The sequence below is a fragment of the Luteibacter sp. genome, assembly GCF_009912395.1.
Taxonomy (GTDB): Bacteria; Pseudomonadota; Gammaproteobacteria; order Xanthomonadales; family Rhodanobacteraceae; genus Luteibacter.
On sequence record NZ_WNDO01000003.1, the window covers coordinates 1 to 56,179 of the forward strand.

Consider the following 56,179-nt stretch of genomic DNA (forward strand, 5'->3'; position numbering starts at 1 on the left):
GCGCGAGCACCGCGCCCTGTTGGAGCAATACGCTTTGATCGCCAGCATGAGTGCCAGAGGCAACTGCTACGACAACGCAGCAATGGAGAGTTGGAACCACAGTCTGAAGGTCGAGGCCATCCATGGTGAACACCTCGCCACACGGGAGCAGGCCAAGGCTCATGTGTTTGACTACATTGAGGTTGACTACAATCGGATCCGGCTGCACTCGACCCTGGGCTACCTCAGCCCAGAGCAGTACGAGCTGGCCAATGTCGCTTAGATAGGTGTCCGTAAATCAGGGGCAAGATCAGACTTTCATCCGGACGATCCAGGCCAGTTGAAAGATTCGCCTCATCCCCTATCCGACCACCGTCCGTCGTCAAGCTTCCCGGCACCGGGCGACGATCCGGTCTATACCGCGATGCGCCTCCAGTTGCCGCTTGGAGTCTCTGACGACAAGGTCGCCGAGATGGCGGCGCAGGCGCGTCATATCGGCATTCATAACGAACGCCAGTTGGCGGGCGTAAATATCGAAGGATCGCAGATCGTGTGCACGGGCGTGCGGCCGGAGACAGAGATCGCACTGCCGGTGGATGCGCCTGCGCCGCCAAAAGAGCAAAGCATCGCTCTCGCCCAAAACCTCGACCAGCAGGCATTTGATCAAGCTCAGATGCGGGAGATGCAGCAGGCACAGCAGATGGCGATGCAGCAGAGCGGTCCCGTCATGACGCTCTAATGCTGTCGTGATTTAGCAAATCTATGCCACTGAGATGGTCATTAGCGACACCGTCGTTCCTGCGCACGCAGGAACCCAGCGCCTCGGTTTAACAGCGCGGCGATAGCGCATCATCGGCTTTAAGTAGGTGGCGCACTCTCGAAAACCGAACGCATCACACTGAGTTCCAGCGTTCGCTGGAACGACGTGAGGGGGATTGAGAGTGTTCGCTATAAGCGCGTTCGCGATGGCGATGCGGGAAGAAACATCGCAATTTTTTGGAACGCTGCCATCAAACCATCGAAACCAGCGCGGCAAGCTACGTTCGAGTCACTACCATATCCGCACGCGGCGCTCGGGAGGCAAGTACAACGATTGCTCAGCCGTCACACGATACGCGTCGTACCATGGATCGAGATTCCTTACTGTCCAAACGCGCTGCACGGCCGGTGCGTGTCCATTGGTCAACAAGCGGCGGCGCAGGTCCGCATCACGATAGCTCAGGCGCCATAGCTGCGCCCAGCCAAGGAAGAAACGCTGGTCCGGCGTGAAGCCGTCGATGGTCTTCGCATTCCTGCTTTCAGGTGACGCCTTGTAGGCATCATACGCGACGGTCAAACCGGCAAGATCCGCGATATTTTCCCCGAGCGTCAGCTTGCCGTCGATATGCATGCCGGGCAACGGCTCGTACGCCGAAAACTGCTTTACGAGTGCATCGGTACGCGCGTGGAAGGCATCAATGTCGGCCTGCGTCCACCATGTAGCGAGCCTCCCCTTCTCGTCGTACTTCGCCCCCTGGTCATCAAACTGATGGCTCATTTCATGACCGATTACGGCACCGATGCCGCCGTAGTTGATTGCCGGATCGGCGTGCGGGTCGAAGAACGGCGGTTGCAGGATCGCCGCCGGAAAGGTGATGCCGATCGTCGGGTAATTGGCAAACGCGTCCACCGTCATCGGCGTGGCGGACCATTCCCAGCGATAGAGGGGCTTGCCGATGCGCCCCAGCTCCCAGTCGCGATGCCAGCGTCGGGCGCGTATCGCGTTGCCGAACAGGTCGTCGGCGCGCATCGTCAGGCCGTCGTAGTCGTGCCAGCGATCCGGATAGCCGATGCGCGGCGTGAAGGCGGCGAGCTTGGCATGCGCACGCGCCTTCGTCGCGGGCGTCATCCAGGCGAGCGCGTCAAGGCGCTTGTCCATCGCTGTGATGATGTTTTTCACCATCGCGAGCGCGGCGGCCTTGGTTTCGGGCGTGAACCAGCGCGCTACGTAGATACGGCTGACATCGTCGGGCATGGCCTCCACGACGAAATCCGCCGCCCGCGCCTTGCGTGGTTCGCGCGCCTCGCTTCCATCGATCACCTTGCCGTAGAACGCGAAATCCGCATCACCCACGCGATCCGGCAAGAAGGATGCATAGGCATGCAGGCTTTGCACACGCAAGGCATCCTTAAGCACGTCCACAGGCGTCTTCGCCACGATGGCGGCGATCGCGGCGATGGCATCGGGCTGCATGGCGACCACGGCATCGTCGGCGGGCGTATGGCCCGCGAACAAGGCAGCGATGTCGAAACCGGGGGCTTTCTTCGCCAGCTCGGCAAGCGTGGTCCGGTTGTAGGTCTTCGTCGCGTCGCGATTCTGCAACGGAGTCCAGCTCACCTTCGCGATGGCGGTTTCGAACGCCAGCACGGCTCGTGCACGTCGTTCGACATCGCGCTGCCCCGCGAAGGTCAGCGCCCGCGCGAGCCAGGTCACGTAGGCCTGTCGTACGGCGGGCATCGGCGCCTCGTCGGCGAGGTAGTAACTGCGATCAGGCATACCCAGGCCGGACTGCGACACGATGGGTATGTAGGTATCGGGGTGACCGTCGTCAGGTCCCACTTCGACCGAGATCGGCAACACGATGCCCATCGCCGCCGCGTCGGCCAGCAATCCGCGATACCCGGCCAGGTCGTGCACCGCGTCGATACGCGCCAGCCAGGGGCGGAACGGCAAGATGCCCAATTTCTCGACATGCTCGACATCGAGATAACTCGTGTACGCGGCACCGATGCGACTGGAAGGATCCTTTGTCGCCGCCGTCAGGATCTCACCCACACGCGCGGTATTGATATCCGCCAGCCGCGCGAACTGACCGTAATTGGCTTTCGAGGCGGGAATCGGCGTGGCACGCGCCCATCCACCGCTGGCGTAGGCGTAGAAGTCCTGGCCCGGTGGCACGTTGCGGTCCATGCCAGCCGTGTCGAAGCCGAAGTCGCCGATGGTGGGGCGGGCGACGGCGTCCTGGGCCTGGATACCCATCGAAAGCCCTGCCGCCAACATGCCCACCAGGCATCGTGTCCGGAATCCCGCCATACGTGCACCTCCCCATGCATGAATGCTCGATTGTGGTGGCTATTGTAGGAGCGCGCCTTGCGCGCGACCGGAATGGTGGGAGCACCCGGTATCACCGGTCGCGCGCAGGGCGCGCTCCTACAAACAAAAAGCCCCGCAGATGCGGGGCTTTTTGCTTCACACGAAAGAGGCTTCAGGCCTTCTTGCGCGGAGCCGCCTTCTTGGCGGCGGTCTTGGCGGAGGCCGGCTTGGCAACGACGGCGCCGGTCACGACGTCGACGTGCGGACGGGCGTTGCCATAGCTGGAACGGTAGATCTTGCCGCGACGGGTGCGACGATCGCCCTTGCCCATGGGGAAACTCCTTGATTCGTAATGTTGGAGGAAACGGCCGGCCATCGTATCAGCGGCCGCGTAAAGCGCAAGACCCGTTCAATGAACGTGGGAGCCGCCCTTGCCGCAGCCTTCCAGTTCGTCGGGGCAGTGGTCCGGGTCGAACTGGATGGTCGCATGCCCCACCTTCCAGCGTTCGCTGAGCATAGTCTTCAGGGCGCGCAGCACCCTGCCCTGGTCGGTACCCGGCTTCAGCTCCGCGTGCAGCGTGGCCATGCGGGAGCCGGCCGTGACCTGCCAGACATGGACGTGATGGATGCCGGTGATGCCGGGATCGGCCAGCGCCAGCTCCTTCTCGATCTCGCTGAGATGGAGGCCTTCGGGGGTGCCTTCCAGGAGGATGTGGCCTGAACGACGCAGCAGCGACCAGGCGCTGCGCAGGATCAGCAGCGAAACGAGGATCGAGAGCACGGGGTCGGCCCAGAGCCAGCCCATCCAGCGTACGGCCAGGGCAGCCAGCACGGCGGCCACGGAGCCCAGCAGGTCGCCCAGCACATGCAGGCTCGCGCCGGCGATATTGACGTCGTCCGGATCGTGGCCGTGCAGCAGGCGCAGCACGAAAACATTCGCCAGCAGGCCGACGAGGGCCACGATGAACATCACGCCGGAAAGGATCGGCTCGGGCGAGAACAGGCGCTGCACCGCCTCGTAGACGATGAAGGCGACCAGGGCGAACTGGGTGAGCGCGTTGACGAAGCCCGCCAGCACCTCGATACGGCCATAGCCGTAGGTGCGTCGGGAATCGGCCGGCCGGGCGGCGAAACGCGCACCGAGGAAGGCGAGCAGCAGGGCCAGAGCGTCGACCAGCATGTGGCCCGCGTCGGCCAGCAGCGCCAGCGAGCCGGACACGAGGCCGCCCGCGGCCTCGATCACCAGCATCAGCGTGGTGAGGACAAACGCGATGAGCAGCTTGCGCTCGCTGGTGCCCGCAAGGTGGTCGTGATCGTGCCCGTGGGCATGACCAGGGTCGTGATCGTGCGCGCCGTGCGAGTGGCCGGCGTGCGAGTGGTCGTGGTCGTGTGCCATGGTTCGAAGGCTAGGGAATCGGCCAGCGGTTACACAATCACGGGTGGACGCAGGAGGGCCCGTGGATGTGCCCCGCGTGGCCGCTGCGATCCACACGCAGGTTCACGAAGTGCGCCGACGCGACGAGCAGGCCGCCGCAGGTCACCAGCACGCTGTGCAGCAGTGGCGTGTTGCCGTGCAGGAAGGTGACGCCGAGCAGCAGCAGGATCAGGCCCGGTGCCGCCAGTAACAGCGGCAGGCGCCGGCGATGGCGGCGGTAGCCCGAGATCAGGGCCAGCGAGGCGAGCACGCTGGCGAAGGCCACGAACCCGGCCTCGAAGCGATGATCGGCCAGGAAGGACAGGCCCAGGACCGGCAGCAGCGCGATCACGAACGGGAGTACGGCGCAGTGGATCGCGCAGAGAAAGGAGGCCGTGGCGCCCAGCCGGTCGGCGATATGCCACCAGCGGCGCGGGACTTCGGGATCGACGGGGGACTCGGTCATGACATGCATAGCGTGACTAGTTGCACGGGTGTAGGCAAGTGATGGTACTTTATAATATTGTGAACATGAATATGGAGCTACACCCCCGATGCGCAGAATCTTTCTCGCCCTGACCCTTGCCGCCACCATCGGACCGGTGGCCCCGGCCATGGCCGACGATGCGACCCAGGACGCCACGGCGCCGACCGGCACTGCCAAGGAATCCCAGGGCAAATCCCGCAAGAACGCCAACAAGCTCGACGCCATCGTCGTCAACGCCGTTCCCCTGGGCCAGAGCGCCGACCAGATCGTCGCCCCCGTAGCCGTGCTGGCAGGTTCCGCCCTGGACGACGCCAAGGGCGTCTCCCTGGGCGAAACCGTCTCGGTCATCCCCGGCGTGCAGACCTCCGCCCTCGGCACGGCCGTGGGTCGCCCGGTCATCCGCGGCCTCGACGGTCCGCGCGTGGCGGTGCTGGAGAACGGCCTGTCCTCGCAGGACGTGTCCAACGTCAGCCAGGATCACGCCGTCACCCTTGAGCCTTTCCTGGCCGACCAGATCGAGGTCCTAAAGGGCCCCGCCACCCTGCTCTACGGTTCGGGCGCCATCGGCGGCGTGGTCAACGTCGTCGACGGCCGTGTGCCGGAGAAGGCGCCGGAGAACGGCTTCGCCGGCCGCGCCGAGGTCCGTCACGACTCCGTGTCCGACGGCAAGACCGGCCTGTTCCGCATGGACGCCGGCAACGACCAGTTCGCCCTGCACGTCGACGGCATGCACCGCGACAACGACGACTACGACATCCCCGGCGGCACGCTGAAGAACAGCGCCGTGAAGACCACCTCGGGCTCCGTCGGCGCCTCGGTGCTGGGCTCGTGGGGCTATGTGGGCCTGTCGATCTCGCGCTTCATGGATCTGTACGGCAGCCCCGCCGAACCGGGCAACCCGGAAGAAGGCGAGGATCCGGTCCACATCAAGATGGCCCAGACCAACTACAACCTGAAGGGCGGCCTCGTGCAGCCGTTCGAGGGCATCAGCAAGATCGAGTTCAACCTCGGCCACGGCGCCTACCAGCACGTGGAGTACGAAGGCAGCACGCCGGGCACCACGTTCTCGACGGACAGCAACCAGGGCCGCCTCGTCGTCACCCACGATCCGATCGCCGGCTGGGAAGGCGCCTTCGGCGTGCAGACGCAGCACCGCAAGTTCTCGGCCGTGGGCGAGGAAACCTTCGTGCCCGCCACCACCACCAAGGGCGTGGGCGTGTTCCTCACCGAGCAGCGCGAGTTCGGCCCGGTGAAGGTGGACTTCGGCCTGCGCCACGACAAGCAGAGTGTCGATGCCGACGGTCATCCCAAGCGCGACTACAACCCGAACAGCTTCTCGGCCGGCGTCGCCTGGCGCTTCGCCGAACGCTGGCACCTGTCGTTGAACCTCGACCACGCCGAGCGCGCGCCGTCGGAAGAGGAACTGTTCGCCCACGGTCCGCACGAAGCGTCCAACACCTACGAGATCGGCGGCGACCTGCAGAAGGAAAAGTCGAACCAGGCGGAACTGGGCCTGCATTTCCACGGCGACATCGTGGAGGGCAAGGTCGCGGTGTACTACAACAAATACAAGAACTTCATCTACCTGGCCGACACCGGCGAAGTGGAAGACAACCTGCCGGTGCGCATCTGGTCGCAGAACGACGCGACCTTCCGCGGCGCGGAAGCCGAAGCCACCTTCCATCTCGCCAAGGGCCCGTCGGGCAACTGGGACCTGCGCGTGTTCGGCGACACCGTGCGCGCGACGCTGTCCGACGGTGCGGGCAACGTGCCGCGCATCCCGGCCGGTCGCGTCGGCTCCACGCTCAGCTGGACGCGCGACACCCTGCGCGCCAACGTCGGCGCGGTGCGCTACATGAAACAGGACAAGGTGGCGTCGTTCGAGACCGACACCGCCGGCTACACGCTGGTGAACGCGCACTTCGGCTGGACCTTCGTCAACGACGAGCGCAGCCAGTGGGAAGCCTTCGTCGACGGCAACAACCTCACCAACAAGACGGCCCGTCCCGCCACGTCGCTGTTCAAGGACGTGGCGCCGCTACCGGGCCGCAATGTGTCTGTAGGCGTTCGCGCCTACTTCTGAGTTTCCGACCCGCCTGCCCTCCTCCCTCCCCTGGCGGGTCGGAACACCAAGCGGGGCGTCGCGCAATGCGGCGCCCCGCGCCTTTTTGGGGCACGAGTACGTTGGCGGGGTTATCGCGCGCAAGCGCGCTCCTACACAGGAGCGCGTGGGTTAGCGGCAGTTTTTGCAGATGCCGTGGACTTCGAGGGTCTGTGCCTGGGGGCGGAAGCCCATGGCCTTGGCCTGGGCTTCGATCAGTTCCGCGACGCGCTCGTCGCAGACTTCCTGCGCGCACTGGCACTTGTCGCAGATGAGGAACGGCACCTGGTGCGACTCGGCCGGGTGATGGCACGAGACGAAGGCGTTGATCGACTCCAGCTTATGGATGAAGTCGTTCTCGAGGAGGAAGTCGAGGGCGCGATACACCGTGGGCGGCGCGGCGTTGCCGTGCTTTTCGCGGAGCCGGTCGAGCAAGTCGTAGGCTTTTACGGGCTTGCCGGCGCTGGCCACCAGCTCCAGCACCTCGCGGCGGAGCGGCGTGAGACGAAGACCCCGTTCGTCGGAGGCCTTTTCGACGGCGGCGATGAAATCGCGCGGATCGTCGTGGTGGTGTGCGTGGCGGCGGGCGGCGGAAGTAGTCACATCGATATCCTCGTGTGCGCCATCCTAACATGAGGGCGCATCAACGTTTTTTCGAGCCCGGCAAGGGCGGCGGCCCGGCGGGGCGGCGTGGCAGGAAGGGAACGGCCCAGCCCAAGGGCCCCAGCAGCAAGGAGGCCAGCACGGTGGCCGTGAAACGCCCCTTCCACCAGCCCAGCAGGGCGCCCACCACGATGAACACGACCTGCCAGATGATCATCGCCTCCCAGGGCACGAGGGCCATGAGATTCAGGAAGATCTTAACGGAGGCCGCAGGGTCGTCGGGATCGACGCCTTGCAGGGCCCTGGCGAGCAGCTCATCCATACTGGATTCACCCCTTGTAGGAGCGCGCTTGCGCGCTCCTACAGATCAGATGCGGGCCAGCGCGTCGTCGATGCGACCCAGCGCGCCATCACGGCCGGCGAGGTAGATCGTGTATTCGATCGACGGCGAGACCTGGGTGCCGGTCATCGCCACACGCAACGGCGCGGCGACCTTGCCCATACCCAGTTCCAACGCAGCGGCGACACGTTCGACGGCACCGTGCACGGCTTCCGGCGTCCACTCCGGCAGCGCGGCAAGTTCGGCTTTCGCTTTCTCCAGCGCGGCAGGCGCGCTTTCGGTGCGCAGGTGCTTCTCGATCGCCTTGTCGTCCCACTCCACGATCGGGCCGTACCAGATCTTCGCGCGCTCAGCCATGTCCTTGAAGTTTTGCACGCGGTCGCGCAGCGCCACCACGACATCGGCCGGTGCCGGGCCCGAAGCGGCATCGATGCCGATCTTCGCCAGATGCCAGGCCAGCTCGGGACCGAGCGATGCCGGGTCGTCCGTCTTCAGGTAATGCTGGTTGAGCCAGGAGAGCTTGTTCACGTCGAAGCGCGACGCCGCCTTGTTCACGTCGGCGACATCGAACAGCGTCGTCATGTCGTCCACCGAGAAGATTTCCTGGTCGCCATGGGACCAGCCCAGGCGAACGAGATAGTTCAGCAGCGCGTGCGGCAGGAAGCCGTCGTCGCGGTACTGCATGACGCTGACCGCGCCATGGCGCTTGGAGAGCTTCTGGCCGTCCGGACCGAGAATCATCGGCAGGTGCGCGAACTCCGGAACCGGCGCGCCGAGCGCCTTGTAGATGTTGATCTGGCGTGGCGTGTTGTTGACGTGGTCGTCGCCACGGATCACCTCGGTGACGCCCATGTCGATGTCGTCGACCACCACCGCGAAGTTGTAGGTCGGGAAACCGTCGGAACGGAAGATCACGAGGTCGTCCAGCTCCTCGTTCGACCACTCGATACGACCCTTCACCTTGTCGTCGAACACGACACTGCCCGACGACGGGTTCTTGAAGCGGATGACCCGATTGGGATCGTCGCGATACGGCTCGTTGCGGTCGCGGTAGTAGCCGTTGTAGCGCGGCTTCACGCCCTCGGCCATCGCCTTGTTGCGCATGGCCTCGATCTCGTCCTTGGTCTCGTAGGCATAATACGCCTTGCCCTCACGCAGCAGCTGCTCGGCCACCTCGCGGTAACGATCCATGCGCAGGGTCTGGTAGTACGGACCCTCGTCGTGGCCCAGGCCCAGCCAGGACATGCCGTCGAGGATGGCCTGCACGGCCTCCTGGGTGGAGCGTTCGCGGTCCGTGTCCTCGATGCGCAGGATGAACTCGCCGCCACGGCGACGGGCTTCCAGCCAGCAGTACAGCGCCGTGCGGGCGCCGCCGATGTGCAGGTAGCCGGTGGGACTGGGGGCGAAACGGGTGCGGACGGTCATGGGCGGGTCATCGGGTAAGCGGTCGGGCATTTTAGCGCAAGGATCCCAGGCCGCGCCCGTGGAGGCGCCGCCCGTGCCGCCATGTAGGCACCGGCCTACCTTCACTACAGGGAAATCCGTCACCAGCCGCCGGTATCGCCTGATAGGCGTGCAGGGGAAAAGCGACGACCCTTCTCATCCCTCCCATCCCTCACAGGCAGGAAGCCTACGATGATGAAACTCCCCCTCACCGCCGCGATCGCGGCCGCGATCTTCGCGATGGGCGCTTCGGCGACCCCGGCGCCAGGCGGCTCCCCCCAACCGGTCGATACCGCTGAAGCCATCGACATCGGCGCAAGCGTACTCAAGGTGCGATACGCCCCCTTGTCGCGACTGGCAGACATCCTGACGTCTACGGACGGCGATCCCTCTCGCTGGTCTCCCGTGGGTGATGAGAAGAACACGGTCTCCGCTGACGATTCGATGGTGGCATGGATATCGGCAGCGGCCCTGGCGACAGACAGCGCAAGAGCCGCCGCAGAGAAGCTCGTGCGCGATGGCGTCAACGTCCTCGTCACACAAAGGCAGGACGGATCGAACCATGAGGCCAAGACCTTCGGCATCCAGGTACCCGGCACGGCCGTGATGTACCAGGCACGCGCGGATGGATCACTGGATGTCCATTCGTCCAATGCCGCCAAGGGTGCCGACCGTGCCACCTGGCAGGCCCTTACCGAGCATGCGGCACAGACGCGGGAGTCCACCTCTGCCCAGCGAGTGACCGCCGAAGCCGAAGACAGGCCAACAGGGCCGTTCAAGCGATATCACACATGGGTGATTTCTCCGGCCAATACGGGAGCGGCCGTGGGCATGGATATCACCGTGGCCCGTGACACGTCAGGCAATAACGACCGGAAGGTCGTGACTGTCAAGGCACATGCCCGCGCCATTCCGTTCCGAAACGGACTGACCCCGTCTGGCTGGCCCCAGACGGGCATCGACAAGGAGTTTCCGTTCACCAATCACGGCATGAATAAACTCTTGTACACCGTGGACAACTACAAGCTGATAACGACCTTGTCGTGGCCGGCCGGGCAGAAGCCCAACGTCTCCGCCGCGCACCAGTATCCGCAGTCCACCTCGGCCACGGATATCACCTTCACGAACACCCAGGAGAAGACGACATCGTTCAGTTGGGGCATCAGCGGCGAGGTGGGAGGGAAAGTCAGTGCCAAGGGTATCGAACCTTACGGCAAACTGAAGACAACCGTGGGCGGCGGGAACAAATCGACAACGACCAACGAAATGTCGATGACCGTGAAGGACTACAGCACGGCCTTGTCCCTGCGCGACGACTCCAATTCGAAAAGGGTCACGTGGACATTCGACATCTCGCGCGCCATCAAGGGCGACGTCAAATATTTCAATGCACCCGAAAAATATCCCGGATACGTCGAGGTCACGAAATTGACACCGATGATGCGGGCAGCAGACCTTCAGGGGTACTCGGAATGGATCCTTGACGGAAGCTACGAAGGGTCGTTGACTATCGCTTCCATCGCGGAAATCTACGACACCGTGTGGAAGAACACGACAAACACCAATGACACCCACATGGACTGGCCACAGAAGGCATACGCACATCTGGCCAAGCCGGATCCTCAGTTTCCCGACACACACCAGCCCGTGACGCGCATTACCATCGATCTCGGCGTGCCACAGCTAGCCCGTTACCCCGTTGTGCTCATCCAGAGCATGTCACCCAACAGCACATGTCTTACCCAGAGCGGTGCCGGCACGGAAGACATCAAGCTCGCCCCCTGCGTCGCTACGGAGCAGAACCTCTCTCAGCAGTGGGAGTTCGATGAACTCGATCGTTATGTGAACCGCGGCAGCAGAATGTGCCTCGCCGCGGTAGGTGGAAAGGCCGTGGCACAAATTTGCTCGACCAGCCAAGCACAGAAATGGGTATGGCGGGCTGATCGAATCCACCAGGTGAACAACTTGCAGCATCGACTCTTCGTCGAGCTAGGGATCGTGCGGTCAGGCTTCATCCAAGGCGTGCATCAGGACCTTCCCGTGAACACCAGTCATGAGCTTCTGCCCCCTTGGAACAATTATCTGCTGGCGCCGTTCAAGGGCGACTTCATCCCCGGATTCGCCCTACCGACCGACGTTCCCGAATCGTATCTCGGTTATCGGCAGATCGGCACTGACGAACGCTGGAAGACCATTCCCATGGTCAACGGACTTTACTGAACTCCTATCAGGCAGGATGCCATCATATGAAAAAGACCTTACTCAGTATCGCTTTGGGCATGTTGATTGCTCCGTTCGGCGCGACCGCGGTCGCGACGGATATCCCGGCAACGCATCGACCATCCGTCGGCACGTCCGACATCCGGTTCGTACATCTTTCCGAACTACCCGAACTGCTTTCGGGGCAGGCAAAAAGCACCCAAGAAAACTCTTCGTCCTCAACGACAAACCAACGATCCAGCAAGACGAGTTCGGCCGGTCCGGACCCGCTGATCGCCTGGATGCCCTCTACCGCACTATCCAGTGAAGAAGCCCGTATTGCTGCAGCGGAGCTCGTGCGGAGTGGCGTAGGCATCCTTGTGTCCGTCACACACGGCGCGCCTCGATATGACACGAAGACCTTCGGCATCGAGGCAGCAGGGCAGACCGTGCTCTATCAGCAACTGGCCGACGGCAAACTGGATGTATATAGCTCGGACGCCGGCCCGAATAGCCAACCCGAGGACTGGCTTGCGATGGTGACCCACACGAGGCGTGCAATGGCCGATGCGGCGGCCCACGTCGCATCCACCGCCTCGAGCGATGACCTTCTCCCGGGCCCGTATAAGGAATACTCGCTCTCCGCTGGTGGAACCGCCGACAAGCCATCTTTCGTGAAGTTGCTAGTACGCATCGATCGCGATTCCGGACTCAATCGCGACAATAAGATCATTACCGTACAGACCCAAAGCCAGGCCAAGCCTTACCGGAATGGTGTCTCAGACTGTGGCTTCCCACACGACTCTGGCGAGTGCGCTTTCCGTAGCAACGGAGAAGGTGTCATCCTGCAAGCGCCGTCGTCGTATCGTCTCAAAACGATGTTGACCTGGCCGACACTCCAGGATCCCGGCGTGGTCAAGATCGACCACTATCCGACAGCCACCGCACAGACCGATGTCAACCTGACCCACACGAGCACGTACACCACTTCTTTCGACTGGGGCATTTCGAGAGAAACCGCCGGTGAACTGGGCAACGTCAGCGGCCCAGGCGGATTGACGGATGCGCTCGGCAAAGGCACTGCAAGCGTGGGTTTCAACATTGGCGGCGGTTGGACCAAGACCAAGCGTGACTCCGTCAAGATGACGGTGAAGGATTATTCGATCCAGACGCATGAGCAGAAAGTGAGTCTTCCCATCGGACAGATAGGCGCGATACACGAGACTCGGTTCACAATTACACCGCAGGTGGTGCATCACGACTACTTCTGGAAAAGCGACGGCCGTGTTTCGACACAGAGAATGACGCCAATGATGTCGTCGGCTTCGCTCGAATCGCTCACTCGCTGGAAGGTTCGCGGCGATTACGAAGGGGGAATAACACTTTCGGCAACGACCGATATCCACGATCTCGTGTGGGGAGGCGCAAATTCGAAGCAGGGCCCGGTCTACGTCCATGATCGACCGCTGTCCAAGAATGGAGGAAATGCTCCGGGCGACGACCCGTACTTCCCTGATCACTACCAGGCAATCGTCACGTTAAAGATTGATCTCAGCTCCCCTTATCTCACGCGTTCGCCGACGGTCATGATCCAGTCAAGGGCTGAAGACAATACATGTCTTACGGCGGTCAATGCCGCGGTGACCGCGACGCGCTGTAACAAGAGCGAAGGCAACCGAGCGCAACAGTGGAACATCGACGCTCTCGGGCGATATGTGAACAGGTCGAACGGCAAGTGCCTCACACCCGTTAACGGGGCAATGGTGACCTCCGATTGCTCGATGCAGCTCTCTCAAAGGTGGGAGTGGCGCCATGACCGTATCCATTCTATCCAGGAGGACGGAATGAAGAGGCTCACCCTCTCCAAGGGCGCGGTGCAGCTCTCCTCCTATCTTGATGGCATCTACCTCGACCCGCTGCCGACCAACCCGGTCCACGCCGCATTGATGCCGTGGAGTTCGTATCCCGCGAAACCCAAGGTGGGCGACATGGTGCCCGGCTTCGGGCGTTCGGTGCCCCTACCCCAGCGCTATCTCGATTTCCGCGCAGTAAGCGCAGAGGAACGCTGGAACACCATCCCCTTCGTCGCTGGCCTCCAGTGACCTGACGGCGAAGGCGGGATACCCGCCTTCGCCCTTTTCGTGCCACGCCGTCACACCACGGTCATATCCCCATAACCACCCGGACACGCCCCCGCGCGAGCATGCGTCAAGCCAGGGCCAGAAGGGGCACCGCCATGCGAGTCGGCATCGTCACCGAGACCTATGCACCGGACGTCAACGGGGTCTCCCTTACCGTCCAGGCGCTTGCCCGCGGACTCGTCCGCAAGGGCCATGACGTCGATCTCATTCGCCCCGTCCACCCGAACACGCCCCCGCTCGCCGAAGCCGGCATGGACGTGCTCGCCGTCGAGGGTGCCACAGTCCCGCGCTATGCCGGCCTGCGCTTCGGCTTCCCTTCCCGCTTCCGCATCGAACGCCGCTGGCGCCTTGACCGCCCGGACGCGATCTACGTGGCAACCGAAGGTCCGCTAGGCTGGAGCGCCGTCAGCGCCGCCCGCCGCCTCGGCATTCCGGTGGCTACCGGCTTCCATACTCGCTTCGATTTCTACGTGGGCCACTACGGCTTCGGCGCCCTCACGCCGCTGGTGCGCCGCTACCTGGCCCGCTTCCATCGTCGTGCCCAGGTCACCCTGGTGCCGACCGGCCAGCTCGCCAGCGAACTCAACGACCTTGGCGTCCACGACGTGCGCGTGCTTCGTCGCGCGGTGGACACCCTGCGCTTCCAGCCCGACCGTCGCGACGACGACCTTCGGCAATCCTGGGGCGCCGACACGAATACGCCGGTCGTACTCAGCGTGGGCCGCGTGGCGCCGGAGAAGAACCTGCACGTGGTGATCGAGGCCTACCGTGCCCTCGCCCGCCGCGTACCCCACGCCCGCTGCGTAATCGTCGGCGACGGTCCGGAACGCGCGGCCCTCGAAGCCGCCCATCCCGACGTCATCTTCGCCGGCACGCGCCGTGGTGACGAGTTGGCCGCCTACTACGCCAGCGCGGACCTGTTCGTGTTCCCGAGCCTCACCGAAACCTTCGGCAACGTGGTGCTGGAAGCCATGGCCTCCGGCATCCCGGTCGTCGCCTACGCCGAGGCCGCAGCCCGGGAATTCATCCGCAACGGCCAGAACGGCATCCGCGTGGCACCGGGCAACGAGGCCGGGCTCGTCGAACGCGCAGCCATGCTCGGTGCCGACGCCACAGCTCGCCAAGCCATGGGACGCGCCGCGCGCGCCTCGGTGGCGGGCCTTTCGCCCGACTCCGTCATCACCGAATTCGAATCCATCATGCAGTCACTGGCCGGGGAGAACGTCCATGAGCGCACCGCCGTCGCGGCGTAACCTCGATTCACGCATGTGCGTGGCCGCCAACCGCTGGGGCGCGCGACGCGCCATCGGCGTTTTCTTTGGCATCGTCAGCCGACTCGGCGATGGCGTCTTCTGGTATGCGCTGATGACCGTCATCGCGCTGGTCGGCGGCTGGCACGGCGTGGCCGTGGCGGCGCAGATGGCCGTCACCGGCCTGACCGCCCTGATGCTCTATCGCGTGCTGAAGCGCTGGACCAAGCGCCCCCGCCCCTTCCGCGCCTGCCCGGGTGTGATCGCCCATGTGCCGCCGCTGGACGAGTTCAGCTTCCCTTCCGGCCACACTCTGCAGGCGGTGGCGTTCACCGTCGTGGCCGTGGCCCATTACCCGGTGCTCGGCCCCTTCCTGATCGGCTTCGCGGCGCTTATCGGCGCGTCACGCGTGGTCCTCGGCTTGCACTATCCAAGCGATGTCGCGGCGGCCACGCTCATCGGCGGTTCGCTGGGCACGCTTTCGCTGTGGGTGGAGCGCGTGCTGCTCTGAGCCACTGCACGATCCGTCGGCACCAACACCGACGGCAGGACACAACGCGGATCCATGCGCAGCAACTGGTAGGCGACACCACCCACGCCTGCCATCAGGCCGGGCGACAAGGTTTCGCCCACCGTGCCGCAGTAAGGGCCATGCGTTTCCAGGCTCTGGATGATCGCCGCCTCCAGCGTCTCGCGTGACAGGTCCGCGGGCGCCCACCCCTCCTTCAGGGCGTGATCGAACAACTCCCACGTACCGAGATCGCCGTGGCACAGGCCGTGGTGATTCACGCCCATGCCCTTGCGCCACAGCGTTTCCGTCGCGCGGCGCAGCATGCCTTGCCGGGGACCCTGGGAGAAACCCAGGTCCACCCACGCCAGGCCGATACCTGTCGCACCGTGGCACCAGGCCACCGAAAACTTATCGACGCCGACACCGCGCAGATCGCGCCAGTTGCCTTCCGCGTCGTCGAACAAGGCATCTTCGAAAGCGAAGGCCGCGTCCGCCATCGTCTGATAGCGCACGTGCCCCGTCACCGCCGCCAGCTTGTGCAGCGCCCAGCCGATACCCGTCACGCCATGCCCGAAGCCGCCGAGACCATGAGCCCAGCGCTCGTGTGGCCAGCATGCCTTGCCATCGCCGACCTTGGCGCGATCGCAAAGGCGGTCGCCGATGCCGCGCGCGACATCCAGCCAGGTGGCTTCACCGCTCGCACGGTAGAGGTGCAACAGCGGTACGATGCCGCCCGCCGCTCCCGTCAGCAGGTCATCAATGTCGTCGGCCTCGACCGCTTCCGGCATCAACGCCGCCAGCTCGCCAGCTCGCTCGATACCTTCACCGTGCGTCGCACCCAGTGCGTCCAGCGAAAGCCACGTCCATATCTGTGAGCCGAGTCCGATGTAACCGCCCGGCGGTGTCGGCCGCGGTCGCGTCACACGTGCACGACGCACGAACAGCTCGGTCTGCGTCATGCGCATCGAGCGGACGATGGCGTCACGCAACGACGCGATGCCGTCGACGGCGTCGGCCCGCCCCGCCTCCATTTCGACGGCATAGCCTGCCGTCAGAAGCGCCAGCCCGGAAAGACCGCCATACAGATCCTGCGCCAGCGGCTGGACGCTGCGCCCATTCGGGCCCAGCACCGAGGCGATCCATGTCGCGCTGGCGTCGTCGGCGCGTATCGCGCGCGATATCAGCGAGCGCATGACGGACCCGGCAAGCGAACGCCGCCGTGTATCCAGGTCATCGCGGCGAGGTTCGGTTACCCATAGCGACCGCTCGGCCGACGTCCAGGCGTCCGACGCATACGCGCTGGAGAGCGCGCCATGGATCACCCGGCGCTCCAGACCAAGGTCCGCCTTGCGCCAGTGGGCAAGTGCCTCGTCGGCGAGTTGTTTCGGTTCCAGCCAGTGCGTTCCGCGTGGGCCATCGAGGCGCCCCTGCGAAACCGTCGTGGAAAAATAGGGAATATCGCCATCCAGCAGGTCGGCGATCTCTCCCGCGATCACGGTGTCGTCATCCGGCGAGAGTGCGCGAGTCTCCCCGGACTTGTGCAACAACGACGCGGCGTGGGTGATCGCCGTCTCGGGATCGTGCAACGACACGGGGTGCCACAACATGCGGGCCAGCTCCGCGTACGTCTCCGTGGCGCGCAGTACCACGCGCACCAGGCAACGATCGAACGCCCGCAACCGGGGTGCCAATCCACCGCGTGCATCGAGTGTACGCAATGCGTCCGTCAGCGTGTCGAAGCCGGCGAGGACATCCGCCCAGTAGCGAGAAAGCTCGGGATGTTCGCTCGGGTGATTGCGCGCACGCTCGACCTCCACCGCGACGCTGCCCAGGCGGGCGCGATCCGTGCCGCCGTCGACGATGGTGGATATGGTCACCTTCGGCTGTTCGCCGGGCAACGCACCGATACCCGAGGTATCCACGCCACGCCAGCCCAGGCCACCGCCCCGCCCCGGCAACATGCCCATGGCGAGCACGGTGCCATCGATCATCGCCCCGGCACGATCCTGCGCACCGCCCATGCCCGACGGCTTCGCTTCGACACGCGGCGTGAACAGCGTCTCGCAATCGATGACGAAGGGATGCGGTCCATGCGCGATGAGGTTTTCGGCATGCAGATCGGTACCGCCGAGCAACCGCATCAGGGCGAGCCACTCACCGGTGCCGCGGTAGAACGCGGCCAGTTCGTCGGGACTCGACGCATAGCGGTGCTCGACAAACGTCGTCCATCCATAGCCATCGCGCTCGATCGCCTCGGGCACGCGCATGGACGTATCGACACCCAGTTCCTGGATGAAGCGCCGCAGTTCGACATCGATGGCGACAGAACGTGGCTTGTAGACCACGCGTGCCTGCTCACAGCGGAGTAAGGCCACCGTCTGTCCACCGGCATGACTATCGCCTGCCCCCAGTTCCAGCCCGGTCAGTTCGCCAAGCGGCGTGCCGACAAGCGCCTGCAACGCATCCCGATCGGCGGCAAACCGCTGGGCAAGTTCCAGCCCGCGGACGAAGCGCGCATCAACGAGGGTACGGACACGCTCCGCCATCGTCGGGTAATGCTCGTCCAGGCTACGCCAGTAAGCCGGCGTCGAGGACAAGGCGATGAATTCGTGCCAGCGCGCCACGCTGTCGGGCGCCACCAGCAAGCCGTCTTCGACGGCCGCATGCAACTCCAGCAAAAGCACGCGGCAAAGTCGCCCGTGCAAGCTGGCCACCGCGGTGTCGTGCACGCTGCGATGGATGACCTGCTGCTCGTTGGCGGAAAGGTCCTGTACTTCGGCGAGCTGGGCTACCAAGTGGGCCGACGCATCGGCGACCAGGCAGCCCAGCGATTCGCTGAAATCGGCGTCCATGCCCGACGTCATGTCAGCGCGATCAGGCGCACTGGATGATGCGCGTCGTCTTGATCGAGCCGGTACAGGTGGCGCAATCGGTGACGGCGATGTCCGTGCCGCCCACGATATCCGCCTCGGCGAAGGCATTGGCGAACAGGTCGCCCGCCGGGTTGCCGTTGCCGGCCTGCTTGCGCCACTCGGCGGCGCGGCTGACGGACTTCGACGAATAGCCCATTTCATTGCTCATCCGAACACTCCCTTTGCACAGTTTCGTTGATGGAAAAACTGAACTTCCGTGGCGGTGCTGACAGAACGGCATGGCGAAGGGGCACACGATGCATCGACCATCGTTCCGACAACCCTCCCGATTCTTTTCATGTGAACACCAGGTTCACAAGAGGCCCTGCGCTATCGGCCACGCACGCATGTCGTTTCGAAGGAAACTTTTTTCAGCTGTCGTCGACGATTACACCGTTACGCACATATGCCAAAAAGTTATATGCGTAATCGGCAATTGGCGCCGAAGGCCTTTACATGATGCTCATGCACCGCACTGGATATGACGCGTGCGGGTATCGATGGATCCCGTACACATCAGGCAGTCGGTCACGACGATGTCGGTGCCACCGACGATATCGGCCTCGGCGAACTCGGAGGCGAACAGCGCTCCCGCCGGGCTTTCGGCAGAGGCATTCGAGCGCCAGAACGCAGCGCGAGCGGAAGACTGCGAAGCACGCATGGATTCAACGATCATCTGGATACTCCCCATTGCACAGTTTCATGGATGAAAGGACTGCGCCGGCGGAGCGGATGTCACATGCGTTGGAAAAGGCCACCCCTGCCTGGCCGAAGGATTTTTCGGCATCCGGGGAACGGCGGTGACGCGGATTCGGCAAGGGGTAACACCACCCTTGCACGTCGTCACGAACCTGTAGGAGCGCGCTTGCGCGCGATGGGTGCTTGCGGCAACTCCCATCGCGCGCAAGCACGCTCCTACAACAGCAGGGATCAGGCGGCGGCGCGCGGGGCCTTTTCGAGGATGCCGAGCATCGCACCGAGCTTCTCGCGCATCTCGCGACGGTCGACGATCACGTCGACCGCGCCGTGGTCCACGAGGAACTCCGAGCGCTGGAAGCCTTCCGGCAGCGTCTCGCGCACGGTCTGCTCGATGACGCGCGGACCGGCGAAGCCGATCAGGGCCTTCGGCTCGGCCACATTGAGGTCACCCAGCATGCCCAGGCTGGCGGACACGCCACCCGTGGTCGGATGGGTGAGCACCGAGATGTACGGAACGCCGGCGTCGCGCATGCGAGCGAGCGCGGCGGAGGTCTTCGCCATCTGCATGAGGGAGAACAGGCCTTCCTGCATGCGGGCACCGCCGGTGGCGGAATAACAGACCAGCGCGGACTTCTCGGCCAGGGCCTTCTCGGCGGCGCGGGTGAACTTCTCACCCACCACCGAACCCATCGAGCCGCCCATGAAGGAGAACTCGAAGGCCACGGCCACCAGCGGACGCTCCAGCAGCGTGCCGGACATCGCGATCAGCGCGTCCTTCTCGCCCGTGGACTTCTGCGCCGCGGCGACGCGATCCTTGTACTTCTTCTGGTCCTTGAACTTGAGCGCGTCGACGGCTTCCAGCTTCGGCCACAGTTCGGTCGTGGAACCGGCGTCGAAGAAGGCGTTCAGGCGCGCACGCGCGGAGATCGCGTGGTGGTGGCCGCACTTGGGGCAGACCATGAGCGACTTCTCGAGCTCCGGCTTGTACAGCACGGTGCCACAGCCGGCGCACTTCTCCCACACACCCTCGGGCACCTTGCCCTTGCCGCCGGCCGCGCTCGGTGCGCGGGTCTTCGGCGTCATGATCTTTTGCAGCCAGTTCATCGTGTCTCTCCGAGTATCTGTACTAACGCGCCAACCGCTCAGCGCGCGTCGAGCGCGGCGCGGATTGGGGCGAGGAATTCCCTTGCCCTGCCGACGGCCTTGTCGGCCGAGGTCGCGTCCTTGAGACGATCGACCAGGGCGCTGCCAATGACCACGGCATCGGCGAATTCGCCGATGGCTTTCGCCGACGCCGCATCGCGAACACCGAAGCCGACGGCGACAGGCGCCTTCGACCGGGCACGGATGCTGGCCACCCGCTCCGCGATATCCCCGGTGCTGAGCTGGGCGGCACCGGTGATGCCATTGAACGACACATAGTACAGGAAGCCGGCGGCGGCCTCGCAGAGCTTGCCCAGGCGGCGCTCAGCCGTGGTCGGCGAGGCCAGCAGGATCTGGTCGAGACCGGCATCCTTCAGCGGGGCCAGGACGTGCGATTCCTCCAGCGGGCAATCCACCATCAGGACGCCATCGACGCCAGCTTCGGCCGCATCTTCGGCGAACGACGCGTAACCATACATTTCGACGGGATTGAGATAGCCCATCAGCACGATGGGTGTCTCGTTATCCGTCTCACGAAAGGCTGCGATCCAGGCGAGGACGTTGCCGAGCCCCACGCCCCTGGCGATGGCGCGTTCGGACGAATGCTGGATGACCGGACCATCAGCCATGGGGTCCGAGAACGGTACGCCCACCTCGATCAGGTCCACGCCGCTGGCCACCAGGCCATGCAACAGGGATACCACGTGTTCGTGCGACGGATCGCCCGCGGTGACAAAGGTGACCAGGCCGGTGCGACCGGCCTCCTTGAGTGCCGCGAAACGGCGTTCGATGCGGCTCATCAGAGTTCGATTCCTTCGCGGGCGGCGATGGTGTGCACGTCCTTGTCGCCACGACCGGACAGATTGGCGAGGACGATGGCATCCTTCGGCAGTTCGCGGGCCAGCTTCATCGCCTGGGCGATGGCGTGGCTGGATTCCAGCGCGGGAAGGATGCCTTCCGTGCGCGCCAGTAGGTGGAAGGCTTCCAGCGCTTCGTCGTCAGTGACGCCGACGTACTCCGCGCGACCGGCGTCCTTCAGGAAGGCATGCTCGGGGCCCACGCCCGGGTAGTCCAGGCCGGCCGACACCGAATGCGTCTCGATGATCTGACCGTTGGCGTCCGACAGCACGTAGGTACGGTTGCCGTGCAGCACGCCCGGCTTGCCGGCGGCCAGCGACGCGGCGTGGCGACCGGTCTCGATACCATCGCCCGCCGCCTCGGCGCCGACGATGCGGACATCGCGGTCGTTGAGGAAGGCATGGAACAGGCCGATGGCATTGGAGCCGCCACCCACGCAGGCCGTGATGACATCCGGCAGGCGGCCGAACTGCTCAAGCACCTGTGCGCGGGCCTCGCGACCCACGATGGCGTTGAAGTCGCGCACCATCTGCGGATACGGATGCGGACCGGCGACGGTGCCGATGATGTAGAAGGTGTCCGCGACGTTGGTGACCCAGTCGCGCATCGCCTCGTTCAGGGCGTCCTTGAGCGTCTTCGAGCCGGAGGTGACCGGTACCACTTCGGCGCCCAGCAGGCGCATGCGGTAGACGTTGATCTTCTGGCGCTCGATATCGGTGGCGCCCATGTAGACCACGCATTTCAGGCCGAGGCGCGCAGCGACCGTGGCGCTGGCCACGCCATGCTGGCCCGCACCGGTCTCGGCGATGATGCGCGGCTTGCCCATGTGCCGTGCGACCAGCGCCTGGCCCACGGTGTTGTTGATCTTGTGCGCGCCCGTGTGGTTCAGGTCTTCGCGCTTGAGCACGATGCGCGCGCCGCCCACATGCTTCGACAGGCGCTCGGCGTGGTACACGGGACTCGGACGGCCCACGTAGTACTTCAGGTCACGGTCCAGCTCGGCGATGAAGGCAGGATCGTTGCGCAGCTTCTCGTAGGCGGCGGTGAGTTCGGCGAGCGGCTCCATGAGCGTCTCGGCCACATAGATGCCGCCGAAGTCGCCGAAGCGCCCATGGGCGTCGGGATAGGCGTGGAAATCCGCGATCTCGGTCATTGCCTTTGGTCTACCTTCTGGTTGCCGCGTCAGGCGCTGGGGACGGCGCGTACGGCGGAGATGAACCGTTCCATCTTAGCCCCATCCTTGATCCCCGGCGATGCCTCGATACCGCTGGAAACGTCCACGCCCCAGGGCCGGGCGATGCGAATGGCCTCGCCCACGTTCTCCGCAGTGAGCCCTCCGGCGAGGACGAGCGGTTGAGCCAGGTCCTTCGGCATCAGCGACCAGTCGAAACGCTGGCCGCTGCCGCCCAGCTCGCCCAGGCCGTGACCGTCGAGCAGGAGGCCGACAGCGCGTGGATACGCGCGCAGGCGCGGTAGCGCGGACGCCCCCTCCCCCATCGCCACCGCCTTCAGGTAGCGCACGCCGAAGGAGGCGCAGAAGTCGTCGGTCTCCTCGCCGTGGAACTGGAGGAGATCCGGACGCAACACCCGCAGGATCTCGTCGATGTAGGCGCGGTCGTCGTCCATCACCAGCGCCACGGTGGTGACGAAGGGCGGCACGACGTCGCGCAGGGTCGCCGCGGCGACCGGATCGACGAAGCGCTTGCTGCGCCGGGTCATCACGAAGCCCACCGCGTCGGCACCGAGGCGCGCGGCGCGCTGCACGTCGTCGATGCGGGTAAGGCCGCAGCACTTGATCCGGGTCATAGGGTGACTTCCGATGGCAGCCCCCAATGGGCCTCGTACTTCGGACCGAGGAAGGTCAGGCCTTCCGCCGGTGCGGTGGCGCCGGCCACGTCGCGATCGAGGCCTGCGAGCAGTTCGGCCATCCAACCGATGTCCTGCTCGCCACGTCCGATGGGAATGAGCGAGCCGACGATGTTGCGGACCATGTGATGCAAAAACGCGTTGGCTTCAATCTCCACCACCACATGAATGTCGTCACGGAACACGCGAATGGAGCGCACGTTCCGGCGCGCATGTGCCGCCTGGCAGGCGATCGCGCGGAAGGCGGAAAAATCGTGTTCGCCAATCAAGGCCTGCGCTGCTTCGTGCATGCGGTCGGCGTCCAGCGGCTTGCGCTCCCAGGCAACGAAGCGCGCGTCGAGTGCCGGGCGCACGTAACGCGGCAGCAGGCGGTAGCGGTACTGGCGTGCACGCGCGGAAAAGCGCGCGTGGAAATCGTCAGCGACCGGCTGTGCCCAGGTCACCGCAACGGTACGCGGCAGGTTGGAGCACGCCCCGAGCACCCAGCCGCGCATGTCGCGCACGATGTCGGTGTCGAAGTGCACCACCTGGCAGCGACCATGCACACCTGCATCGGTGCGACCCGCGGCCGTCACCTCGATCGGCGTATCCGCGACCTTGGTGAGCGCGTTCTCAAGGGCACCCTGCACGGTCTTCGCGTGACTGAGCCGCTGCCAGCCGAGGAAGTCGGTGCCGTCGTATTCGACGCCAAGTGCGATGCGCATGGGGTTATTCAGTGAATCGGGAAACGGTAAAGGGTACCACTCCCCCCGTAGGAGCGCGCTTGCGCGCGATGGGGGTCACCGCAGCCCCCATCGCGCGCAAGCGCGCTCCTACAAGGAGATCCGGTCAGCCGCCGGAGCCGCCACCGCCGTGGATGCCACCCTTGGTCAGGGCGGCGGGGTCGAGCAGCTTGGCCAGCTCGGCCTTCGACAGGCCGGTGGTCTCCAGGGCGACGTCCAGGATGGGACGCTTTTCCTTGTAGGCCTGCTTGGCCGTCGCCGCGCCCTTCTCGTAGCCGATGACCGGATTCAGGGCCGTGACCAGGATCGGATTCTTGTCGAGCGCCTCGCGCACGTGGTCCTCGTTCACCTTGAACCCGGCGATGGCCTTGTCGGCCAGCAGCACGCACACGTTGGCGAGGATCTCGATCGACTGCAGCACGTTATAGGCGATCACCGGCAGCATGACGTTGAGCTGGAAATTGCCGGATTGGCCGCCGATGGCGATCGTCGCGTCGTTGCCGATCACCTGCGCGGCCACCATCGTCGCCGCCTCCGGAATCACCGGATTGACCTTGCCCGGCATGATGGACGATCCTGGCTGCAACGCCGGCAGCTCGATTTCGCCCAGGCCGGCCAGCGGACCCGAATTCATCCAGCGCAGGTCGTTGGCGATCTTCATGATCGCTACCGCGAGGCCGCGCAATTGGCCGGAAAGCTCCACCGGAGCGTCCTGGGCCGCCATGCCCGAGAAATAGTTGTCCGAGGACTCGAACTTCACGCCGGTGAGCTTGGCGAGCTCGACTGCCACGGCCGGACCGAACTTCGGGTCGGCGTTGATACCGGTGCCGACGGCACTGCCACCCTGCGGCAGGCGACGCATGCGCTTGAGGGTGTCGCCGATGCGCTCTTCGGCGTCGCCGATCTGCGCGGACCAGCCGGACAGCTCCTGGCCAAAGGTGATCGGCATGGCGTCCATGAGATGGGTGCGCCCGGTCTTGACCACCTTCTTCAGCTCCTTGGCGCGGATGTCGATGGTCTTGCGAAGGTGCTTGAGCGCCGGCAGCAGCTTCTCGCTGGTGGCGAGCGTGGCGCTGACCAGGATCGCGGTGGGAATGACGTCGTTGGAACTTTGCCCGGCGTTGACGTGGTCGTTCGGATGCACCTTGGCGCCGGCCGCCTCGGCGAGGTGGGCGATGACCTCGTTGGCATTCATGTTGGAGCTGGTGCCCGAACCCGTCTGGAAGACGTCGATGGGGAAATGCTCGTCGACCTCCCCCGCCGCCACTTTCGCCGCCGCCTCGCGGATCGCCTTGGCGGCGCCCTTGTCGAGATGACCCAGCTTCACATTGGCTTCGGCGGCCGCCGACTTGATGAGACCCAGCGCACGGATGAACTCGCGCGGCATGGTCAGGCCGGAGATGGGGAAGTTGTCCACCGCCCGCTGCGTCTGGGCGCCGTAAAGGGCCTTGGCGGGTACCTTCAACTCGCCCATGCTGTCGCGTTCGGTGCGGAACTTGCTCATCGGGGAACTCCGGTTGGGGGGATTTCCCTAAGGTAAGGCCTGCCCAAGCGCTTTGACAGGAGGCGCCGGAAAAAAGCAAAAAGCCCGCGATCGCTCGCGGGCTTTTTGTTGAAGCGTTGCTTCCGGCCGGATTATTCGGCAGCGGCGGCGGTAGCAGCGGCCTTCTTGGCGGCCTTGGCGGCAGCGGCGGCGGCCACGTCTTCCTTGATGCGGGCGGCCTTGCCTTCCAGACCACGCAGGTAGTACAGCTTCGCGCCGCGAACCTTACCCTTACGCTTGACCTCGACCGAGTCAATGGCGCGGCTGTGGGACTGGAACACGCGCTCGACGCCGGTGCCGTGCGAGATCTTGCGCACGGTAAAGGCGGAGTGCAGACCGCGGCTACGCTTGGCGATGACGATACCTTCGAACGCCTGGACGCGCTCGCGGTTACCTTCCTTCACCTTCACGTTCACGACCACGGTGTCGCCAGGGCCGAAATCCGGCAGCTGGCGGGTGATCTGCTCGGCTTCGAACTGTTGGAGGAGTTTGTTCATGGCGCACCTGTCAATTTGTGTTGCGGCGGTCGTTGCCAGCCGCTCCGTTTGGCCGTGCATATTCACGGCGGAATTCATCCAGCAATGCCCGCGATTCATCATCGAGTGCACGCTGCGTTAGCAAGTCCGGCCGGCGTAGCCAGGTTCGACCTAGCGACTGCTTGCGACGCCAGCGGCGAATCGCCGCGTGGTCACCGGAAAGCAGCACCTCCGGCACGCCGCCCCACGCATCGTGATGCACAGGACGGGTGTAATGCGGGCAATCCAGAAGGCCGTCCGAGAACGAGTCCTGCTGGGCGGATTGCGCGTCGTTCAACGCGCCTTCCTGTAGACGACCCACCGCATCGATGACCACCGCTGCGCCAAGTTCCCCGCCAGACAGCACATAATCGCCGATTGAAAGCTCTTCGTCGACCTCGTGCTCGATCAGGCGTTCGTCCACACCCTCGTAACGTCCGCAGATGAGGGCGATTCGCGGCATGTTTGCCAGCGCTTCCACCCGTTTCTGCGTCAGCCGCGCACCTTGCGGGCTGAGGTAAATCACATGCACCGGCTCCGGTGCCGCTTCACGAATCGCCGCAAGCGCCGCCCGAAGCGGTTCGATCAGCATCACCATGCCCGGTCCACCGCCGAAGGGGCGGCCGTCCACAGTGCGGTAATTGTCGGTGGCAAAGTCACGCGGGTTCCAGGTTTCCACCTGGAGCAGCTCACGCTGCTGCGCCCTTCCCACCACCCCGATCCCGGCCGACTGACGGACGAAATCAGGAAACAGCGAAACCACATCGATACGCATGATCTTCAGTAGCCGCCGCTCAGAACTCGGGATCCCAGTCCACTACGATGCGCCTGGCGTCGAAATCGACCGATTGCACGTAAGGGCCCTGGACGAACGGAACCAATCGCTCCTTTTCGCCGTCCTTCACCACCATGACGTCGTTGGCGCCGGTGGAAAAAAGATGGCTCACCCGACCGAGGTTGACGTTTTCCGTGGTCACCACCTCGAGGTCCTCGAGGTCTGTCCAGTAGAACTCGCCCGGTGCGGGCGGCGGCAGCACGTCGCGCGAGACCGTGATCTCGCAACCGACCAGCGCAGCCGCCTGGTCGCGATCCTCGATGCCCGGCAGGGAGGCGACGATGCCCTTGCCCTGCGCGTGCCCGCGGATTCCGCTCATCTCCCGTTCCATACCCGGCGCGGTGAGCAGCCAGGGCTGGTAACGGAAGATCTGGATGCGGGGCTCGGTCCAGCTTTCGAGCTTGACCTGCCCCTGCACGCCATGGAGCCCGACAATGCGTCCAACGCGGACGCGCTTGACGGACCCTGTCGACATCAAGCAGCCAGCTTGCCGGCTTCCTTCACGAGGGCGCGGACCTTATCGGTCAGCTGCGCACCCTTGGCGACCCAGGCCTGGACCTTGGCGACGTCCAGCTCGAGGCGCTTGTCGGCGCCCGAAGCGACCGGGTTGTAGTAACCGACGCGCTCGATGTTGCGACCGTCGCGCGGGGCGCGCTGGTCGGTCACGACGACGTGATAAAACGGACGGCCCTTGGCGCCACCGCGCGAAAGACGAATCTTAACCATAAGTTACGAGCTCCAGAGTGCCGGATATCGGCAAGGCGCGCGCGAGAAGCGGGCGCGGTAAAGCGGTGAATTTTAGGGCCCCTGACATAGGGCGTCAAGGGGTCGAAACCTTCGGATTGGTGACTTAAGGGTCGGGAGTTAAAAGCAAATCCGCCAGCGGACGCCCCGACTCCCTCACAACCACCCTTCTCCAGCCGAATGGGACCGTCGCGCTCAGCGCGGCGGCATCATCCCGCCCATGCCGCCCATGCCCTTCATGGCGCCACGCATCTGGCGCAGAAGGCCCTTGCTGCCGCCCTTGGACAGCTTGGACATCATCTTTTCCATCTGCATGTACTGCTTGAGCAGACGGTTCACGTCGGCCGGCTGGGTGCCGGAACCACGGGCCACACGGGCCTTGCGCGAGCCGTTCAGGAGATCCGGGTGGCGGCGCTCCTTCTTGGTCATCGAACCGATGATGGCGACCATCTTCTTCAGCTCGCCGTCGTTGACCTTGGACTTCACGCTGTCGGGAATGCTCGACATACCGGGCAGCTTGTCCATGAGACCAGCCAGGCCGCCCATGTTGTTCATCTGCTCGAGCTGGTCACGCATATCGTTGAGATCGAAGCGCTTGCCCTTGATGACCTTTTCGGCCAGCTTCTGGGCTTTTTCCTGGTCGACCTTGCGCTCGACTTCCTCGACCAGCGACAGCACGTCGCCCATGCCGAGGATGCGCTGGGCGACGCGATCCGGATGGAACGGCTCCAGGGCGTCGGACTTCTCGCCGGCGCCGAGGAACTTGATCGGGCGACCGGTGACGTAGCACACCGACAGGGCGGCACCGCCACGGGCGTCGCCGTCGGTCTTGGTCAGCACGACACCGGTGAGCGGCAGCGCGTCGGAGAACGCCTTGGCGACGTTCGCGGCGTCCTGGCCGGTCATCGAGTCGACAACGAACAGGGTTTCGATCGGGTCGATCGCGCCGTGCAGGGCCTTGATCTCCTGCATCATCGCTTCGTCGACGTGCAGGCGGCCGGCGGTATCCACCAGCAGCACGTCGATCACCTCGCGGCGAGCGGCGGCCACGGCGGCCTTGGCGATCTCGACGGGATCCTGCCCGGCTTCGGACGGGAAGAACGACACCTCGACCTGCGAGGCCAGGGTGCGCAGCTGCTCGATGGCGGCGGGACGGTAGACGTCGCAGCTCACCACCATCACACGCTTCTTCTTACGCTCCTTGAGGAAGCGGGTGAGCTTACCGACCGTGGTGGTCTTGCCCGCGCCCTGGAGGCCGGCCATGAGGACGACGGCGGGCGGCTGGGCGGCGAGATTCAGTTCGCTGTTGGCCGCACCCATGACGGCGGTGAGCTCGTCGCTAACGACCTTCACCAGCGCCTGGCCCGGCGACAGGCTCTTCAGGACTTCCTGGCCGACGGCGCGCACCTTCACGCGCTCGACCAGCGCCTTGACCACCGGCAGGGCCACGTCCGCCTCGAGCAGGGCGATACGCACCTCGCGCAGGGTTTCGCGGATGTTTTCCTCGGTCAGCCGACCGCGACCACGCAGGCGGTTGACGGTATCGGAGAGGCGTTGGCTGAGGGATTCAAACATGGCGACCAGGCAATAGGCTGCGAAAACGCCCGATTATAACTGTAGGAGCGCGCTTGCGCGCGATTTGGGGCGGAGCGATGCGTCGGCCGCTGGCGCGGGCTGCGAAGTGGCCGGCGCATCGCTCCGCCGCATCGCGCGCAAGCGCGCTCCTACAGAAACGGCGGCAATGCCACTGTGTCGCATTCACGATATCGGGCCGCTATGCCACACTGCGCGTCCATGACCGTTACCGCCCTCTCGCTGGCCGCCATCGTCCTCTACCTGTCCTCTGCGGGCGTACTCGCGCGGCCACTGGTTACCGGGGCGCAGCCGCTTGCCCGCGCGGGCATGACCCTGGCCGGACTGGCCGCGCTCGCCCACGCCGCCGTACTGCTCAGCACCCATCGCGGCACGCTCGACCTGCACTTCTTCGCCGCGCTCTCCCTGGTGGCCTGGATCGCCTCGGCCCTCACCCTCGTGGTGAACCTGTCGCGACCGGTGGCCGGCCTGGGCATCCTGGTCTTCCCCCTGTCCGCGGCCTTCGTCGCCATCGACAGCTTCCTCGCGCCACGCACGGCGCCGGAGGCAATGACCTGGCAGATCGAACTGCACGTCACCATCGCGGTGTTCGCCTTCGGCATCCTCTCCATCGCCGCGGCGCTGGCGATCCTGCTGGCGATTCAGGAGCGAGCACTGCGGCGTAGTCGCTTCGGCCACTGGCTACGCGCCCTGCCCCCGCTAACCCTCACCGAGGTGCTGCTGTTCCGCCTGATCGGCGTGGGCTTCATCCTGCTCACCCTCACCCTGGTCACCGGCGCCCTGTTCGTGGGCGACCTGTTCGGCCAGCACCTCGTGCACAAGACTGTGCTGTCGATCATCGCCTGGGTGGTCTTTGGCGTGCTGCTCTGGGGCCGCTGGCGTCACGGGTGGCGTGGCATCCGCGCGGTGTACCTGACTCTCGCCGGCATGGGCATCCTGCTGCTGGCGTTCTTCGGGACCAAGCTGGTGCTGGAGCTGATCCTGCATCGGACGCCGTAGCCATCGTGTGGGTCGCGCGCAGGGCGCGCTCCTACATGGCGAGCGAGAGATGTATGTAGGAGCGCGCCTTGCGCGCGACCGCCCTACTCCCGACTGGCGTCGATCGCCTGCGACAGGCGCTCCACGCCGATCACTTCCATCTCGCCTACACGCCCACGCTTCGGCGCATTGGCGGCCGGGACCACCGCGCGACGAAAACCGTGCGTCGCCGCCTCCTTCAGGCGCTCCTCGCCGTTGGGCACGGGACGGATCTCGCCAGACAGGCCGACCTCGCCGAAGGCGATGGTCTTCTCCGGTAGCGGACGGTAACGCAGACTCGACAGCACCGCCATCAGCACCGGCACGTCCGACGCGGTCTCCTGCACGCGAATGCCGCCCACGACGTTGACGAAGACGTCCTGATCGTACGCGGCGACGCCGCCATGGCGATGCAACACCGCCAGCAGCATCGCAAGGCGATTCTGTTCGAGACCCAGCACCACGCGGCGCGGGTTGCCCAGCGACGACTGATCGACCAGCGCCTGCACCTCGACAAGCAGTGGGCGAGTGCCCTCGCGCGTCACCATCACGGCACTGCCAGGCGTCGGCCCCGCATGCGCGGACAGGAAGATCGCCGACGGATTGGGGACTTCGCGCAGCCCCTTTTCCGACATGGCGAACACGCCAAGCTCGTTCACCGCGCCGAAGCGATTCTTGAAGGCGCGCAACACACGGAACCGGCTACCCGATTCGCCCTCGAAATACAGCACCGCGTCGACCATGTGCTCAAGGACGCGCGGACCGGCGATGCCACCCTCCTTCGTGACATGCCCGACCAGGAAAACCGACGTACCGGTCTCCTTCGCAAAGCGGGTGAGCTTGGCCGCGGACTCGCGCACCTGGCTCACCGACCCGGGCGCCGCCGTGAGCAGTTCGGTCCAGATGGTCTGGATGGAGTCGATGACAAGCACACGCGGCCGCGCGGAAGCGGCCTGCTCCAGGATGCGTTCGATGCAGGTTTCCGCCAGCGCATGCAGCGGACCGAGCGGCAGGTCGAGGCGCTGGGCACGGCCGGCGACCTGGGCGAGCGATTCCTCGCCGGTGACATAGAGACTGGGTAGCGTCACGCCCAGGGTGCCCAGCATCTGCAACAGCAGCGTCGACTTGCCGATACCCGGATCGCCACCGATCAGCACGACGGAGCCATCGACAAGGCCGCCACCCAGCACGCGGTCCAGTTCGCCGATGCCCGTATGCGTGCGCGCCTCGGCCGTCAGCAGGACTTCCGTGAGCGGCGTGATCTTCGGCGAGCCGGCCGCACCACCCGCGTAGCCGCCACGACGCGCACCAGTCGACGCCACGGCGGGACCCGCCGGCTTGACGACGAATTCGGACAGCACGTTCCATTCGCCGCATTCGGCGCACTGGCCCTGCCACTTACTGTGCTCGGCACCACACTGGGTGCAGACGTAGGCGGTCTTCGCCTTGGCCATCGGATGTTCCGCCACTAAATCGAAAGGAAGCTATATACCCCGCCCCTGTCGCAGGAAGCGATACACGGCCTCAGCTTTCGTCCTCGACGAAGAGTACGCGCCGCGTCATGCCGCAGGTCAGGTCATAGGAAATGGTACCTGCGGACGCCGCTACCGTCTCGACGGGCAAGCCCTCGCCCCACAACGTCACGCGATCGCCGATACGAGCCGCCGGCACGTTGCGCAGGTCGATGGTGATGAGGTCCATCGACACGCGGCCCACGATCGACGCCCGCAGCCCATTGACCAGCACCGGCGTGCCGATCGCGGCGCTGCGCGGGTAACCGTCGCCGTAACCGATCGCAGCCACGCCCACCGCCATGTCCTCGGGGCACTCGTAGGTGCCGTTGTAACCCACGCGCTCACCCTTCGCGAGACGATTGATCGCCACCAGGCGCGTGGACAGCGTCATCGCCGGACGAAAGCCGAAATCCGCACCGGATTGACCTTCCACCACGGAAAGCCCGTAGAGGATGCCGCCCGTACGCACCCAGTCACCGCGAGCATCCGGCCAGCCGAGCACGGCCGCGGAATTCGACAGCGCGCGCGGACCCGGCAGACCTTCCGTGACCTCGCGGAAGCGTGCGATCTGCAATGCGGTGTCTTCGTCCTGGAAGGCCTCCGACGACGCGAAATGCGTCATCAAGCCCACCTCGTCGTCGACGGCAGGCATGGCGCGCAGGGCCGCGTGCACGTCGTGCACGCGCGCGGGAGCGAAGCCAAGGCGGTGCATGCCGGTGTCGACCTTCACCCACACGCGCAACAGCCCACGCGCCGGGTCCGCCTTGGCCAGCCACGGCAATTGCTCGTCGTGATGAATCAGCGCTTCCAGGCGCAGGCGCTGCATTTCCGCGATATCGGACGGCGTGTCCGGACCGGACAGCACCACGATGTGCTGCCGATGTCCCGCCGCACGCAAGCGCAGGCCATCGGCGATGGCTGCCACCGCGAAGGCTTCCGCATCGGCATCCAGCGCCCGGGCGACGCGTTCGAGCCCATGTCCGTAGGCATCGGCCTTCACCACGGCCATCACCCGCGCGTCGCCCGCGAGCTTGCGCACCCGGGCAAGGTTGTGGCGCAGGGCGCCCATATGGATGGTGGCGACAGTGGTGCGGCTCATGGGCACAGGCGATATGGCGAACGACGACGCAGTCTAGCGGCAACCCCCGGGCCACCGCATGGCACGATTATGGCGACCGACGGACAGGGCCTATCGGGCGCCGCTATGCTTGCCCCATGACACGCGTCCTGTTCCTGTGCGGAAAGAACCGCTTGCGCAGCCCTACGGCCGAGCAGGTGTTTGCCTCGTGGCCCGGCGTCGAGACCGATTCCGCTGGCGTGAACCACGATGCGGATTGCCCCGTCGGCATGGATCAGGTCCGCTGGGCGGACCTGATCGTGGTCATGGAGAAAAGCCATCTTGCGAAACTACGCAAGGGATTTCGTGCGGGGCTCGGCAGGGCACGCCTGGTGTGCGTCGATATCCCGGACGACTACGACTACATGCAGCCCGAGTTGGTGGCGCTACTGGAGCAACGCGTAGGCCCTTACCTCGACCGGTAACCGCACGCGCAGGACCCGCTTACTCGAAGGTACCGACGTACGAATCCGGCGCCCAGTTCTCGAACTTCGTGTAGTGACCCAGGAAGGCCAGCTTCACGGTGTCCGTCGGGCCGTTACGCTGCTTGCCGATGATGATCTCGGCCAGGCCTTTGTCCGGGGATTCCTTGTTGTAGTACTCGTCGCGGTAGATGAACATGATGACGTCCGCGTCCTGCTCGATAGCGCCGGATTCGCGAAGGTCGGACATCATGGGGCGCTTGTCGGCACGCTGCTCCAGCGATCGGTTCAACTGCGACAGCGCGATCACCGGCACGTTCAGCTCCTTCGCCAGCGCCTTCAGACCACGCGAGATTTCCGAGATTTCCGTCGCACGGTTTTCGCTGTGCCCGGGTACCTGCATGAGCTGCAGGTAGTCGATCACGATCAGGCCAAGGCCATGCTCGCGCTGCAGGCGACGCGAACGCGAGCGCATTTCCACCGGCGACATCGCGGGCGTGTCGTCGATGAAGATCTTCGCGTCGGACAGCATGGTGATGGCGGACGTGACGCGCGGCCAATCCTCTTCGGCAAGGTCGCCGTTACGCAGATGCTGCGCGTGGATGCGGCCAAGGGAGGAAATCAGACGGAAGGCCAGCTGCGAGGCCGACATTTCCATCGAGAACACGGCTACGGCCTTCTTGCCGCGCATCGCGGCGGCCTCGGCCAGGTTCAGCGCGAACGCGGTCTTACCCATCGAGGGTCGCGCGGCGACGATGACCAGGTCGGAAGGCTGGAGGCCCGAGGTGAGTTCGTCGAGGTCGGTGAACCCCGTGGAGAGACCCGTGAGCTGGCCGCGCTTTTCGTAGCGCTCACTCAGCTGGCGGAAAGCCTCACCCACCGCCTCGCGCATGGAGACGATGTCCTTCTTGCCGCGCGCACCGGATTCCGTGATGCGGAACACGCGCTGCTCGGCCAGCTCCATTACTTCCTGGACGCTCTTGCCCTCGGGGCGGAAGCCATCCTCGGTGATGGACGTGCCGGCGTCGATCAGCATGCGCAGCACCGACTTCTCGCGAACGATATCGGCGTAAGCCGCGATGTTCGCCGCGCTGGGCGTCGAGTTGGCCAGTTCGATCAGGTAGGCCGCACCACCGACCATCTCGTCCATGTCGTTGGATGCGAACCACTCGCCGAGCGTGATGGCGTCGCAAGGCATGCCCTTGCCAGCCAGTTCGTTGATGGCGCGCCAGATGAGGCGATGGTCGCGACGGTAGAAGTCGTCGTCCGTCAGCTTGTCGGCGACCTTGTCCAGCGAATCCGGCGACAGCATGAGACCACCGAGCACGGCCTGCTCGGCCTCGATTGAATTGGGCGGTACGCGCAGCGCGTCGATCGGAGAAGGCTCACGGCGACGGCGGCGCTCGCCGCGCTCGCCCCGCTCACCGCGCTCGGGATTGAAGGACATGGATTACCTCGTTTGCTGCTGGCGCCGACCCGGGACAGGGTGGCGTGAGGACGATGATACGCGGGCTGGGGGTGAAGCGAAGCGCCGATGGGGCTTATTCACGAAAATCGGGAACCTGGGCGCTGGGTTCCTGTTTTCACAGGAACGACAAGCTAAAAGCCGCCGCACCCCACCTACCGTCGTTCCAGCGAACGCTGGAACCCAGCGCGGGGCGATCGGTTGTCGCGTCGAGGTCCCCTACGTAAAAGCCGATGCGACGCTCTCGCCTTACTGGCGAACCGGGGCGCTGGGTTCCTGTTTTCACAGGAACGACGAGCTAAAAGCCTTCGCGGCCTCCTGCGCACCAAAGAAAACGGGCGCCCCAGGGGGCGCCCGCTTCTGAATCAACGGTGGTGCGGAGCTTACGCGCCGACGACCTTGACCTTGACCGTCTGCTGCACGTCGGCGTGCAGGCTGACGACGACTTCGAACTCGCCGACATTACGGAACGGGCCTTCGCTCTGGATGACTTCGCTCTTGTCGACTTCCTGACCCTGCGCGGTGAGGGCTTCGGCGATGTCGCGGGGCGTGACCGAGCCGAACAGCTTGCCTTCCGGCGAGGCGTTCACGGCGATCGTCACTTCGACGCCTTCGAGCTTGGCGGCACGACCCTCGGCACCGGAGAGCTGCTCCTTGGCCTTGGCTTCGTACTCGGCGCGACGGGCTTCGAACGCGGCGATGTTCTGGGCGTTGGCGCGAGCGGCCTTGCCGGTCGGGAGGAGGTAGTTACGACCGTAACCCGGCTTGACGGTGACCTTGTCGCCGAGGTTGCCGAGGTTCTTTACCTTCTCGAGGAGAATGAGTTCCATGGGATATTCCTTCTTTCGTTAGCACGGGTGTGGCCCCGCGCAGCCAGGACGGTTGTCCGAAAATGCCTGAGGGATGCCCCCAACCTTGCGGAGGGGGCGTCCTGAATCAGACGTCGTGGTTGTCGGTGTACGGCAGCAGCGACAGGTAGCGGGCGCGCTTGATGGCGGTCGCCAGCTGACGCTGGTAGCGGGCCTTCGTACCCGTGATGCGGCTCGGGACGATCTTGCCGTTCTCGGTGATGTACTGGCGGAGGGTGTTGAGATCCTTGTAATCGATCTCTTTCACGCCTTCAGCGGTGAAACGGCAGAACTTGCGGCGACGGAAAAACTTGGACATGGCTTCAGATCCCCGGATTAGTCGTCGCTGTCGCGATCGTTGTCGTTGTCGCTATCGCGGCTCTCGTCGTCACGGCGACGCGAACCCTTCTGCTCGTCCTTTTCCTTGCTCTTGAGGATGAAGGACGGCTCGGTGTCGGCTTCGTCACGACGGATCGTCAGATGGCGCAGGACGGCGTCGTTGAAACGGAAACCCGTCTCGAGCTCGTTCAGGGCGTTCTGCGAAACCTCGATGTTCAGCATCACGTAGTGAGCCTTGGCGAGGTTGTCGATCGGGTAGGCCAGCTGGCGGCGGCCCCAATCTTCGAGACGGTGGATCTTGCCGTTGTCGCCTTCGATCAGCGTCTTGTAACGCTCGATCATGGCGGGCACCTGTTCGCTCTGGTCCGGGTGGACCAGGAACACGACTTCATAATGACGCATGGTGGCTCCTTGTGGATGCACCCCTTTCGGGGATGGCAGCCTCCCGGGGTTACCGGTGAGGCAAGAAACCCCTCCGGACGGAGAGGTAGCCGTGCATTGTAAGGAGAAACCAGAACTTAAGGCAAGCCCACGCTGTTGTAGGAGCGCGCTTGCGCGCGATGGGGGCTAGCGGCAGGCCGGATCGCGCGCAAGCGCGCTCCTACCAGGGCAGGCTCAGGCGACCGTGAACGACTCCCCGCAACCGCACTCGCCCGTGGCGTTGGGGTTGTGGAACACGAAGGAGGCGTTGAGGCCCTGGCGCTCGAAGTCGATGACCGTGCCGTCGACCAGAGGCAGGCTCTTGGGGTCGACGACCACGCGAATGCCGTCGAGGTCCATGACCTCGTCGTCGGCGGCGACGGCGCCGGCCAGGTCAACCACGTAGCCGAAGCCCGAGCAGCCCATCCGCTTCACCGAAAAACGGACGCCCACGGCGTCGGGCGACTTCGCGAGGAAGGCGCGCATGCGGTCGGAGGCGGCGGGGGTGATCTGGATGGTCATGAAAGCGTTTTCCGTGCGTGGTACATCGGCGAACGGTGCCGTTCAGCCGACCGTTACACTATCATGCCGGGTCGGCTCATATGCGCCTATGTGTGGCGCCTTTTCTGGAGTTTCAATCGATGACGGTGGTAAGCGTCAAGCAGGCCCTCGCCGGTGGCACGTCCGCGGCGGATCAGGAAGTCACGGTTCGCGGCTGGGTCCGTACCCTGCGCGAGTCCAAGGGCGGCCTGTCGTTCGTGAATGTGAGCGACGGCTCGTGTTTCGCCCCCATCCAGGTCGTCGCCACCGCCGATCTCTCCAATTATGAGACCGAGGTGAAGCACCTCTCGGCCGGCGCCGGCCTCATCGTCACCGGCAAGCTCGTCCCCTCGCAGGGCAAGGGCCAGGCCTTCGAGATCCAGGCCACGAAGATCGAAGTCACCGGCTTCGTCGAGAACCCGCTCACCTACCCCATCCAGCCCAAGCAGCACTCCATGGAGTTCCTGCGCGAGGTCGCCCACCTGCGTCCGCGCACCAACCTGTTCGGCGCCGTGACCCGCGTGCGCCACACGATGATGACGGCGATCCACCGCATCCTCACCGAGCAGGGCTTCTTCTGGATCAACACCCCGATCATCACCACGTCCGACGCCGAAGGCGCGGGCGACATGTTCCGCCTGTCCACGCTCGACCTGGCCAACCTGCCGCGCGACGACAAGGGCGGCATCGACTGGAAGAAGGACTTCTTCGGTCGCGAGGCTTTCCTCACCGTGTCCGGCCAGCTCAACGTCGAGGCCTACGCCTTGGCCATGAGCAAGGTGTACACGTTCGGGCCCACCTTCCGTGCCGAAAACTCGAACACCACGCGCCACCTGGCGGAGTTCTGGATGGTCGAGCCCGAGGTGGCCTTCGCCGACCTGAACGACAACGCCGATCTCGCCGAGCTGTTCCTGAAGGGCATTTTCAAGGCCATCCTCGACGAGCGCCCCGACGACATGGCGTTCTTCGACGAGCGTGTCATGCCGGGCACGATCAAGCGCCTGGAAGACTTCATCGCCAAGCCGTTCGAGCGCATCGATTACACCGACGCCGTCGAAATCCTCAAGAAGTCGGGCAAGAAGTTCGAGCACCCGGTCGCCTGGGGCATCGACCTGCAGACCGAGCACGAGCGCTACCTCGCCGAGGAACATATCGGCCGTCCTGTGGTCGTCATGAACTATCCCGAGGCGATCAAGGCGTTCTACATGCGCCTGAACGACGACGGCAAGACCGTGGCCGCCATGGACGTCCTGGCTCCGGGCATCGGCGAGATCATCGGTGGCGCGCAGCGCGAGGAGCGCCTCGACTACCTCGACCGCCGCATGGACCAGTTCCACCTCGACAAGGACACCTACAACTGGTATCGCGACCTGCGCCGCTACGGCACCGTGCCCCACGCCGGCTTCGGCCTGGGCTTCGAGCGCCTGCTGGTCTATGTCTGCGGCTTGGCCAACATCCGCGACGCCATCCCGTATCCCCGTGCGGCAGGGAGTGCCGAGTTTTAAAGCCCCTCAAGACGCCCATGCTCCCTTCCGCCCCCCGTATCGTCCTTCTCACCGCCGCCCTGGTTGTCCTGGGCGCGTGCCGCACGATCGTGCCGCCCAACTTCCGTCCGCCCGAGAATCCCAACGGCGGCATCACCACGGCGCGGAAGACGCTGGAAGACGCGTCGCCGTGCTGCGGCAGCTTCGCCGACCTGTCCTACCAGGACATGTTGCCGTGGCAGCCGCAGCGCTTTGAACTGAGCAAGGACAGCCCGGTCGCCAACCTCAACGGCGACCGCAGCTACTTCCTGGCCTTCCGGTTGCCGCAAGGCGCTCAACTGCCCTACACCATCGCGCTCAAGTCCGAACTCAACGGTCGCTGGCTGAGTTCCAGCTACCTGTTCGCGCCGACGATGGTGGTGCTCGACGACGCGTTCCAGCCGCTGCGCTCGGAAGACATCCAGCTCTGCGAATACATCGGCTGGACCAGCGAGACGACGGGCGCCTTCGGCAAGTTCAAGGTCGATGACGACAAGGCCCGCTACCTGGTGGTGTATTCCTCCGCCAAGCAGCAGCAGAGCCAGACCTACTGGGAGCAATCGCCCACCACCTTCTCGGCCGAGGCGCCCGTGAAGATGAACTCGGCGGGCAGCTTCAAGATTCCCCATGGCCCGGACGGCGTGCTGTTCGTGGGCATGCAGAACGACACCTACAAAAAAGCCATCAATAACGCGGTCTGCGCCAAGGCGCAGCAAGGCAATGGCGTCATCTCCACCCTTCGCGACGTCGTCACCACCGATCTCCTCGGCGACGACAAGAAGAAGAAAGAAAAAGGCGGCTGATCCAGCCATGCAGACCACGGTTATTTTCTATCTCCTGCTGCTGCTCGGCGCCATCGCGTTCTTCGTGCTGCACTTCATCGCGCAGTGGCGCTTCACCGCCGTGCTGCGCAAGCGCTATCCGGAGCACTGGAAGACCATCGTCGAAGCGGACACCGGTCGTCCGAACGGTATGGCCAACTGGCTGCGCGTCCGTCGCGTGCTGCGCTCGGATGCCCCCGCCCTGTTCGACGACGCGACGCTCACCCGCTGGCAGGGATGGTGGCAGCGCACCCCATGGCTGGCGTGGCCGTGCTGGTTCGCCGCGATGGCGCTACAGTGGTGGGCGATAAAACAGGGCTGACCCGCCCGCCACCGAGGGAGTTCGCATGGATCTTCGCCTCACCGGTCGTCACGCGCTGGTCTGCGGCGCATCGCAAGGGATCGGCCGCGCCACGGCTTTCGAGCTGGCCGAGCTGGGCGCCAGCGTCACCCTGCTCTCCCGTTCCGCCGAGGCCTTGAAGGCCCTCGCCACGGAGCTGCCCGCCACGCACGCGGGACAACGTCATCGCCACGTCGCCGTGGACATGCTCGACACCGACGCCCTCACCGCCGCCGTCACGGAGGTGGTGAAGGACAACGCGGTGCACATCGTCGTGAACAACAGCGGCGGACCGCCGGGAGGCCCGCTCTGGAGCGCGGAACCCGACACCTTCCTCACCGTGTTCCGGCAGCACCTCGTCTCCGCCCAGGTCATCACCCGCGCCTGCCTGCCAGGCATGCGCGACGCGCACTACGGTCGGGTACTCAACATCATCTCCACGTCGGTGAAGGAGCCCATCCCCAACCTGGGCGTCTCCAACACCATTCGCGCCGCGGTGGCCGGCTGGGCGAAAACCCTGTCCGGCGAAGTCGCGGCCGATGGCATCACCGTCAACAACGTGCTGCCCGGCTATACCCGCACCGATCGCCTCGAATCGCTGGTGGAAGCCAGCGTGAAGTCGGGACGTACGCGTGACGAGGTGGAACGCGGCCTGCTCGCCAGCGTGCCCGCGGCCCGCTTCGGCGATCCCGCCGAGGTCGCCGCGCTCGTCGCCTTTCTCGCGAGCCCGGCGGCCGGCTACATCAATGGCACCAGCATCGCCGTGGACGGCGGCCGCACGCGCAGCCTGAGCTGAAGGGAGATATGCCATGCTGATGCTCGCCAACCTCATCGACGGCCAGGCGCGCGCTCCTCGCGAAGGCCGATACCTCGACATCGTCGATCCATCCATCGGCCGCACCTTCGCCCGCTGCCCCGACTCGGACGCGACCGATGTCGCCGACGCGGTGGACGCCGCCACGAGGGCCGCACCCGGCTGGGCCGCCACGCCCGCCGAGACGCGCGCTCGCTGCCTGTATCGGCTGGCGGACCTCATCGAAACGCGCTTGGAGGCTTTCGCCGCCGCCGAATCGCAGGACAGCGGCAAACCGCTTGCCCTCGCCCGCTCGCTCGACATCCCGCGCGCCATCGCCAACCTGCGCTTCTTCGCCGCCGCCATCGGCCAGTGGCCCGGCGAATCCCATGCGATGGAACAAGGCGCCATCAACTACACGTTGCGCTTGCCGCTGGGCGTGGTGGGCTGCATCAGCCCCTGGAACCTGCCGCTTTATCTGTTCACCTGGAAGGTCGCGCCAGCGCTGGCCGCCGGCAATACCGTGGTCTCCAAGCCTTCCGAGATCACGCCGTATACCGCATGGCTGCTCGGCACCCTCGTCGCCGAGGCCGACTTTCCGCCAGGTGTGTTCAATATCGTGCACGGCACCGGCCCCGCCGTCGGCGAGGCAATCGTCATGCACGATACGGTGAAGGCGATTTCGTTCACGGGAAGCACGCGCACCGGCGTGGCCATCGCCAAGGCGGCGGCGCCAAAACTCAAGAAGGTGTCGCTGGAACTGGGAGGAAAGAATCCCACCATCGTCTTCGACGATGCCGACCTCTCCGATGCGTCGATGGCGACCATCGTCCGTTCAGGCTTCGCCAACCAGGGCGAGATCTGCCTGTGCGGATCGCGCCTTCTCGTGCAGCGCGGCATCTACGAGCGCTTCCGCGACGACTATCTGCGCCGCGTGCGTGCGCTTCGCGTCGGCGACCCGGCATCACCGAATAGCGATCTCGGCGCCCTCGTGTCCCGGGCGCATTTCGACAAGGTCATCGCCTGTATCGAACGCGCACGAGACGAAGGCGGTCGCATCCTCACCGGCGGCCAGCGCGCGACGGTCGAGGGTCGCTGCGCCGAGGGCTGGTTCGTGGAACCCACCGTTATCGAGGGCCTGCCGCCCGGGGCGGCGACGAACCAGGAGGAAATCTTCGGCCCCGTCGTCACGCTCATTCCGTTCGAAGACGAAGCCGAGGCGCTGGCAATCGCCAACGGTACGCCCTACGGTCTCTCCGCCTCGGTGTGGACACAGGACCTCTCGCGGGCGCATCGTGTAGCGGCCAGGCTCGATGTCGGCATCGTCTGGGTCAACTGCTGGATGCTTCGCGACCTGCGCACGCCGTTCGGAGGCAGCAAGCAGTCGGGCGTCGGCCGCGAAGGCGGTGTCGAAGCCCTTCGATTCTTCACAGAAGCCAGGAACGTCTGTATTTCCCATGGCCAATGACATCATCCGCGCCGATCGCGCGCCGGCTCCGGTCGGCGCCTATCCTCATGCCCGACGCGTCGGCGACCTGATCTTCCTTTCGGGCGTGGGGCCGCGCATGCCGGGCAACAATGGCATCCCGGGCAACGTGTCGGACGCGCACGGCCACCTGCTTTCCTACGATATCGAGGCGCAGTGCCGGCAGGTGTTCGCCAACGTGCGCGCCGTGCTGGAGGCCAGTGGCGCGCGCTGGGAAGATTTGGTCGACGTCACCGTGTTCCTCACCGACATGAAGCGCGATTTCGCGGTCTACAACCGGTTGTACGCGGAGGCATTCAAGGGCGTGGACGCGTGCCGGACCACCGTCGAGGTGAATGCGCTGCCGACGGAGATCGCCATCGAACTCAAGTGCATCGCGGCGATCTCTGCGTCGTAGGAGCGCGCTTGCGCGCGATCGCGCGCAAGCGCGCTCCTACACGAGGCATGTTTTCAGAAGTGCCTCGATCAACACCTGCACCCTCGCCGCCTTCTTTGGCAGATAGGCGAAGCTGTCCTCGTCCATGTAGTTGATCTGCGACAACTCCAACTGCACGGCGTCGACACCCTCTTCCGGCCGTCCGTAGTTGCGCGTGATGTAGCCACCCTTGAAGCGACCGTTCACCACCCACGAGTAATCGTTCTGCGCGCCCAGCAGCGCCGTGATGCGCTCCTGCAGGGCGGACGAGCAGCTTGCGCCATCGGCGGTGCCGAGGTTGAAGTCCGGCAGCCGGCCATCGAACAGCATGGGCACATGACTGCGGATGGAGTGGCCTTCCCACAGCACCACGCGACCATGCTTCTTGCGAAGCCGGCGAACCTCGTCGAGCAGCGCCGCGTGATATGGCTTCCACCACTGCTTGACGCGCTCGCCGACCTCGTCCGCCGTCGGCTCCGCGCCGGGGCGGTAGATGTCGTTGCCGTCGAACTGGATGGTCGGCACCAGGCCGGTTTCCTTGCGGCCCGGATAGAGCGCATGCCCGTCGGAAGGCCGGTTGAGGTCGATCACGTAGCGTGACGCCACCGGCACGAGGATGCTGGCGCCAAGGCCGCGCGCCACCTCGTAGAGTTCCTTCACGTGCCAGTCGGTGTCGGCCGAATGGCGCGCCGGGCGCTTCATGCGCGCCTCGATGTCCTTGGGAATGAAACTGCCGTTGTGCGGCAGGCTGACCAGGAGCGGCGCGGTGCCGCGATGAAGGGTATAGGAGTCCATGACCGCCATTTTACTCCTCAACCGGGGACGCGATCGCCCATGAGCACCATTTCCTCCGCCGAGGTCGGGTGGATGGCCAGCGTGGCGTCCAGGTCGGACTTGCGGGCGCCCATCTTGATGGCCACGGCGAAGCCCTGGAGGATTTCGTCCACCCCCGGGCCCAGCATCTGCATGCCCACGATCCGCGAATCCTCGCCGACGCAGATGAGCTTGAAGCGCGTGGTGATCGGCCGCTGGGCCAGCGCCAGCTGCATCGGCACAAACGACTGCTTGTACAGGTGTACGTCGGCGCCGTAGCGCTCGCGCGCCTGCTGCTCGGACATGCCGCAGGTGCCGAGCGGCGGATGCGAGTAGACCACGCTGGGGATGTTCTCGTAGTCGAGTTTCGCGTCCTTCTTGCCGCCGAACAGGCGATCGGCCAGCTTGCGCCCTGCGGCCACCGCGACGGGCGTGAGCGCCATACGCTGGGTCACGTCGCCCACGGCGTAGACACCCGGCACGTTCGTGTTCTGCCAGTCATCGATCTGGACGTGACCGTTTTCGTCCGTCACCAGACCGATGCGGTCGATACCCAGGGAATGCGTGTTGGCGTGGCGTCCTACCGCCCAGATCAGCGCGTCGTACGGACCCGGATGATCGCCACGGCTGCAATCGAGCAGGAGCATGCCGTCCTTTTCATGCACGGCCTCGATCTCGCAGGTGTAGTGCACGCGGATGCCGTGCTGCCCCATTTCCTCGCCGAGACCATAGGCCATCTCCTCGTCGAAACCGCCCATGAGGCGCCCGCGCACGTACATGTCGACATCGCTACCCAGCGCGCGAAGCACACCGGCCAGCTCCACGGCGATGTAGCCGCCACCGACGATCGCGGTGCGTCGAGGACAGGCGCGCAGGTCGAAGAAGCCGTCCGAGGTCATGCCGAGATCGAACCCGGGCTTGTCGAGACAGTTCGACGATGAACCCGTGGCAATCACGATATGCGGCGCCGTCAGCTCACGCTCGCCGGCCTGGATGCGGTCCGGTGCGAGGAAGTGTCCCATGGCCTTCACCAAGGTCACGTGGCCGTTGTCCAGCGCGCGCTGGTAGCTCACGTGGATGCGATCGATATAGGCCTGCCTGCGCTCGATGAAGCGCGGCCAGTCAAGCTTGCCCGGTTCGTCGGTGAAACCGTAGTCGGCCGCGATGTACTGCGCCTCGGCCATCTGCGCGGCATACCACATCGCCTTTTTCGGCACGCAACCGACATTGACGCAGGTACCGCCCAGGTCCTTGGGTTCAAGCAGCGCGACCTTCGCGCCATGCTTCGAGGCCCGGATCGCCGTCGCGAGTCCACCCGAGCCACCGCCGATCACGATGAGATCGAAGGCTTCCACGGTCATGCGTCGCTCCTTGGGGAATGGGGATACCCCACCCTAGCAAATACGATGTGGATCGCGCGCAAGCGCATTTCGTGGCCGCGTCGTCGAATCGCGCGCAAGCGCGCTCCTACAAACGCCGCCCTGTAGGAGCGCGCTTGCGCGCGATCGCCTAGAGGCCGAAGCGTGCCGGCGAATACGGTGTCGGATCGAGCGCAGGCGCCGGGCCGGCGAGCAGGTTCGCCACCAGTTCACCCGTCGCCGCCGACATGCTGATGCCCAGCATCCCGTGCGCGGTGGCGTAGACCAGGTTCGACCACACCGAACTCGGGCCAATGATCGGCACCTCGTCCACGCTCATCGGGCGCCAGCCCCACCACGGCGTGACCTCGCCCTGCCCCTCCGGCTCATGCAGATAGGACGCGGCGGCGCGTCGCAAAGCGCCGAGACGAATCTCGTTGAGGCCTTCGGCGAAACCGGAAAATTCCATCGTGCTGCCGAGACGGTAACCCGAAGCCCACGGCGTGACGCACACCGCGGCGTCGCGCAGCACCAGCGAGTGATGCGGCGGACGTTCCGGCGGACGCTCCCAGGTCAGCGAATAGCCCTTGCCTGGCTGCATGGGCAAGCGAATATCCAGCAACCGCCCGATCAAGGGCGACCAGGCTCCCAGCGCCATCACGACACGGTCGCCGCTGAAGACACCGCCCGTGGTGCGCACATGCGACACCCGGGGGCCGTCGAATACGAATTCGTCCACGCGCGCGCCGGTCTCAATGGCGCCGCCCAGTTCCCGTACGCGACGGGCCAGCTCGGCAACATAGCGATCGGGGCGCAGCCGAGCATCACCCGGATGCATCAACCCTCCGACCACGCCCTCGCGCAAAGCAGGCTCCAGGCCCAGCACCTCGTCGCCATCCAGCACGCGCACATCCATGCCCAGCTTGCGCAGCAGGTCGACATGGGCGCGGTCGCTTCGCAGCGTGGCCTGTTCGCGGTAGACATAGAGTTCGCCCACCTCCTCGAACTCGCAAGCCAGGCCATCGTTGGCGATGAGATCGCCGAGCAAGGCCTGGGAACGGGCCAGGATGGCCCCACGCGCCTCGCCTGCCCGCTGGTAATCGCCCCAGGTGCAGCGTCGCGCGAAACCCAGCAGCCACGCCGCCCGGGTCACGTCGGGACGGGGATTCACGTACAGCGGTGCATCGCGACGGAACATCGATCGTAACGCCGTGCCGACCATGCCCGGCATGGTCAGGGGGCCGGCGTGGCTGGGCGTGATGGTGCCGCAATTGCCATGCGAGCTGCCGTTGCCGGGCAGCCCCTGCTCGAGGACACGGACGGAGGCGCCCGCCTTGAGCAGGTAAAGCGCACAGGCCAGGCCGATCACGCCGCCGCCCATGATCAATACGTCGCTTCGGGATCTATCCATCCCCCCAGTTTAACGTTCCGGCCGTCTACGGCGGGCTGTCCGCGACCTGAATTCGTGCATTTTACGAGGTGTTCCATGCAACCTATTGATTTGATAACCTCCCCATGCCGATCCTGACAGGGGAAACGCCCGATGCGTGCCACCACCACCTTCCGTAGCTCACTCCGTCCGCTGGGCGTCCTCGTCCTCGCGACCGGGGTCGCGCTGCTGGCCGCGTGTGGCAGCAGCCCGCATCGTCCGTCCTCCTCGCAGCGCAACAACCCGGCCTCGGCCGTGCCCCTGGCCAAGAACCTCAACTGGTCCACCAAGGCCGCCCTCGCGCCGCCGCCGGACGCGGCCAACGACGTCCTGTTCCGAGCCATCGGCCTGGTCGGCACGCCTTATCGCTGGGGCGGCAACACCCCCGCGGGCGGTTTCGATTGCAGCGGACTCATCAACTACATCTACCTGACCTCCACCGGCATGAAGCTGCCGCGCACGTCGTCGGAAATGGCCGCCCTGGACAAGCCGAAAATCCGTGAAACGGAGTTGGCCAGCGGCGACCTCGTGTTCTTCGGCCGTAGTCACGTCACCCACGTGGGCGTCTACGTGGGCAAGGGTCGCTTCGTTCACGCGCCCAATTCGGGCGGTACGGTACGACTCGACAACCTCGACGGCGCCTACTGGAAGGACAACTTCGTCTACGGACGCCGCGTCCTTAACTGAACGGTTGGCAACAACGAGACATGTGTCACATCAATTAAATTGCACGCGATTTAATTGCGTACTTAGATATTACCCATGGCCCGGCAAACGCCGACGCCCTCCTCCCTGACGACAAAGGACCACGACATGAGCAACCTCTCGAAAGTGCAGAAGATCGTCTACACCGCCCACGCCAAGGTCGCCGGTGGCCGCGAAGGTCACGTCAAGAGCGACGACGGCCTGATCGACCTGCAGCTGCGCCTGCCGAAGGAAATGGGCGGCGCCGGTGGCGGCAGCAACCCGGAGCAGCTCTTCGCCGCCGGCTACGCCGCCTGCTTCGAAGGTGCCGTGCGGTTCGTCGCCGGCCAGAAGAAGGTCAAGGTCGACGACGCCTCGGTGTCCAGCAGCGTCGGTATCGGTCCGCGCGAAGGCTCGGGCTTTGCCATCCAGGTCAAGCTCGAAGTGAGCCTGCCGGGCGTGGACGACGCCACCGCCCACGACATCGTGAAGACCGCCCACCACGACGTCTGCCCGTACTCGCACGCCACCCGCGGCAATGTCGACGTGGACGTGTCGGTCAACGGCAAGGCCGTGGCGTAAGCCTGCCTTTCCTGGTGAGATCGAAACGGCGCCCTCGGGCGCCGTTTTTCATTTCTGAATCGATGCCACGCCGTGCGTGACATCCCCGACTTCCGGCACACCCCAGCGATCCCGACCCGGCGCACATTGCCGCGCACCGCCATGCGAAAGGATCCGTCATGCACCCCTCAAGCCGGCAGGCCCGGATCGCAGGCTCGCTGTTCCTGCTGCTCATCCTGGTCGCGCCGATCCGGCTGATCTACATCCCCGACACCTTGTTCGTCGGCGGCGATCCCGCCGCGACCGCGCGCAACATCGCCGAACAGGCAACGCTGTTCCGACTGGGTATCGTGGCCGACATGGCGGCTGGCCTGCTGATGATCTTCATCACCCTCGCCTTGCGCCGATTGCTGCTGTCGGTGGACGAAGGCATGAGCCGTGCCGTCGTGATCCTGGGGGGCGTGTTGCCGGCGGCGCTGTACTTCGCCAACACCGTCAACGATGCCGCCGCGCTGACGCTCATCCATGCGCCACCTTATCTGGATGCCTTCAGCCAGGCGCAACGCGAAGCCTTGGCGCTGTTCTTCCTGCGCCTGCATGGCCAGACCGTGTACGCGGCGGAAATGTTCTGGGGTGCCTGGCTGCTACCGTTGGCGCTGTTGGTCTATCGCTCGGGCTTCCTGCCCCGATTGCTGGGCGCGTGGCTTTTCGTCAACGGCCTGGCCTACATCGCGCAGAGCGTCGTCGCCTTCCTCGCGCCGTCCTGTCTGGACTCGCTGTCCGACATCTGTTCGCCCATCCAGTTCGGCGAGATCGCCTTCACCCTGTGGCTGCTTCTCATGGGCGTGAAGCCTCGCGCCAACCCTTTGTAGGAGCGCGCTTGCGCGCGATGGGGGTTACGCTCCCCCCGGATCGCGCGCAAGCGCGCTCCTACAAAAAAACGGCCGGGTTTCCCCGGCCGTTTTTCATGCGTCGAGCGTTGGCGGCTCAGTGCTCGCCGTCGCCCTTCGGATGCGCGTGGCCGTGGGCGATTTCCTCTTCCGAGGCGTCGCGGACGGTCTGCACGTCGATGTTGAAGTTCAGCGTCTTGCCGGCCATCGGGTGGTTGAGGTCGATGTCGACCACGCTGGAACCGACCTTCTGCACCACCACCACGCGCTGACCGCCTTCCTTCAAGGAGAGGATCGTGCTGTCGCCGGCCTTGAGGCCCTTGCCCTGCTTCGGGAAGTACTTCTTCGGCACGCGCTGAGTCTGGCCTTCCTGGCGCGGACCGTAGCCCTGCTCCGGGGCGATCTCGAGATCGAACTTGTCGCCCACCGACTTGCCTTCCAGGCCGGCTTCCATGCCCGGGATCAGCTGGCCGTGGCCGAGCAGGATCCACAGCGGTTCGCCGCCTTCGACCGAGCTTTCGACCTGCTGGCCGTCGACCGAGAGGGAGTAGTGGAACGAGATGACCTTGTCCTTGCCAGCCTGCATGTTGGTTTCTACCGAAGGAAAACGGGGCATTTTAGCGGCCGCCCCGGTCGCCGTCACGCCGCCCCGCGATCCTTGCCAAAACCGACGCCCCGGGCCTCGGGGCCCAACCAGGTCAGCACGGCCAACAGGACCGCCACGGCGGCGATCCAGACCGACATGGAGAAGGCCAGACCGGTGCCGTGGTAATCGGCCAGCCGGGTCTGCGCCGTGGCCGTGATCGCGGCCAGCAGGTTGCCCATCTGGTAGGCGAAGCCGGGCAGCGTCCCGCGAACGGCGTCGGGCGAGAGTTCATTGAGATGGGTCGGAACCACGCCCCAGGCACCCTGCACCATCACCTGGATCAGGAAGGCGCCCAGTCCTAGCAGGAGCAACGAGCCGCCGTAGGTCCACAAGGGAATGACCGGGATGGCCAGCACGGCCGCGATCATGATGGTCCGGCGCCGGCCGATGCGCTCGGAGAGCGAACCGAAGGTCAGGCCACCCACCAGCGCACCCAGGTTGAGCAGCGCCGTCAGCAGGAAGGCCTTCGCCGAGCCGCCCGGGATATGCAGGCTGTCCTGGACGAAGGTGGGGTACATGTCCTGCGAGCCGTGGCTGAACATGTTGAACGCCGCCATCAGCAGCATGAGGTAGACGAAGAGCTTCCAGTGCCCGCGCATGGAGACGAAGACGCTCTCGCGCACCTGGGAACGGCGCCCTTCCCACACCGGCGACTCGGGCACCTTGCGGCGGATGTACAGCACCAGCAGGGCGGGCAGCGCGCCGACCACGAACAGGCCCCGCCAGCCGATATGGTCCACGAGGAGCCAGTTGGCCAGCGCGGCAAGGAAGAAGCCGCAGGGGTAGCCGCTCTGAAGCAGGCCGGAGACGAAGCCGCGCGACTTCGCCGGGATGGACTCCATCGCCAGCGACGCGCCGATACCCCACTCGCCGCCCATCGCCACGCCGAACAGGAAGCGCAGGCCCAGCAGCACGGTGATCGACGGCGCGAAGGCGCAGGCGACCTCGAGCACCGAGAACAGCACGATGTCGAACATCAGCACCGGGCGGCGTCCGTAGCGGTCGGCCAGTCGCCCGAAGATCAGGGCGCCGATCGGGCGTGCCGCCAGGGTGAGGAACAGGCCGTAGGTGACTTCCTCGCGCTGGACGTGGAATTCGCTCGTGATGGCCGTGATCACGAAGGTGAGCAGGAAATAATCGAAGGCGTCGAGGGTCCAGCCGAGGAAGCTGGCGAGGACCGTATGCCGCTGCGTGGAATCGAGTTCTCGCAGCGCGGCGGGCAAAGGCATCAGAAATTCCTCAAACTATCGGCGGCGCCGAGGCTAGCACAGCACCGGTGCCCACCACGCTCCGTCGACGGAGCGATAACGCGCCCTGGCTACACTGCAAGGGCATCCAAAGGCAAAGGGAGGACTCACATGCAGCACGCACGCTTCATCGGTTCCATCGCCCTCACCGCGTTTCTCCTCGCTGGCGCCGCCAGCGCTCAACCCGACCAACAAACCGGCGCCAGTGGCGCACCTGCGCCACGCGGCGCGCAAAGCGCCGCCCAGTCCACGCCGACAGCCGGCGACCAGGGCGACGCACCGTCGTTCGCCGACCTGGACAAGGACAACAAGGGCTATATCAAGCGCGGCGACGTGCCCAAGGACAACGAAGCGCTGAAGCAGCTTCGCGCCCACTTCAACGAAGCCGACCAGAACCACGACGGCCGTGTCGACAAGGGCGAGTACGACGCCTACGTCAACAAGAACAAGGCGCCAACGCAACACTGATATCTTGCGGTCGGGCGTGCATCCACGCCCGACCCTTCCGACATCAAGGACGAACCATGCTTCCCGACGCCCGTACGCGGCGCCTGATCGCCTCACGCTTCACCCGCCCCGGCGATCGCTATTACATCCTCGGCAAGCTCGCCAGCGACCCGGTCTACGGGGCCACGGCACGCGCCATCGCGGGGCGTCGCATGCCGCTGCTGGATATCGGTTGCGGCCTGGGCATCCTCGGCCACTACCTGCACGCCTGCGACGTGCTCGACGGGTACCGAGGCCTCGACAGCGACGAAGCGAAGATCGCCCGGGGACGGATCGCGGCACGGGACGCGGATCTGGGCCACCAGCTCGAACTGCACGAAGACGACGCCACCACGCCCCAGCCCATGCGCGGCCACGTCGCCCTGCTCGACGTGCTGCACTACCTGCCCCGCGAGCGCCAGCCCGACCTCCTGCGTTACGCCCTAGACCACCTCGCCGACGACGGCGTGCTGGTCCTGCGCACCGTCCTGCGCGACGGATCCTGGCGGTTCCGCGCCACCGTCTGGGAGGAACGATTCATCAAGGCGGTGGGCTGGATCCCCGGAGGGGCGCAGCACTTTCCCTGCGCCGAGGAGATCCGCCAGGCCCTGGAACCGCACGGCATCACGGTGGCCTTCCAGCCGATGTACGGCCGCACCCCCTACAACAGCTGGCTGATGACAGCCTCCAAAAAACCCATGTAGGAGCGCGCTTGCGCGCGATGGGGGACGGTCGACTCACCGCCCCGGACCATCGCGCGCAAGCGCGCTCCTACAAGGGCGCCCCTTTGTGCGATGCAATATGGTATATTGCACAGGTCGTGCCGCCGCTATCGACTCCCTTGCGGAGCTTCAGGCAGGGATTCCATCCCTCCCCGTTCCCCCACCCCCGACAAGCGCACGCGACACCGGTCAGCCCAGCCCCATGCGCTGCGCGGCCGCCGAATTCATCACTCGCAGCGCGGTTCCAGGGAACGCTCGGGTAACGCAGGAGTTTTCCATGTCCTTCGAATCGCTGGGCCTTGCGCCCGCGTTGCTGCGCGCCCTTTCCGAGGCCGGTTACGAAAAACCGACCCCGATCCAGGCCGCCGCGATCCCCGTGGTGCTGGCCGGCCACGACCTCATGGCCGCCGCCCAGACCGGTACCGGCAAGACCGCCGCTTTCTCGCTGCCCCTGCTGCACAAGCTGGCCAGCCAGCCGCTGCGCGAGGGCCGTCGCCCGATCAACGCCCTGATCCTCACGCCCACCCGCGAGCTCGCCGCCCAGGTGCAGGAAAACCTGCGCGACTACGGCAAGCACCTGCGCATCTCCAGCACCGTGATCTTCGGTGGCGTGGGCATGGGCAACCAGTTGCACGCCCTGCGTCGCGGCGTCGATATCGTCGTCGCCACCCCGGGCCGCCTGATCGACCACATGCAGCAGCGCTCGGTCGACCTGTCGAAGGTCGACGTACTGGTGCTGGACGAAGCCGATCGCATGCTCGACATGGGCTTCCTGCCCGCGCTCAAGCGCATCATCGCGGCGGTGCCGGCGAAGCGTCAGACCTTGCTGTTCTCGGCCACCTTCGCGCCCGAGATCAAGGCGCTGGCCCAGCAGTTCATGCGCGATCCGCGCGAGGTCTCCACGACCCCGGCGAACACGGTCGCCACCACGATCACGCACCGCGTGCATCCGGTGGATGCCGCCAACAAGCGCGACCTGCTGCTGCACCTGCTCGCGCAGGACAGCCGTCGGCAGACGCTGGTGTTCAGCCGCACGAAGCACGGCGCCGACAAGCTCGTGCGCTTCCTGGAAGTGTCCGGCGTGCGCGCCGCGGCGATCCACGGCAACAAGAGCCAGAACGCCCGCACCCGCGCCCTCTCCGACTTCAAGAGCGGTCGCATCACGGTGCTGGTGGCGACCGATATCGCCGCGCGCGGCATCGACATCGACCAGCTTCCGGTGGTGATCAACTTCGACCTGCCCATGGTCGCGGAAGACTACGTGCACCGTATCGGCCGCACCGGTCGCGCCGGTTCGCAAGGCCAAGCCATCTCGCTGGTCAGCCACGAGGAATCCGGCCTGCTGCGCGACATCCGTCGCCTGCTCAAGACCGACCTGGAAATGGTGGACATCGCCGGCTACGAGCCCAGCTCACCGCTGCGCCTGGACGCCGGTGCGCCGCGTCCGAAGCAGCAGCAGCGCCAGCCGCGCGAAGGTGGCGGCGGCGGTGGCAATCGCCAGGGCGGTAACGGTGGCGGTCGCCAGGGCTCTGGCACCGGCAGCCGCCAGGGCGGCGGTGCCAGCGGCAACGCGCAGGGTGGCCGTCCGGCGCATCGTGCGCACGGTCACGCCACGCCGGCCGGTGCCGAAGGCGCGGGCAGCCGCAATGGCGGCAACCGTCGCCGCAAGCGTCGTGGCGGTCCCGCCGCGACGCCCAACAAGGCTTAACCTTCCGCGCGGACCTTCGCGGTGAGGACGTGGTCCTCCCAGAGGCCGTCGATCTTCAGGTAACGCTTCGCATAGCCCTCCTTCTCGAAACCCAGACGGTCGAGAAGGCGGGCACTGCGTTCGTTGCGCGGAATGTAGTTCGCCATCACCCGATGGAAATCCAGCGGACCGAAGGCGTAGCGCACCGCGGCGTCCAGCGCCTCGTACATGTATCCCTGCCCCTCGTGGCGATGCGAGATGCCATAGCCGAGGTGGCAGGCCTGGAACACGCCACGGACGACGTTGCCAAAGGTCAGGCTGGCGATCATCTCGCCGCTGTCGGGTGAGAGCACCACGAACGGATAACCCCGGTCGGCGCGGGCCGCTTCGAGGCCAGCCTCAATCGTGAGCCGCGCGCCTTCCAGCGAGAAATGCGATTCCGTGCGCAAGGGCTCCCAGGGGCCGAGGTGCTCGCGGTTCTCGACGCGATAGCGCCGAAGCAGCTCCGCCTCCTCGACATCGAGCAGGCGGATGATCGTGCGCTGGGTGCGTATCCGTACCGGTTCGCTCATCGCGCCAGCGCTGCCGCATGATGGCGCAGGTGATCCTCGACGAAGCTCTGGATGAAGTAGTAACTGTGGTCGTAGCCCGGACGCATGCGCAGGTCGAGCGTTTGCCCGGCGTCTTCGCAGGCGGCCTCGAAACGTTGCGGCTGCAACTGGTTCAACAGGAAACCATCCGCCTCGCCCTGATCGATCAGGATCGTGCCGTCGAAACGGGCGCCGTCCTTCACCAGTTCGGTCGCGTCGTAACGCTTCCATGCCTTGCGGTCGTCGCCGAGATAGCGCGGAAAGGCCTTCTCGCCCCAGGGCACGCTCGCCGGTGCCACGATAGGTGCGAAGGCGGATACCGAACGGAAACGGCCCGGGTTGCGCAGAGCGATCGTCAGCGCGCCATGGCCGCCCATGGAGTGTCCGAAGATGCCTTGGCGTCCCATATCCAGCGGAAAGTGCTCCGCGACGACGCGGGGCAGTTCGTCCACCACATAGCTGTACATGCGGAAGCGTTCCGCCCAGGGTGCCTCGGTGGCGTCCAGGTAAAAACCGGCACCTTCACCGAACTCCCAGTCCCCGGTGGCGCCGGCGATACCGGTCTCCCGGGGGCTCGTATCCGGCATGACCAGGGCCAGTCCCAGCTCTGCGGCCAGGCGCTGGGCACCGGCCTTGATCGTGAAGGTCTCGGCGGTGCAGGTCAGGCCTGCCAGGTACCAGAGCACCGGTACCGGGCCCTGCTCCGCCGCTGGCGGCAGATAGACCGCGAAGCGCATGGGGCCGCCGCAGGCCTCGGATTCATGGGTGTAGAAGCCCTGGGTTCCGCCGAAGCAACGCTGCCCGGAAACCGTCTCGATTGTCGTCATACCTGCCATCCCAACTGAAGCTGACCCGGAAGTCTAACCTCGTTCATGAATTCGTTCGAAAACCAAGGCGTAACACTTACTTCACTGCTACAATGGCATTACTGCCCGGCGCCGAACGTCGCCGCCGCGCCCCCCCTGAGGTCGCCATGACATCCCCCGATACAGACAACGCTCCGGCCCTGCCCGGTTTCAGCGCGCTTGCGCTCGACGAGAAAGTCGTCCGCGCCCTGACCGAAGTTGGCTACGAGACACCCTCCCCCATCCAGGCCGCCACCATTCCGCCGCTGCTCGACGGCCGCGACGTGATCGGCCAGGCCCAGACCGGCACCGGCAAGACGGCCGCCTTCGCGCTGCCCGTGCTGTCGCGCATCGACACCAAGCCGGGCAAGCCCCAGGCGCTGGTGCTCGCCCCCACGCGCGAATTGGCCATCCAGGTGGCCGAGGCGTTCCAGAAGTACGCCACGTACATGCCGGGCTTCCAGGTCCTGCCGATCTACGGCGGCCAGAGCTACGGTCCGCAGTTGCAGGGCCTCAAGCGCGGCGCGCAGATCATCGTCGGCACGCCGGGTCGCGTGATCGACCATCTCGACAAGGGCACGCTCGACCTGTCGGCGCTGCGCTTCATCGTGCTCGACGAAGCCGATGAAATGCTCCGCATGGGCTTCATCGACGACGTCGAGAAGCTGCTCCAGGCCACGCCGGAAGGCCGCCAGGTGGCGCTGTTCTCCGCGACCATGCCGGCGCCGATCCGCCGCATCGCGCAGACCTACCTGAAGGACCCGGTCGAGGTCACGATCAAGAACAAGACCACCACCGCGGCGAACATCCGCCAGCGTTACTGGTGGGTCAGCGGCGTGCACAAGCTCGACGCCCTCACGCGCATCCTCGAAGCCGAAAGCTTCGACGCGATGATCGTCTTCGCGCGCACCAAGTCGGCCACCGAAGAACTCGCCAGCAAACTGCAGGCGCGCGGTTTCGCCGTCGCCGCGATCAACGGCGACATGGCCCAGGCCCAGCGCGAGCGCGTGATCGACCAGCTGAAGACCGGCAAGCTCGACATCCTGATCGCCACCGACGTCGCCGCGCGCGGCCTCGACGTGGAGCGCATCAGCCACGTGCTCAACTACGACATCCCGCACGACACCGAGTCGTACGTGCACCGCATCGGCCGCACCGGCCGCGCGGGTCGCAACGGCGAGGCGATCCTGTTCGTCACCCCGCGCGAGCGCAACCTGCTCCGCCAGATCGAGCGCGCCACGCGCCAGCCGATCGAGCAGATGCAGCTGCCGACCATCGAGGCAGTGAACGATACGCGCGTCAACAAGTTCAACCAGAAGATCACCGACACGCTGGCCACCGGCGACCTCGGACTCTTCCAGCAGTTGGTCGAGAAGTACGAGCAAGAGCACAACGTGCCGGCGATCGAGATTGCCGCCGCGCTGGCGAAGATCGCCCAGGGCGACCAGCCGCTGCTGCTCGAACCGCCGGCCAAGCGCGAATACACCGAGCGTCCGCCGCGTGAATACGATCGCGAGCGCGAACACCGCGGTCCGCGCGACAACGGCGATTTCGCCGATCGTCGCCCGGTGCGCGAGGGCATGCGCCAGCCGCGTCCTCACGTCACCGAGAACGGCAAGAAGACCTACCGCATCGAAGTCGGCCACGACCATGGCGTAAAGCCGGGCAACATCGTGGGCGCCATCGCCAACGAAGGCGGCGTCGAAGCCAAGTTCATCGGCCGCGTCAGCATCCGTGACGACTACAGCCTGATCGACCTCCCGGACGGCATGCCGGCCGAGACCTTCAACCACCTGAAGAAGGTGTGGGTCGCGCAGCAGCAGTTGCACATCAAGGAGTGGGACGGCACCGAACAGCCGCAGAGCGGTAACGGTGGTGGCGGCAATGGCGGCCAGCGTCCGCGCGGCAACTTCCGTCCGCAGGGCGGTCGCCCCGGTGGCAACGGCGGCGGTGGCAAGCCGCCGCGCCGCAAGCGCGACTACTGATCGACGAAAAGCCCGGCCATGTGCCGGGCTTTTTGCATGTGAACGCCGGAAACGCCGCATCACCTCTCTCGCGACAACCGATCACCCCGCGCTGGGTTCCCGCTTTCGCGGGAACGACGTGAGGGGTAGGCGTGCTTGCGCAGATGGTGGCGTCGGATTGTTGCGTACCACCCAAGTCGACACTCGTCGTTCCCGCGAAAGCGGG

At 65.4% G+C, this 56,179-nt stretch carries 57 protein-coding genes; 22 read left to right on the top strand and 35 right to left on the bottom strand.

What is annotated here, in order from left to right; genetic code table 11:
• The coding region (locus tag GAK28_RS04285; RefSeq protein ID WP_291774508.1) for an IS3 family transposase at positions 1–262 on the top strand (262 nt) is incomplete at its 5' end.
• 57 nt (positions 263–319) lie between these two features.
• Positions 320–718: a hypothetical protein gene (locus GAK28_RS04290; RefSeq protein WP_291775521.1), complete on the top strand. Its 399-nt coding sequence runs from the start codon at positions 320–322 to the stop codon at positions 716–718.
• Between the two features lie 312 nt (positions 719–1,030).
• Here the strand turns inward: GAK28_RS04290 and GAK28_RS04295 are convergent, their stop codons facing one another.
• From GAK28_RS04295 to GAK28_RS04310, 4 genes are all read right to left on the bottom strand, one after another.
• Positions 1,031–3,052 (bottom strand): M13 family metallopeptidase, encoded by a 2,022-nt coding sequence (locus GAK28_RS04295; RefSeq protein WP_291775524.1) that lies wholly within the window; start codon positions 3,050–3,052, stop codon positions 1,031–1,033.
• Positions 3,053–3,224: 172 nt separating this feature from the next.
• Positions 3,225–3,383 carry a 30S ribosomal protein THX gene (locus tag GAK28_RS04300; protein ID WP_291775527.1) on the bottom strand — a complete coding sequence of 53 codons (159 nt, stop codon included), beginning with the start codon at positions 3,381–3,383 and terminating at the stop codon, positions 3,225–3,227.
• A 78-nt stretch (positions 3,384–3,461) separates the two neighbouring features.
• Positions 3,462–4,448, bottom strand: a complete 987-nt coding sequence (locus GAK28_RS04305) for a cation diffusion facilitator family transporter (RefSeq protein WP_291775530.1) — start codon at positions 4,446–4,448, stop codon at positions 3,462–3,464.
• A 37-nt stretch (positions 4,449–4,485) separates the two neighbouring features.
• Positions 4,486–4,932: a MerC domain-containing protein gene (locus GAK28_RS04310; protein ID WP_291775534.1), complete on the bottom strand. Its 447-nt coding sequence runs from the start codon at positions 4,930–4,932 to the stop codon at positions 4,486–4,488.
• 88 nt (positions 4,933–5,020) lie between these two features.
• Here GAK28_RS04310 and GAK28_RS04315 point away from each other — a divergent pair, with 88 nt between their 5' ends.
• Positions 5,021–7,036 (top strand): TonB-dependent receptor, encoded by a 2,016-nt coding sequence (locus GAK28_RS04315; protein WP_291775537.1) that lies wholly within the window; start codon positions 5,021–5,023, stop codon positions 7,034–7,036.
• 150 nt (positions 7,037–7,186) lie between these two features.
• On the opposite strand, the gene GAK28_RS04320 is transcribed toward GAK28_RS04315, so the two are convergent.
• From GAK28_RS04320 to gltX, 3 genes are read right to left on the bottom strand one after another with little or no spacing between them, the layout of a single operon-like run.
• Positions 7,187–7,657: a transcriptional repressor gene (locus tag GAK28_RS04320; protein ID WP_291775540.1), complete on the bottom strand. Its 471-nt coding sequence runs from the start codon at positions 7,655–7,657 to the stop codon at positions 7,187–7,189.
• Positions 7,658–7,697: 40 nt separating this feature from the next.
• Complete coding sequence (locus GAK28_RS04325) at positions 7,698–7,979, bottom strand: hypothetical protein (protein WP_291775543.1); 282 nt, start codon at positions 7,977–7,979, stop codon at positions 7,698–7,700.
• Positions 7,980–8,024: 45 nt separating this feature from the next.
• Positions 8,025–9,422, bottom strand: a complete 1,398-nt coding sequence (gene gltX / locus GAK28_RS04330; RefSeq protein ID WP_291775546.1) for a glutamate--tRNA ligase — start codon at positions 9,420–9,422, stop codon at positions 8,025–8,027.
• A 210-nt stretch (positions 9,423–9,632) separates the two neighbouring features.
• Between gltX and GAK28_RS04335 the strand changes: the two genes are divergently transcribed.
• The 4 genes from GAK28_RS04335 to GAK28_RS04350 all read left to right on the top strand — a co-directional run bounded on the left by GAK28_RS04335 (position 9,633) and on the right by GAK28_RS04350 (position 15,541).
• Positions 9,633–11,660, top strand: coding sequence for an RICIN domain-containing protein (locus tag GAK28_RS04335; protein ID WP_291775549.1), 2,028 nt, complete (start codon positions 9,633–9,635; stop codon positions 11,658–11,660).
• A 26-nt stretch (positions 11,661–11,686) separates the two neighbouring features.
• Entirely contained in the window at positions 11,687–13,741 is a 2,055-nt protein-coding gene (locus GAK28_RS04340; protein ID WP_291775551.1) for an RICIN domain-containing protein, read from the top strand.
• Between the two features lie 134 nt (positions 13,742–13,875).
• Positions 13,876–15,033 (top strand): glycosyltransferase family 1 protein, encoded by a 1,158-nt coding sequence (locus tag GAK28_RS04345; RefSeq protein ID WP_291775554.1) that lies wholly within the window; start codon positions 13,876–13,878, stop codon positions 15,031–15,033.
• Positions 15,008–15,541 (top strand): phosphatase PAP2 family protein, encoded by a 534-nt coding sequence (locus tag GAK28_RS04350; protein ID WP_291775556.1) that lies wholly within the window; start codon positions 15,008–15,010, stop codon positions 15,539–15,541. Before GAK28_RS04345 ends, GAK28_RS04350 begins: the two co-directional genes overlap by 26 nt.
• Here the strand turns inward: GAK28_RS04350 and GAK28_RS04355 are convergent.
• From GAK28_RS04355 to ffh, 14 genes are all read right to left on the bottom strand, one after another.
• On the bottom strand, positions 15,457–18,393 hold the full coding sequence (locus GAK28_RS04355; RefSeq protein WP_291775558.1) for a type 2 lanthipeptide synthetase LanM family protein: 2,937 nt from the start codon (positions 18,391–18,393) through the stop codon (positions 15,457–15,459). The two genes, GAK28_RS04350 and GAK28_RS04355, sit on opposite strands and share 85 nt — an antisense overlap.
• 22 nt (positions 18,394–18,415) lie before the next feature.
• The gene (locus GAK28_RS04360; RefSeq protein ID WP_291775560.1) at positions 18,416–18,622 is read right to left on the bottom strand and encodes a DUF6229 family protein; all 207 of its coding nucleotides are present in this window, start codon (positions 18,620–18,622) and stop codon (positions 18,416–18,418) included.
• 294 nt (positions 18,623–18,916) lie between these two features.
• Positions 18,917–19,129 (bottom strand): DUF6229 family protein, encoded by a 213-nt coding sequence (locus GAK28_RS04365; RefSeq protein WP_291775561.1) that lies wholly within the window; start codon positions 19,127–19,129, stop codon positions 18,917–18,919.
• Positions 19,130–19,383: 254 nt separating this feature from the next.
• Positions 19,384–20,256: an acetyl-CoA carboxylase, carboxyltransferase subunit beta gene (accD, locus tag GAK28_RS04370; protein WP_291775564.1), complete on the bottom strand. Its 873-nt coding sequence runs from the start codon at positions 20,254–20,256 to the stop codon at positions 19,384–19,386.
• Between the two features lie 38 nt (positions 20,257–20,294).
• Positions 20,295–21,095 (bottom strand): tryptophan synthase subunit alpha, encoded by an 801-nt coding sequence (trpA, locus tag GAK28_RS04375; protein WP_291775567.1) that lies wholly within the window; start codon positions 21,093–21,095, stop codon positions 20,295–20,297.
• Positions 21,095–22,306: a tryptophan synthase subunit beta gene (gene trpB / locus GAK28_RS04380; protein ID WP_291775569.1), complete on the bottom strand. Its 1,212-nt coding sequence runs from the start codon at positions 22,304–22,306 to the stop codon at positions 21,095–21,097. Before trpB ends, trpA begins: the two co-directional genes overlap by 1 nt.
• Positions 22,307–22,335: 29 nt before the next feature.
• Positions 22,336–22,959 carry a phosphoribosylanthranilate isomerase gene (locus GAK28_RS04385; protein ID WP_291775572.1) on the bottom strand — a complete coding sequence of 208 codons (624 nt, stop codon included), beginning with the start codon at positions 22,957–22,959 and terminating at the stop codon, positions 22,336–22,338.
• On the bottom strand, positions 22,956–23,723 hold the full coding sequence (truA, locus tag GAK28_RS04390; RefSeq protein WP_291775574.1) for a tRNA pseudouridine(38-40) synthase TruA: 768 nt from the start codon (positions 23,721–23,723) through the stop codon (positions 22,956–22,958). The genes GAK28_RS04385 and truA overlap by 4 nt, the downstream gene beginning before the upstream one ends.
• Positions 23,724–23,847: 124 nt before the next feature.
• A complete protein-coding gene (locus tag GAK28_RS04395; protein WP_291775577.1) occupies positions 23,848–25,245 on the bottom strand; it encodes a class II fumarate hydratase in 1,398 nt (465 codons plus the stop codon).
• A 131-nt stretch (positions 25,246–25,376) separates the two neighbouring features.
• Positions 25,377–25,781, bottom strand: coding sequence for a 50S ribosomal protein L19 (gene rplS, locus GAK28_RS04400; protein WP_291775580.1), 405 nt, complete (start codon positions 25,779–25,781; stop codon positions 25,377–25,379).
• A 10-nt stretch (positions 25,782–25,791) separates the two neighbouring features.
• The gene (trmD, locus tag GAK28_RS04405) at positions 25,792–26,574 is read right to left on the bottom strand and encodes a tRNA (guanosine(37)-N1)-methyltransferase TrmD (protein WP_291775583.1); all 783 of its coding nucleotides are present in this window, start codon (positions 26,572–26,574) and stop codon (positions 25,792–25,794) included.
• Positions 26,575–26,593: 19 nt separating this feature from the next.
• The gene (gene rimM / locus GAK28_RS04410) at positions 26,594–27,109 is read right to left on the bottom strand and encodes a ribosome maturation factor RimM (protein WP_291775587.1); all 516 of its coding nucleotides are present in this window, start codon (positions 27,107–27,109) and stop codon (positions 26,594–26,596) included.
• Positions 27,109–27,360 (bottom strand): 30S ribosomal protein S16, encoded by a 252-nt coding sequence (gene rpsP, locus GAK28_RS04415; protein WP_166699047.1) that lies wholly within the window; start codon positions 27,358–27,360, stop codon positions 27,109–27,111. The genes rimM and rpsP overlap by 1 nt, the downstream gene beginning before the upstream one ends.
• 213 nt (positions 27,361–27,573) lie before the next feature.
• A complete protein-coding gene (gene ffh, locus GAK28_RS04420; protein WP_291775592.1) occupies positions 27,574–28,953 on the bottom strand; it encodes a signal recognition particle protein in 1,380 nt (459 codons plus the stop codon).
• 219 nt (positions 28,954–29,172) lie between these two features.
• Here ffh and ccsA point away from each other — a divergent pair, with 219 nt between their 5' ends.
• Positions 29,173–29,970, top strand: coding sequence for a cytochrome c biogenesis protein CcsA (gene ccsA / locus GAK28_RS04425; protein WP_291775595.1), 798 nt, complete (start codon positions 29,173–29,175; stop codon positions 29,968–29,970).
• Between the two features lie 83 nt (positions 29,971–30,053).
• Here ccsA and radA read toward each other — a convergent pair whose 3' ends face one another.
• Positions 30,054–31,442, bottom strand: a complete 1,389-nt coding sequence (gene radA / locus GAK28_RS04430) for a DNA repair protein RadA (RefSeq protein ID WP_291775598.1) — start codon at positions 31,440–31,442, stop codon at positions 30,054–30,056.
• Between the two features lie 70 nt (positions 31,443–31,512).
• Positions 31,513–32,601: an alanine racemase gene (alr, locus tag GAK28_RS04435; protein ID WP_291775602.1), complete on the bottom strand. Its 1,089-nt coding sequence runs from the start codon at positions 32,599–32,601 to the stop codon at positions 31,513–31,515.
• 116 nt (positions 32,602–32,717) lie between these two features.
• Between alr and GAK28_RS04440 the strand changes: the two genes are divergently transcribed.
• A complete protein-coding gene (locus tag GAK28_RS04440; protein WP_291775605.1) occupies positions 32,718–33,044 on the top strand; it encodes a low molecular weight protein tyrosine phosphatase family protein in 327 nt (108 codons plus the stop codon).
• A gap of 19 nt (positions 33,045–33,063) precedes the next feature.
• On the opposite strand, the gene GAK28_RS04445 is transcribed toward GAK28_RS04440, so the two are convergent.
• From GAK28_RS04445 to GAK28_RS04465, 5 genes are all read right to left on the bottom strand, one after another.
• Positions 33,064–34,488 (bottom strand): replicative DNA helicase, encoded by a 1,425-nt coding sequence (locus tag GAK28_RS04445; protein ID WP_291775608.1) that lies wholly within the window; start codon positions 34,486–34,488, stop codon positions 33,064–33,066.
• A 401-nt stretch (positions 34,489–34,889) separates the two neighbouring features.
• A complete protein-coding gene (gene rplI, locus GAK28_RS04450; protein WP_291775610.1) occupies positions 34,890–35,336 on the bottom strand; it encodes a 50S ribosomal protein L9 in 447 nt (148 codons plus the stop codon).
• A gap of 106 nt (positions 35,337–35,442) precedes the next feature.
• Positions 35,443–35,673: a 30S ribosomal protein S18 gene (gene rpsR / locus GAK28_RS04455; protein WP_166946973.1), complete on the bottom strand. Its 231-nt coding sequence runs from the start codon at positions 35,671–35,673 to the stop codon at positions 35,443–35,445.
• A gap of 17 nt (positions 35,674–35,690) precedes the next feature.
• A complete protein-coding gene (rpsF, locus tag GAK28_RS04460; RefSeq protein WP_291775616.1) occupies positions 35,691–36,095 on the bottom strand; it encodes a 30S ribosomal protein S6 in 405 nt (134 codons plus the stop codon).
• A gap of 213 nt (positions 36,096–36,308) precedes the next feature.
• Positions 36,309–36,635, bottom strand: coding sequence for an iron-sulfur cluster assembly accessory protein (locus GAK28_RS04465; RefSeq protein WP_291775619.1), 327 nt, complete (start codon positions 36,633–36,635; stop codon positions 36,309–36,311).
• Between the two features lie 119 nt (positions 36,636–36,754).
• On the opposite strand from GAK28_RS04465, the gene asnS reads away from it, so the two are divergent.
• From asnS to GAK28_RS04495, 6 genes are read left to right on the top strand one after another with little or no spacing between them, the layout of a single operon-like run.
• Positions 36,755–38,158, top strand: a complete 1,404-nt coding sequence (gene asnS, locus GAK28_RS04470) for an asparagine--tRNA ligase (RefSeq protein WP_291775622.1) — start codon at positions 36,755–36,757, stop codon at positions 38,156–38,158.
• A 17-nt stretch (positions 38,159–38,175) separates the two neighbouring features.
• Positions 38,176–38,979, top strand: a complete 804-nt coding sequence (locus GAK28_RS04475; protein ID WP_291775625.1) for a MalM family protein — start codon at positions 38,176–38,178, stop codon at positions 38,977–38,979.
• A 7-nt stretch (positions 38,980–38,986) separates the two neighbouring features.
• The gene (locus GAK28_RS04480) at positions 38,987–39,319 is read left to right on the top strand and encodes a hypothetical protein (RefSeq protein WP_291775628.1); all 333 of its coding nucleotides are present in this window, start codon (positions 38,987–38,989) and stop codon (positions 39,317–39,319) included.
• A gap of 25 nt (positions 39,320–39,344) precedes the next feature.
• A complete protein-coding gene (locus GAK28_RS04485; protein WP_291775631.1) occupies positions 39,345–40,133 on the top strand; it encodes an SDR family oxidoreductase in 789 nt (262 codons plus the stop codon).
• A gap of 13 nt (positions 40,134–40,146) precedes the next feature.
• On the top strand, positions 40,147–41,598 hold the full coding sequence (locus GAK28_RS04490; protein ID WP_291775635.1) for an aldehyde dehydrogenase: 1,452 nt from the start codon (positions 40,147–40,149) through the stop codon (positions 41,596–41,598).
• Positions 41,588–42,013, top strand: a complete 426-nt coding sequence (locus tag GAK28_RS04495) for a RidA family protein (protein WP_291775638.1) — start codon at positions 41,588–41,590, stop codon at positions 42,011–42,013. The genes GAK28_RS04490 and GAK28_RS04495 overlap by 11 nt, the downstream gene beginning before the upstream one ends.
• A 36-nt stretch (positions 42,014–42,049) precedes the next feature.
• Here GAK28_RS04495 and hutG read toward each other — a convergent pair whose 3' ends face one another.
• The 3 genes from hutG to GAK28_RS04510 form a co-directional block, all read right to left on the bottom strand.
• Positions 42,050–42,826: an N-formylglutamate deformylase gene (hutG, locus tag GAK28_RS04500; RefSeq protein ID WP_291775640.1), complete on the bottom strand. Its 777-nt coding sequence runs from the start codon at positions 42,824–42,826 to the stop codon at positions 42,050–42,052.
• A 17-nt stretch (positions 42,827–42,843) separates the two neighbouring features.
• A complete protein-coding gene (gene gorA / locus GAK28_RS04505) occupies positions 42,844–44,205 on the bottom strand; it encodes a glutathione-disulfide reductase (protein WP_291775642.1) in 1,362 nt (453 codons plus the stop codon).
• A gap of 148 nt (positions 44,206–44,353) precedes the next feature.
• Entirely contained in the window at positions 44,354–45,613 is a 1,260-nt protein-coding gene (locus GAK28_RS04510; protein ID WP_291775645.1) for an FAD-dependent oxidoreductase, read from the bottom strand.
• Positions 45,614–45,745: 132 nt separating this feature from the next.
• Between GAK28_RS04510 and GAK28_RS04515 the strand changes: the two genes are divergently transcribed.
• The 3 genes from GAK28_RS04515 to GAK28_RS04525 all read left to right on the top strand — a co-directional run bounded on the left by GAK28_RS04515 (position 45,746) and on the right by GAK28_RS04525 (position 47,748).
• Positions 45,746–46,318 carry a C40 family peptidase gene (locus tag GAK28_RS04515; RefSeq protein ID WP_291775648.1) on the top strand — a complete coding sequence of 191 codons (573 nt, stop codon included), beginning with the start codon at positions 45,746–45,748 and terminating at the stop codon, positions 46,316–46,318.
• A 126-nt stretch (positions 46,319–46,444) separates the two neighbouring features.
• Positions 46,445–46,897 (top strand): organic hydroperoxide resistance protein, encoded by a 453-nt coding sequence (locus tag GAK28_RS04520; RefSeq protein WP_291775651.1) that lies wholly within the window; start codon positions 46,445–46,447, stop codon positions 46,895–46,897.
• A gap of 158 nt (positions 46,898–47,055) precedes the next feature.
• A complete protein-coding gene (locus GAK28_RS04525; protein ID WP_291775653.1) occupies positions 47,056–47,748 on the top strand; it encodes a DUF4386 domain-containing protein in 693 nt (230 codons plus the stop codon).
• Positions 47,749–47,863: 115 nt separating this feature from the next.
• On the opposite strand, the gene GAK28_RS04530 is transcribed toward GAK28_RS04525, so the two are convergent.
• Positions 47,864–48,352: a peptidylprolyl isomerase gene (locus tag GAK28_RS04530; protein ID WP_291776028.1), complete on the bottom strand. Its 489-nt coding sequence runs from the start codon at positions 48,350–48,352 to the stop codon at positions 47,864–47,866.
• 53 nt (positions 48,353–48,405) lie between these two features.
• Complete coding sequence (locus GAK28_RS04535; RefSeq protein WP_291775655.1) at positions 48,406–49,641, bottom strand: MFS transporter; 1,236 nt, start codon at positions 49,639–49,641, stop codon at positions 48,406–48,408.
• Between the two features lie 129 nt (positions 49,642–49,770).
• On the opposite strand from GAK28_RS04535, the gene GAK28_RS04540 reads away from it, so the two are divergent.
• The 3 genes from GAK28_RS04540 to GAK28_RS04550 all read left to right on the top strand — a co-directional run bounded on the left by GAK28_RS04540 (position 49,771) and on the right by GAK28_RS04550 (position 52,575).
• Positions 49,771–50,127, top strand: coding sequence for an EF-hand domain-containing protein (locus tag GAK28_RS04540; RefSeq protein ID WP_291775657.1), 357 nt, complete (start codon positions 49,771–49,773; stop codon positions 50,125–50,127).
• A gap of 56 nt (positions 50,128–50,183) precedes the next feature.
• The gene (locus GAK28_RS04545; RefSeq protein ID WP_291775660.1) at positions 50,184–50,849 is read left to right on the top strand and encodes a class I SAM-dependent methyltransferase; all 666 of its coding nucleotides are present in this window, start codon (positions 50,184–50,186) and stop codon (positions 50,847–50,849) included.
• A 295-nt stretch (positions 50,850–51,144) separates the two neighbouring features.
• Entirely contained in the window at positions 51,145–52,575 is a 1,431-nt protein-coding gene (locus GAK28_RS04550) for a DEAD/DEAH box helicase (RefSeq protein WP_291775664.1), read from the top strand.
• On the opposite strand, the gene rimJ is transcribed toward GAK28_RS04550, so the two are convergent.
• A complete protein-coding gene (rimJ, locus tag GAK28_RS04555; RefSeq protein ID WP_291775669.1) occupies positions 52,572–53,126 on the bottom strand; it encodes a ribosomal protein S5-alanine N-acetyltransferase in 555 nt (184 codons plus the stop codon). The genes GAK28_RS04550 and rimJ overlap by 4 nt on opposite strands.
• Entirely contained in the window at positions 53,123–53,971 is an 849-nt protein-coding gene (fghA, locus tag GAK28_RS04560; RefSeq protein ID WP_291775672.1) for an S-formylglutathione hydrolase, read from the bottom strand. The genes rimJ and fghA overlap by 4 nt, the downstream gene beginning before the upstream one ends.
• Before the next feature lie 146 nt (positions 53,972–54,117).
• On the opposite strand from fghA, the gene GAK28_RS04565 reads away from it, so the two are divergent.
• Entirely contained in the window at positions 54,118–55,974 is a 1,857-nt protein-coding gene (locus tag GAK28_RS04565; RefSeq protein ID WP_291775675.1) for a DEAD/DEAH box helicase, read from the top strand.
• Positions 55,975–56,179: the final 205 nt, after the last annotated feature.

Bases quoted from the DNA above. Each gene is read 5' to 3' on its own strand.
- GAK28_RS04295 (WP_291775524.1), bottom strand. From the start codon at position 3,052: ATGGCGGGATTCCGGACACGATGCCTGGTGGGCATGTTGGCGGCAGGG.
- GAK28_RS04300 (WP_291775527.1), bottom strand. From the start codon at position 3,383: ATGGGCAAGGGCGATCGTCGCACCCGTCGCGGCAAGATCTACCGTTCC.
- GAK28_RS04305 (WP_291775530.1), bottom strand. From the start codon at position 4,448: ATGGCACACGACCACGACCACTCGCACGCCGGCCACTCGCACGGCGCG.
- GAK28_RS04310 (WP_291775534.1), bottom strand. From the start codon at position 4,932: ATGACCGAGTCCCCCGTCGATCCCGAAGTCCCGCGCCGCTGGTGGCAT.
- GAK28_RS04315 (WP_291775537.1), top strand. From the start codon at position 5,021: ATGCGCAGAATCTTTCTCGCCCTGACCCTTGCCGCCACCATCGGACCG.
- GAK28_RS04325 (WP_291775543.1), bottom strand. From the start codon at position 7,979: ATGGATGAGCTGCTCGCCAGGGCCCTGCAAGGCGTCGATCCCGACGAC.
- gltX (WP_291775546.1), bottom strand. From the start codon at position 9,422: ATGACCGTCCGCACCCGTTTCGCCCCCAGTCCCACCGGCTACCTGCAC.
- GAK28_RS04335 (WP_291775549.1), top strand. From the start codon at position 9,633: ATGATGAAACTCCCCCTCACCGCCGCGATCGCGGCCGCGATCTTCGCG.
- GAK28_RS04340 (WP_291775551.1), top strand. From the start codon at position 11,687: ATGAAAAAGACCTTACTCAGTATCGCTTTGGGCATGTTGATTGCTCCG.
- GAK28_RS04345 (WP_291775554.1), top strand. From the start codon at position 13,876: ATGCGAGTCGGCATCGTCACCGAGACCTATGCACCGGACGTCAACGGG.
- GAK28_RS04350 (WP_291775556.1), top strand. From the start codon at position 15,008: ATGAGCGCACCGCCGTCGCGGCGTAACCTCGATTCACGCATGTGCGTG.
- GAK28_RS04355 (WP_291775558.1), bottom strand. From the start codon at position 18,393: ATGGACGCCGATTTCAGCGAATCGCTGGGCTGCCTGGTCGCCGATGCG.
- GAK28_RS04360 (WP_291775560.1), bottom strand. From the start codon at position 18,622: ATGAGCAATGAAATGGGCTATTCGTCGAAGTCCGTCAGCCGCGCCGCC.
- GAK28_RS04365 (WP_291775561.1), bottom strand. From the start codon at position 19,129: ATGATCGTTGAATCCATGCGTGCTTCGCAGTCTTCCGCTCGCGCTGCG.
- accD (WP_291775564.1), bottom strand. From the start codon at position 20,256: ATGAACTGGCTGCAAAAGATCATGACGCCGAAGACCCGCGCACCGAGC.
- trpA (WP_291775567.1), bottom strand. From the start codon at position 21,095: ATGAGCCGCATCGAACGCCGTTTCGCGGCACTCAAGGAGGCCGGTCGC.
- trpB (WP_291775569.1), bottom strand. From the start codon at position 22,306: ATGACCGAGATCGCGGATTTCCACGCCTATCCCGACGCCCATGGGCGC.
- GAK28_RS04385 (WP_291775572.1), bottom strand. From the start codon at position 22,959: ATGACCCGGATCAAGTGCTGCGGCCTTACCCGCATCGACGACGTGCAG.
- truA (WP_291775574.1), bottom strand. From the start codon at position 23,723: ATGCGCATCGCACTTGGCGTCGAATACGACGGCACCGACTTCCTCGGC.
- GAK28_RS04395 (WP_291775577.1), bottom strand. From the start codon at position 25,245: ATGAGCAAGTTCCGCACCGAACGCGACAGCATGGGCGAGTTGAAGGTA.
- rplS (WP_291775580.1), bottom strand. From the start codon at position 25,781: ATGAACAAACTCCTCCAACAGTTCGAAGCCGAGCAGATCACCCGCCAG.
- trmD (WP_291775583.1), bottom strand. From the start codon at position 26,574: ATGCGTATCGATGTGGTTTCGCTGTTTCCTGATTTCGTCCGTCAGTCG.
- rimM (WP_291775587.1), bottom strand. From the start codon at position 27,109: ATGTCGACAGGGTCCGTCAAGCGCGTCCGCGTTGGACGCATTGTCGGG.
- rpsP (WP_166699047.1), bottom strand. From the start codon at position 27,360: ATGGTTAAGATTCGTCTTTCGCGCGGTGGCGCCAAGGGCCGTCCGTTT.
- ffh (WP_291775592.1), bottom strand. From the start codon at position 28,953: ATGTTTGAATCCCTCAGCCAACGCCTCTCCGATACCGTCAACCGCCTG.
- ccsA (WP_291775595.1), top strand. From the start codon at position 29,173: ATGACCGTTACCGCCCTCTCGCTGGCCGCCATCGTCCTCTACCTGTCC.
- radA (WP_291775598.1), bottom strand. From the start codon at position 31,442: ATGGCCAAGGCGAAGACCGCCTACGTCTGCACCCAGTGTGGTGCCGAG.
- alr (WP_291775602.1), bottom strand. From the start codon at position 32,601: ATGAGCCGCACCACTGTCGCCACCATCCATATGGGCGCCCTGCGCCAC.
- GAK28_RS04440 (WP_291775605.1), top strand. From the start codon at position 32,718: ATGACACGCGTCCTGTTCCTGTGCGGAAAGAACCGCTTGCGCAGCCCT.
- GAK28_RS04445 (WP_291775608.1), bottom strand. From the start codon at position 34,488: ATGTCCTTCAATCCCGAGCGCGGTGAGCGGGGCGAGCGCGGCGAGCGC.
- rplI (WP_291775610.1), bottom strand. From the start codon at position 35,336: ATGGAACTCATTCTCCTCGAGAAGGTAAAGAACCTCGGCAACCTCGGC.
- rpsR (WP_166946973.1), bottom strand. From the start codon at position 35,673: ATGTCCAAGTTTTTCCGTCGCCGCAAGTTCTGCCGTTTCACCGCTGAA.
- rpsF (WP_291775616.1), bottom strand. From the start codon at position 36,095: ATGCGTCATTATGAAGTCGTGTTCCTGGTCCACCCGGACCAGAGCGAA.
- GAK28_RS04465 (WP_291775619.1), bottom strand. From the start codon at position 36,635: ATGACCATCCAGATCACCCCCGCCGCCTCCGACCGCATGCGCGCCTTC.
- asnS (WP_291775622.1), top strand. From the start codon at position 36,755: ATGACGGTGGTAAGCGTCAAGCAGGCCCTCGCCGGTGGCACGTCCGCG.
- GAK28_RS04475 (WP_291775625.1), top strand. From the start codon at position 38,176: ATGCTCCCTTCCGCCCCCCGTATCGTCCTTCTCACCGCCGCCCTGGTT.
- GAK28_RS04480 (WP_291775628.1), top strand. From the start codon at position 38,987: ATGCAGACCACGGTTATTTTCTATCTCCTGCTGCTGCTCGGCGCCATC.
- GAK28_RS04485 (WP_291775631.1), top strand. From the start codon at position 39,345: ATGGATCTTCGCCTCACCGGTCGTCACGCGCTGGTCTGCGGCGCATCG.
- GAK28_RS04490 (WP_291775635.1), top strand. From the start codon at position 40,147: ATGCTGATGCTCGCCAACCTCATCGACGGCCAGGCGCGCGCTCCTCGC.
- GAK28_RS04495 (WP_291775638.1), top strand. From the start codon at position 41,588: ATGGCCAATGACATCATCCGCGCCGATCGCGCGCCGGCTCCGGTCGGC.
- hutG (WP_291775640.1), bottom strand. From the start codon at position 42,826: ATGGACTCCTATACCCTTCATCGCGGCACCGCGCCGCTCCTGGTCAGC.
- gorA (WP_291775642.1), bottom strand. From the start codon at position 44,205: ATGACCGTGGAAGCCTTCGATCTCATCGTGATCGGCGGTGGCTCGGGT.
- GAK28_RS04510 (WP_291775645.1), bottom strand. From the start codon at position 45,613: ATGGATAGATCCCGAAGCGACGTATTGATCATGGGCGGCGGCGTGATC.
- GAK28_RS04515 (WP_291775648.1), top strand. From the start codon at position 45,746: ATGCGTGCCACCACCACCTTCCGTAGCTCACTCCGTCCGCTGGGCGTC.
- GAK28_RS04520 (WP_291775651.1), top strand. From the start codon at position 46,445: ATGAGCAACCTCTCGAAAGTGCAGAAGATCGTCTACACCGCCCACGCC.
- GAK28_RS04525 (WP_291775653.1), top strand. From the start codon at position 47,056: ATGCACCCCTCAAGCCGGCAGGCCCGGATCGCAGGCTCGCTGTTCCTG.
- GAK28_RS04530 (WP_291776028.1), bottom strand. From the start codon at position 48,352: ATGCAGGCTGGCAAGGACAAGGTCATCTCGTTCCACTACTCCCTCTCG.
- GAK28_RS04535 (WP_291775655.1), bottom strand. From the start codon at position 49,641: ATGCCTTTGCCCGCCGCGCTGCGAGAACTCGATTCCACGCAGCGGCAT.
- GAK28_RS04540 (WP_291775657.1), top strand. From the start codon at position 49,771: ATGCAGCACGCACGCTTCATCGGTTCCATCGCCCTCACCGCGTTTCTC.
- GAK28_RS04545 (WP_291775660.1), top strand. From the start codon at position 50,184: ATGCTTCCCGACGCCCGTACGCGGCGCCTGATCGCCTCACGCTTCACC.
- GAK28_RS04550 (WP_291775664.1), top strand. From the start codon at position 51,145: ATGTCCTTCGAATCGCTGGGCCTTGCGCCCGCGTTGCTGCGCGCCCTT.
- rimJ (WP_291775669.1), bottom strand. From the start codon at position 53,126: ATGAGCGAACCGGTACGGATACGCACCCAGCGCACGATCATCCGCCTG.
- fghA (WP_291775672.1), bottom strand. From the start codon at position 53,971: ATGACGACAATCGAGACGGTTTCCGGGCAGCGTTGCTTCGGCGGAACC.
- GAK28_RS04565 (WP_291775675.1), top strand. From the start codon at position 54,118: ATGACATCCCCCGATACAGACAACGCTCCGGCCCTGCCCGGTTTCAGC.